A 57,671-nucleotide genomic window follows, 5' to 3' on the forward strand; every position below is an offset into this window, starting at 1 on the left:
AGATGCCGCTGCGTCAGGAAGCCTTCGTCTATACCCGCAAGGAGCCGCTGGGCGTCATCGGCGCCATCGGTGCCTGGAACTACCCGATCCAGATCGCCTGCTGGAAGTCTGCCCCGGCCCTCGCCGCCGGCAACGCCATGGTATTCAAGCCCAGCGAAGTCACTCCGCTGAGCGCACTGAAGCTGGCAGAGATCTTCACCGAAGCCGGTCTGCCGGACGGCGTGTTCAACGTCGTGCAGGGCGATGCCCGCGTCGGCGTGATGCTCACCGAGCACCCGGATATCGCCAAGATCTCCTTCACCGGGGAAGCCGGTACCGGCAAGAAGGTCATGTCCGCGTCCGCCTCTTCCAGCCTCAAGGAAGTCACCATGGAGCTGGGCGGCAAGTCCCCGCTGCTGGTGTTCGCCGACTCCGATCTCGACCGTGCCGCCGACGGCGCCATGATGGCCAACTTCTACAGCTCCGGTCAGGTGTGCACCAACGGCACCCGCGTGTTCGTCGAAGCCAGCGTCAAGGACGCATTCGAAGCCAAGATCGTCGAGCGCGTCGCGCGCATCAAGGCCGGCGACCCGCAGGACCGCGCCACCACCTTCGGTCCACTGGTCAGCTTCGAGCACTTGGACAAGGTCGTCTCCTATCTGGAGATCGCCAAGCAGGACGGCGCACGTCTGCTGGTCGGCGGCGAGCGCATGAGCGAAGGCGACTTCGCCAAGGGCGCCTGGGTCGCACCGACCGTCTACACCGACTGCAGCGATGACATGCGCATCGTGCAGGAAGAGATCTTCGGTCCGGTGATGTCCATCCTGTCCTTCGACAGTGAAGAGGAAGTCATCCGTCGCGCCAACGACACCACCTATGGCCTGGCGGCTGGCCTGTTCACCGAGAGCCTGAACCGCGCACATCGCGTGATTCACCAGCTCGAAGCCGGTATCTGCTGGGTCAACACCTGGGGCGAGTCGCCGTCCGAAATGCCGGTCGGCGGCTACAAGCAGTCCGGTATCGGTCGCGAGAACGGTGTCGAGACGCTGTCTCATTACACCCAGACCAAGTCCGTGCTGATCGAGATGGGCCCGTTCGAGTCCGCCTTCTGAGCCATCACTGGCCACAAGGCCTGATGACAGCAGCACCCTCTGGCGCCAGAGGCTGAAGTACCGGCTCTCAAGACCGGACCTCAAGCACCGAGCCTGAGCACCGGGCCTAAGCACCGGGCCTAAGCAAGACCAAGCGCCAGATGCCCCACCTGCCGGCATGTCGAACACTCGCCATGCCGGCTGCACGCCGCGTCGCTCGCCAGCGCCGCGCGCAGTGCCCGAATCCCGATGAGTCGTTGAGCCCCTGATGGCAGCTTGCTGTCATGCGGTGCCCCGACGACTCACCACAGACAAGCAAACGTATCAGCAGCCCGGCAGTGGCCACTCCCCGTCGTGAACGGGGCGTCATGTGCCCGCATGTGGCACCCGATACGAGAGGACCTTCCATGAGCCAATTCGAGCGTGAATACGACTACGTCATCATCGGCGCCGGCAGCGCCGGCAACGTGCTGGCCACCCGCCTGAGCGAAGACGCCGACGTCAGCGTGCTGTTGCTGGAAGCCGGTGGCCGCGACCACCGCTTCGACTTCCGCACCCAGATGCCCGCCGCGCTGGCGTACCCGCTGCAGGGTCAGCGCTACAACTGGGACTTCAAGACCGATCCCGAGCCGCACATGAACAACCGTCGCATGGAATGTGGCCGCGGCAAGGGTCTGGGCGGCTCCTCGTTGATCAATGGCATGTGCTACATCCGCGGCAACGCGCTGGATTACGACAACTGGGCCAAGGACCCCATCCTGGCCGACTGGAACTATCGTGAGTGCCTGCCCTACTTCCGCAAGTGCGAGACGCGCGATATCGGCCCGAATGACTACCATGGCGGCGACGGCCCGGTGTCGGTCACCACGCCCAAGCAGGGCAACAACGAGCTCTATCACGCCTTCATCGCGGCAGGCATCGAGGCAGGCTACCCGGCCACCGAAGACGTCAACGGCTACCAGCAGGAAGGCTTCGGCCCGATGGACCGCTTCGTGACCAAGGAAGGCCGTCGCGCCTCCACCGCGCGCGGCTATCTGGATACTGCCAAGAAGCGCCCCAACGTGACCATCGAGACGCGTGCCACCACCGACGTCATCCTGTTTGAAGGCAAGACGGCGGTCGGTGTGAAGTACGAGCGCAAGGGCCAGGACCACCGCGTGCGTGCGCGCAAGGAAGTGCTGCTGTGCGCCGGCGCCATCGCCTCGCCGCAGATCCTGCAGCGCTCCGGCGTCGGCAATCGTGAACATCTCGAGCCGCTGGGCGTGAAGATGGTCCATCACCTGCCGGGCGTGGGCGAGAACCTGCAGGATCACCTCGAGCTCTACATCCAATACGAGTGCACCAAGCCGATCTCGCTGTATCCGTCCCTCAAGTGGTACAACCAGCCGCCCATCGGTCTGGAATGGATGCTCAAAGGCACCGGTGTCGGCGCCAGCAACCAGTTCGAGGCCGCCGGCTTCATTCGCAGCGATGACAACGAGGCCTGGCCGAACCTGCAGTATCACTTCCTGCCGATCGCGATCAGCTACAACGGCAAGAGCGCGGTGCAGGGCCACGGCTTCCAGGCGCACGTCGGGTCTATGCGTTCCCAGAGCAAGGGCCGCGTTCGCCTGACCTCACTCGATCCCAAGGCCGCGCCGTCAATCTTCTTCAACTACATGGCCGAGGAGCGTGACTGGGAAGAGTTCCGCGCCGCCATCCGCCTGACCCGCGAGATCATCGCCCAGCCCGCGCTGGACCCCTACCGCGGCCGCGAGCTGGCACCGGGTGCCCAGGCGCAGACCGACGCCGAGCTCGACGAGTACGTGCGCAACCATGCCGAGACCGCCTACCACCCGTGTGGCAGCTGCCGCATGGGCAGTGACGAGACTTCAGTGGTCGATGGTGCCGGTCGCGTACATGGCCTCGACAACCTGCGCGTCGTCGATGCCTCGCTGTTCCCGGTCATCCCGACCGGCAACCTGAATGCGCCGACGATCATGCTGGCCGAGAAGATGGCCGACAAGATTCGTGGCCGCGCGCCGCTGCCGCCGTCCGACGCCGATTACTTCGTGATCGAACCCGGCACGCCGGCCAAGAAGCCCGCCAAGCGCAAGATCGACTCTGCTCCGATCAATGGCTGAGCTCCGATCAATGGCTGAGCACTGGTCATTGACCTAGCACTGATCAACGCCAGAGCCCCGTGCGAGTCAACGCCTGAGACAGGTAGTCTGACCTCACGCACGCAAGCGCTATCGATCGTCCAAGGCCCCGCATTGCGGGGCCTTTTTCATGCCTGTCAGACAGCTTTCACTCTCCCGGTCTTGCGCTCGCCGACCGCCTCCCCCGAGCGACTGCCCTTTTCGAGAATGAATCCGCACACCTTAGACCTTGGACGTACTGCAGGGTCGGGCAACATGGGATACGCTGAGGAGAATTCAAACAACTGTTCTAAACGCATGGCTGCTACGCTGTAGAAACGCCATGCAAAGACACCATCCCTCGCCACCCGGAGATCCTGCCATGACGCAGCTCATCCTCATCCTTGTCGCCGTTGCCGGTCTGTTGGCCGTCATGGCACGCGAAGCCGGGGCCCTCGCGGCCATCGGCGTTCTCGCCATCATCGGTATCGTCGGCCTGGCGGTCGACGCGCCGGTGCTGGGTTGCCTGCTGCTGATCGGCGCGGCACTGGTCGCGGTATGTGGCCTGCCGGCCCTGCGCAGCAAGTGGCTCAGCCCGCGCCTGTTCGCGATGTTCAAGAAGGTCTCCCCCAAGGTCTCGGACACCGAGAAGGTGGCGCTGGAAGCCGGCACCGTGTTCTGGGACGCCGAGCTCTTTTCCGGCAAGCCGCAGTGGGACACCCTGACCGCACAGCGCAACGACGGCATTTCCAGCGAAGAGCAGGCCTTCATCGATGATCAATGCTCTGTCGCCTGCGGCATGACCAACAGCTGGGAGATCGCGCGTGAGCGTGCCGATCTGCCCGAAGCGCTGTGGGAATACCTCAAGCGCGAGAAGTTCTTCGGCATGATCATTCCCAAGGAATATGGCGGCCTGGGCTTCTCGGCCAAGGCGCAGTCGCTGGTGCTGCAGAAGCTGGCAGTCAACGAGACGCTGATGGTCACCGTCGGCGTACCCAACTCCCTCGGCCCGGGCGAGCTGCTGCTCAAGTACGGCAGCGAAGAACAGAAGAACCATTACCTGCCGCGTCTGGCCGATGGCCGCGAGATTCCGTGTTTCGGCCTGACCGGCCCGCGTGCCGGCAGTGACGCGACCTCCATCCCGGACACCGGCATCGTGTGTCGCGGCATGCATGACGGCGAGGAAGTCGTCGGTATTCGCCTGAACTTCGAGAAGCGCTGGATCACCCTGGCGCCGGTCGCCACCGTGGTCGGCCTGGCCTTCCGCATGTTCGACCCCGAACATCTGCTGGGCGACGTGGAAGACATCGGTATCACCTGTGCCCTGATTCCGCGCGACACCGACGGCATGGACATCGGCCGTCGTCACCACCCGATCGGCGCGCCGTTCATGAATGGCCCGATCTTCGGCAAGGACGTCTTCATTCCGCTCAGCTACCTGATCGGCGGCGAGCAGATGGCCGGCCAGGGCTGGAAAATGCTGGTCGAGTGTCTGTCGGTGGGTCGCTGCATCACCCTGCCGTCCGGCTCCGCGGGCATCTCGCGCTACGCACTGGGCTGGAGCGCCGGCTTTGCGCGCATCCGTCGTCAGTTCAATCTGCCGGTGGCCGAGATGGAAGGCGTGCAGGAGCCGCTGGCCCGCATGGCCGCGATGAACTACATCAGCCAGGCGTCGGTGCTGCACACCGCCAACATGATCGACAACGGCCACAAGCCGGCGGTGCCCTCCGCCATCCTCAAGAGCCAGTTGACCGAGATGGCCCGCTCGCTGCTGGCCGACGGCATGGACATCCACGGCGGACGCGGCGTGACGCTTGGCCCGCGCAACTACATCGGCGTGGCCTACGCCGGCACTCCGGTCTCGATCACGGTGGAAGGCGCCAACATCATGACCCGCAACCTGATGATCTTCGGTCAGGGTGCGATCCGCTGCCATCCTTACGTGCTGGAAGAGCTGGCCGCCAAGGATGCCGATGACCTGAACGCCTTCGACAAGGCCTTCTTCCGCCATGCCGGCCTGATCTTCGGCAACGCGGCACGCGCCTTCACCCAGAGCTTCGGCATCGGCGGCAAGGCCACTGGCTTCGACGCCGTCGCCACGCCCTATGCCAGCCACATCAACCGCTTCAGCGCCGCCTTCTCGCTGTCCGCCGATGCGGCCATGGCAAGCCTCGGCTCCAGCCTCAAGGCGCGCGAGATGCTGTCAGCACGCCTTGGCGACGTGCTCTCCAACCTCTACCTGGCGTCACTGACGCTCAAGCAGTGGCACGAATCCGAGGCCTGCGAACACGAAGAGGCGCTGTTCCACTACAGCATGCAGTGGCTGCTGCACCGCGCGGAAAAGGCACTGGATGAGCTGTTCGCCAACCTGCCCAACCGTGCGCTGGGCACTGCCCTGCGCGTGATCGCCCTGCCGCGTGGCCATCAGTTCGCCATGCCCAGGGACAGCCTGACGCGCGAGATCGCCCGTGCCGTCTCCACCGACACTGCACTGCGTGCCAAGCTGACCGACAACACCTGGGACGCGCAGGACGAAGGCCAGCAGGACAACGCCCTCGCCCGCTACAACGCGCTGCTCAAGGACTACCCGCGCGCCGAGCCGATCTACAAGGCGCTGGCCAAGGCCTACCACAAGGGCGAGATTCCGGCCGATGCACTGTCTCCGGAAGCGCGCATCGAAGCGGCGGTCGAGGCAGGCATCCTGTCAGCCGAGGATGGCGACTTCATGCGCGTCTTCGAAGCCGAGGTACTCGACATGCTGACCGTCGACCACTTCGAATTCGACGCCTTCGTGCGCAAGCCGATGGCGAGTGACGGCACCGCCTCCAACCCGCAGCAGGACGCCGCCTGATCGATACAGGAATTGATCACTGATCACTGATCGCAGAACCACAAAGGCCCCGCTCAATGAGCGGGGCCTTTGTCTTGGCAGAGCATGCCGTTCGCTTGCGTCATCTCATCCTCAGATATGACGCGCGAAGTGCTCCAGGTCACGCACGAAGGCATTCTTGTAGGTCTCGAAGTCCTTCGGGCGCGCCTTGAAGGAGCGCTTGATGCGCTCGCGGTCCAGGCGCAGCGGCGCGTCGAGGGCCGCCAGGTTGCCGACACGCGCCGCCGGATTCATGCCGACCAGCTCGCGCGGCTGATCGCCTTCGGCCTCGGCCTCCAGCCAGTCGTTGATGCCGGCGCGACGCAGCACGCTGACCAGTGAACTGTCGGTGATGCGCACCTGCAGGCGGCCGTGATCGGACAGCTGGGAGACCAGCGCGATGCCGTGGTCGTGACCGCGATGCACCGTCGGCGTCGCCCACAGCGCCAGATTCAGGCCACGTGCGTTCTCGTCGAGTACCAGCAGCGCGGCAGAGTGGATGCGCTCGGCATCGTCGACCAGCGCGAACAGGCGCGCCATCTCATTCTCGAACCACACCCCACGCACGCCGGCGTAACTCACCAGCGCATCCAGACCCCCTTCGCGGCCATGGACTTCGGCGCACAGCATCGCCAGACAGGCATCACGTCGGGCACCGGCACTCACTTCAACCACTTTCATCGCGTTCTCCGCCACAGGCATTTTCAGCGCGCAAGACTAGCACACTCGCTCGCCGGCCGCTTATTCCGGCCTTGAGTTGCCCCCGGCGCCTCGCTTGCCAGCCTGAGCCGAGCTGGCTGCGCCACACACTCGCTGCTCAGCCATAAGTTCAGCCTCGCTCGAATGAACATCTACCTGTCACAAAGTTGTAAGGCGGGCGCTATAGAGTCGTCTACGCTTTTCGGACGATCATCAAAAGAACAAGAAAATGTTCACTTGATCGTCGCCATCGATCGTCAGCGGCCAGCGTCCTTCTTCTTTGTTGCGGAAGCTGGCCAGGGGAACCTCTCAGGAGTTTGACCATGCGCCGCCCGACTCATCATGCAAGCACCCGCACGACTGCCACCGCGACTCGTCGCCTCGCCAGCCTCGCGCTGGCCATCGGTTTCGCCTCCGCCTCCGCCAGTGCCCTCGCCGCCACCGAGGTGGAGTGGTGGCACGCCATGGGGGGCGGGCTCGGCAAGAAGGTCGACGAGATCGCGGCCGACTTCAATGCCAGCCAGGACGACTACGTCGTCAAGCCGGTCTTCAAGGGCAACTACTCCGAGACCATGACCTCCGCCATCGCCGCCTTCCGCGCCGGCAAGGGCCCGGACATCGTGCAGATCTTCGAGGTCGGCACCGCCACCATGATGAGCGCCAAGGGCGCGATCGTCCCGGTGCATCAGCTGATGGCAGACTTCGCGCCTAAGGAAGGCACCGCCTTCGACCCGAACGCCTACCTGTCTGCCGTCACCGGCTATTACACCGACACCGACGGCAAGATGCTGTCGATGCCGTTCAACTCCTCCACGCCGGTGACCTACTACAACAAGGACGTGCTGGCCAAGGCGGGCGTCGACTCCCTCCCGCAGACCTGGCAGGAAATGGGCGCCGCGCTCAAGAAGGTCGTCGATTCCGGCGCCGCCAGCTGTGGTCTGACCACCACCTGGCCATCCTGGGTGATGCTGGAGAACTTCTCGGCGCGCAACGATGTGCCCTTCGCCAGCCAGGCCAATGGCTTCGCCGGTACCGATACCCGCCTTGAATTCAACACGACCGCCGTGGTCGACCACATTCAGCGTCTCGATGACTGGCAGGCCGACAAGCGCTTCGTGTTCGGCGGTCGCTTCGATGACGCGGCGCCCAAGTTCTACTCCGGCGAGTGCGCGATGATGATGGGCTCTTCCGCCAGCTATGCCGGTGTCAAGGAAAGCGCCAAGGGCTTCGAGTTCGGCGTGGCGCCGCTGCCCTACGACAGCGACGTGATCGAGACGCCGCAGAATTCCATCATCGGTGGCGCCTCGCTGTGGGTGCTGTCCGGTCACAGCGATGAGGAATACCAGGGCGTCGCCAAGTTCTTCCAGTACCTCTCAAAGCCTGAAGTGCAGGCCGACTGGCACCAGTTCACCGGCTATCTGCCGATCACGACTGCCGCGGCAGAGCTGACGCGCGAACAGGGCTTCTACGCCGAGAACCCGGGCACTGACGTCGCCATCACCCAGATGACCTCCGCGACGCCGACCGAGAACTCCAAGGGCCTGCGCCTGGGCAACATGGTGCAGATTCGTGACGTGATCAATGAAGAGCTGGAGAAGATCTTCTCCGGCAAGGAAAGCGTGCAGGACGGCCTCGACAACGCCGTCAAGCGTGGCGATTCGCTGCTCGAGAAGTTCGAACGCGCCAACGGCTGATCATCGCCACACCGGGGGCGGGCCCATGCCGGGCTCGCCCTCCCGCTATTTTCTCCAGCCAGAGAGCGGAAAGCGCATCCGACATCCGGTGTCCTTTCCCTTCTCTCACGGCTTGATGGCGCAGGAGCGGCCGAGGCTTGCCGACTCCGTGCTACCGACGGAACCACCCAGTCCCTCCTTGCTTGCGAGACCCCTGCTGCATGGCCCATTTCAATCGACACCCCATCACGCCCTGGATACTGCTGGCGCCTCAGCTGCTGATCGTGGCCGTGTTCTTCTTCTGGCCGGCCTACCAGGCCATCGAACAGGCCTTCTATGTCGAGGATGCCTTCGGGCTCTCGCGGGAATTCACCGGGCTGAGCAACTTCGTCAGCGTGCTGGGCGAGCCGGAATATCTCACGACACTATGGACGACCACCTATTTCTCCTTTGCGGTGGCCTTCGGCGCCATGGCACTGGCGCTGGGGCTGGCCGTACTGGCGGACCGCGTGCTGCGCGGCGCACACGCCTACAAGACCCTGCTGATCTGGCCCTACGCCGTGGCGCCCGCCGTGGCCGGGGTGCTGTGGCTGTTCCTGTTCGACCCGACGCTGGGCATTCTGCCGGAGCTGCTGTCCGCCATCGGCATCGACTGGAATCACAAGCTCAATGGCGATCAGGCCATGTTGCTGGTGGTGCTGGCCTCGATCTGGAAGCAGATGAGCTACAACTTCGTGTTCTTCCTCGCCGGCCTCCAGGCGATCCCCAAGAGCCTGCTGGAAGCGGCCGCGATGGACCGCGCCGGCCCCTGGCGGCGTTTCTGGACCATCACCTTCCCGCTGCTCTCGCCGACCAGCTTCTTCCTGCTGGTGATGAACGTGGTCTACGCCTTCTTCGAGACCTTCGGCACCATCGATGCCACCACCCAGGGCGGTCCGGCCGGCTCGACGCGCACCCTGGTCTACAAGGTCTATGAAGATGGTTTCGTCGGGCAGGACCTGGGCTCGAGTGCTGCCCAGTCCGTGCTGTTGATGGTCATCGTCGGCGTGCTGACGCTGATCCAGTTCAAGTATGTCGAGAAGAAGGTGCAGTACTGATGCGCTACAACCGCCCCGGGCTTGATATCGCAAGCCATGCCCTGCTGATCGTCGGCTGCGCACTGTTCTTCCTGCCGGTCTGGATCGCCTTCAGCGCCAGTACCCACGAGATGGGTGACCTCTACTCCAACGTCGCCCCCGTCTGGATCGGCGAGGCTGGCCTGGACAACTATCGCCAGCTGCTGGCAGACCCGGTCAGCAGTCTCGGCGCCGACGTGATGACCCTGCTGTTCAACTCGATGCTGATGGCACTGGGCATCGCCATCGGCAAGATCATCATCTCGGTGCTGGCCGCCTACGCGATCGTGTTCTTCGAGTTCCGCTTCCGCAAGCTGTGCTTCTGGCTGATCTTCATCACCCTGATGCTGCCGGTGGAGGTGCGTATCCTGCCGACCTTCAAGGTGGTGGCCGACCTCAACATGCTGGACAGCTACGCCGGTCTGATCCTGCCGCTGATCGCCAGCGCCACCGCGACCTTCCTGCTGCGCCAGTTCTACCTGACCATTCCGACGGAACTGGTCGAGGCCGCGCGCATCGATGGCGCCGGGCCGTGGCGCTTTCTCAAGGACATCCTGCTGCCGCTGTCGAAGACCAACATCGCGGCGCTGTTCGTGATCATGTTCATCTACGGCTGGAATCAGTATCTGTGGCCGCTGTTGATCACCACCGATGCCGACTATCTGACCATCGTCGTCAGCCTCAAGCGCATGCTGACCACCGGTGATGGTCTGGTGCCGTGGCAGGACGTCACCGCCACCACGCTGCTGGCCATGGGCCCGCCGGTACTGGTGATCCTGTTCATGCAGCGCTACTTCATCAAGGGCCTGGTGGACAGCGAGAAGTGATCTCGCGCTCCGACCCGCGACACCTCGCCCCAAGCCCCCTGATTCCGTTACGCCGTGATGGACAGACTTGCCCGTCACGCCACCGCTCTGGATACACAACTCATGGCAACACTGGCGCTCAAGCAGCTCAAGAAGCAGTACCCCAACGGCTACCAGGCCCTGCATGGCATCGACCTGGCCTTCGGCGAAGGCGAGCTGATCGTCATCGTCGGCCCGTCCGGCTGTGGCAAGTCGACCCTGCTGCGCACCCTGGCAGGCCTGGAGGACATCTCCGAGGGCGATCTGGAGATCAACGGCAAGCGCGTCAATGAGCTGGAACCCGCCGAGCGCGACATCGCGATGGTGTTCCAGAACTATGCGCTCTACCCGCACATGAGTGTGTTCGACAACATGGCCTACGGCCTCAGGAACCGGCGCACGCCCAAGGATGAGATCCAGCAGCGCGTCAGCGAGGCCGCCGAGCTGCTGGGCCTGACCGAACTGCTCGATCGCCGCCCCAAGCAGCTCTCCGGCGGCCAGCGTCAGCGTGTCGCCATGGGGCGCGCCATCGTGCGCAAGCCGCAGGTCTTCCTGTTCGATGAGCCGCTCTCGAATCTGGACGCCAAGCTGCGTGTGCAGATGCGTCTCGAGATCCGTCGCCTGCAGAAGCGCCTCAAGGTCACTTCCGTCTACGTGACCCATGATCAGACCGAGGCCATGACCCTGGCGGATCGTCTGGTGGTGATGAACGGCGGCCATGTCGAGCAGTTCGGCACGCCGATGGCGCTCTACGATCAGCCCGCCAGCCAGTTCGTCGCCGGCTTCATCGGCTCGCCGGCGATGAACTTCCTGAGCGCCACCCAGGCAGAGGCAGGCCTTGCGCTGCCGTGTGGCGCAACCATTGCCCTGCAGGGTGAGGGTGAGGGCGAAGGCCTGGCCACGGGCGCTGAGCTGACCCTCGGCATTCGCCCCGAGCACCTGCAGGTGCTGGAAGCAGCCGATGCCCTGCCCGCAGGGGCCGCGGAGCTTGAGGCGCGCATCGAGCTGGTCGAACCGCTGGGCGCGGACACCCTGGCGTACTGCCGGCTGCAAGGCCAGAGCGAGCCGCTGGTGGTGAGACTGGATGGCGAGCACGCCGTCGCGGAAGAGCAGACGCTGCGCCTGGCCATCCTTCCGGCGCGTGCCCATCTGTTCGGCGCCGACGGCAAGCGGCTGGCAACCCGCGAGCAGGCGACAGCGGCCATCGAATGAGCGCTTTCGTCCTGTCGCGGGCCGACGGAACCCCTTGCCCTGATAACGTCATCATTGGATGGTAATGCTTGAGACCTGCCCTGATCAGTCTCGCGTCTGGGCATCAGTGATCCGCCTCGACCGATCAGCGCCACAGCTGCGTGGCGGGCAGACATGCCATTCTTTCTGTGAGGATTCACCATGGTTTCATCGTCACATTCAGCCGACGCATCACATTCAACTGACAGCGTCCTGTCCCTGCCCCTGGCGATCGCACATCGCGGCCTGTCGGCCTATGCGCCGGAAAACACCCTGGCCGCCATTCAGGCGGCGCATGAGGCAGGCTTTCAATGGGTGGAGCTGGACGTGCAGTTGCTGGGCGATGGCACGCCGGTCATCTGGCATGATGCCGGCGTGAATCGCTGCTCGGATGGGCGTGGCAAGCTCAAGAATCTGGATTGGGACAGCGTGCAGACCTTCGATGTCGGCAGCTGGTTCAATGCGTGCTTTGCCGGTGAGCGCATGGCCTCGCTCAAGCAGGCGCTGGAGCTGATCGCACGCCTGGACATGCGCCTGAATCTGGAGCTCAAGCTCAGCCCTGGCCACGATGCCCAGGCGCTGGTCGATGCCGCCATCCCGATGGCCAGCGCCCACCTGCCCGCCTCACACCTGATCATCTCGTCGTTTGATCCCCAGGCGCTGCGCCTGACGCGTCAACGCGACCCGCAGGTGCATATCGGCCTGCTCTACGATGACATCCCCGATGACTGGCAGAGCCTGGCCGATGAGCTGAACGCAAGTTCCGTGCATGCCGATTGGCGCGCCCTGACGCGCGCCGCGGCCAGTGACATCACCAGCCGTGGCCACAAGCTGCTCTGCTATACGCCCAACGATGCAGCCGCCTTTGCACCGCGCTGGGCCTGGGGTGTGGATGCCGTCATCAGCGATGACCCGGCCATCTTCAGCGAGGAGGATCGCGAGCCCACTCTACCGCACGACACCACCACGCAAGGGCTACCCCAGACATGACCCCGGGCATCGAGCGCGACAGTCGCAGCGTTGAACACGCAAGCAATGATGCACTGACGCCGCGCCAGCAACAGATTCTCGAGCGACTGGCCCGCGAGGGCCAGCTGGCCGTCGACCCGCTGGCCCACGCCTTCGACGTCACGCCCCAGACCATCCGGCGTGATCTTGGCGTGCTGTGTGAGCGGGGGCTGGCGCGTCGGCGCCACGGCGGCATCGAGCGTCCACCGGGCGGCTACAACCTGGGACATTCCCAGCGCATCATGCTGGCGCGCACTGCCAAGCAGGCCATGGCCGCCAGCGTGGTCGCCGAGATTCCCGATGGCGCCACCCTGGCGCTGGGCATCGGCACCAGCGTGGTGGCGGTCGCCGAAGCCTTGCTTGCCCGGCGCGGCCTGCGCGTGATCACCAACAATCTGCAGGTGGCGCAGGCGCTCTCGACCCATCCGGATGTCGCCGTCCAGTTGGCGGAAGGACAACTGCGCCCGCAGGATCTCGACGTGGTCGGCAGCGCCACCGTGGCCTTCTTCGCGCGTCATCAGGTCGATATCGCGGTCCTCGGCTGTAGCGGTCTCGATGCCGGTGGGCTGCTCGACTTCGACCCGGAAGAAGCCGCGGTCAGCCGTGCGCTGGTCCATCACGCCCAGCGCCGGATCCTGGTCGCCGACGCCAGCAAATGGGGGCGCGCCGCCATGTGCCGCATCGCCCCGCTCGAGGAGATCGACCTGCTGGTCACCGATGAGCTGCCCCATCAGCCCGATTATCGCAGCGCGCTGGAGGCTGCCAGCCAGCAGAGCCTATCGGTGCGCTTCACTGCCTGAACCGAGGCGCGTCGCGCAAGCCGGCACGCATCGACGATACTGAAGGGACACGCGACTGATGACAGCCGCGCTCCCGCTTACCTTCTGAGGATTTCTGGAATCACCATGCAAGCCTTCGCCCACTGTCCTGCCAGCACCCTGTCGGGTATCCGGTATCTGTTGACCGATATCGATGACACCCTCACCCATGAAGGGCGTCTCGCGGCATCGACGCTGGCGGCGCTGGAGCGTCTGGATGCCGCCGGCATCAAGGTCATCCCCGTCACGGGCGGCTGTGCGGGCTGGTGCGATCACATCGCACGCGCCTGGCCGGTCGCCAGCGTGATCGGTGAAAACGGCGCCTTTGCCTTCCGCCGCCAGGGGCAGCGCATCCTCACCACCTGGTGGGAAGACGAACAGCGCCTGCGCGCTCGCCAGCGCCACGTCATGACCGTCGCTCGCCAGCTGCTGCTCAATCATCCGCGCGCAGCACTGGCCCAGGACCAGCCCTTCCGCTTCGCCGATGTCGCGGTGGACCACTGTCAGGCGGTCGGCCCGCTGGCCCAGAGCGAGATTCGCGCCATCATCGCCGGCTTCACGGCTGCCGGTATTCAGGCGCGCGCCAGCTCCATCCACATCAATGCGTGGCAAGGCGAGTTCGACAAGGCGCGCATGGCGGTGCGGGTCCTCACCGAGACCTTCGGCCTGGACCGCATGCAGCTGGAGCAGGAGGTGATGTACGTCGGCGATGCGCCCAATGATGCGCCGATGTTCGCCACCTTCCGCCATACCGTGGGCGTGGCCAACATCATCCAGCACCGCGCGGCACTGGGCTGGGAGCCCAGCTGGGTGACGCGCCACAGTCATGGCGCCGGGGTCGAGGAAATCGCCGAGGCTCTGCTCACGGCACGCAAGGGAGTCGAGAGCGTCAAGACAGACGCCTGACCCTGTGACTGATGGCGGCCACAGGCCTTTGGACAGAAGTCAGCAGACAGGCATGAAAAAGCCCGCACGGCATTGCCATGCGGGCTTTTGTTATTCAAAAGATAACAAATAACACTAATAATCGATCATCAATCCACGAAGAACAATCCCCGCAGACCTTCACCCGGATCATCAAAGCGCATGAAGGCCTCTCCCACCAGGAAGCCGTGGACGCCAGCGTCGCGCATCTTCGCCACGTCGTCACGGGTATGGATGCCAGATTCGGTGACCACACGCACGCCCTGCGGCATGTCGGCCAGCAGGTCCAGCGTCGTCTCAAGCGACGTCTCGAAGGTGCGCAGGTCACGGTTGTTGATGCCGACCAGTTCGATGCCCAGCGCCAGTGCACGCTTGAGCTCTTCGCCGTCATGCACCTCGACCAGCACATCCATGCCCAGCTCACGCGCCTGACGATACAGAGCGCTCAGGCGCGCATCGTCCAGCGCCGCGACGATCAACAGGATGCAGTCGGCGCCGATGGCACGCGCTTCCAGCACCTGATACGGATGGATGATGAAGTCCTTGCGAATCACCGGAATCGAGACGGCGTCGCGCGCCTCGATCATGAAGTCCTCATGCCCCTGGAAGAAGTCGGCATCGGTGAGCACCGACAGGCAGGCGGCGCCGGCCTGCTCGTAGGCCACGGCGATCTCGGCGGGCACGAAGTCTTCACGGATCACGCCCTTGGAAGGGGACGCCTTCTTCACCTCGGCGATGATGGCCGGCTCGCCACGGTCGATGCGCGACGTCAGCGCCTCGATGAAGCCGCGCGGCGCGCTCTGTTTCTCGATCAGGGTCTGCAGGTCCGCCTCGCTCACCGCGGCGCTGCGCTCGGCGATCTCTTCTTCCTTGCGCGCCAGAATCCTGGCCAGGATGGTCGGCAATGCCTTGTCAGTCGTCTGCTCGGTGCTCATCAGCGGGTCGCTCCTTCATCATTGACCTGGGCGTAGACACGGGTGAAATCCGCCAATTCCTTCATCTTCTCGAACGGCAGCTTGCTGGCCTGCACGTCCTCGGCAATGCTGACACCCTCCTTGAGACTGTCCGCGATGCCCGCCACGTAAAGGGCCGCGCCGGCATTGAGTGCCACGATGTCACTGGCCGGGCCTTCATCACCGCGCAGCGCCTGCTGCACCAGCTTGAGGCTGGCGTCCGAGGTCTCCACCGCCAGACTTTCCAGCGACTGGCGCGCGATGCCGAAGTCTTCCGGCGCGATGCGGTATTCGCGGATCTCGCCATCCTTGAGTTCATTGACCAGCGTCGGTGCCGCCAGCGAGATCTCGTCCAGACCATCATCGCTGTGCACCACCAGCACATGCTCGGCCCCGAGACGCTTGAGCACCTCGGCCATCAGCGGTACCAGTGCTGGGTCATAGACCCCCAGCACCTGACGGGTGGCGCCGGCCGGATTGGTCAGCGGACCGAGGATGTTGAACATGGTACGCACGCCCATCTCGCGACGCGGGCCGATCACGTGCTTCATGGCGGCGTGATGGTTGGGCGCGAACATGAAGCCGACCCCGATATCATCGATGCAGCGTGCGACCTGCTTGGCATCCAGCGCCAGATTGATGCCGGCCGACTCAAGCAGGTCGGCACTGCCGGACGATGACGACACACTGCGGTTGCCATGCTTGGCCACATGGCCACCGGCGGCCGCCACCACGAAACTTGCCGCCGTGGAGACATTGAACAGGTTGGCACCATCACCGCCGGTGCCGACGATATCCACCGCATCGGTGGCACGCACCGTGACGCGCGTCATCAGCTCACGCATCACCTGGGCGGCGGCGGCCAGCTCATCGACGGTCTCGCCCTTCATCGACAGCGCCATCAGCAAGGCCCCGATCTGCGCCTGGGTCGCCTCGCCGGTCATGATGGCCGTCATGACCGCATGAGTGTCGTCGTAGCTCAGGTGCTGGCGGCGCATCACGGCGCCAATCGCCTCACGCATCTGCATGTTGTGTCTCCGCAGGCGCCAGCCTCGGCGGCTGACGCATGAAAAAATAGGATGTGACTCTTGCGATCACGGCCCGCTCAGGCGGCTTTCGCAGCCTCGCCGCGACGCAGGAAGTTAGCCAGAAGCTCATGACCCTGCAATGTCAGGATCGACTCAGGGTGGAACTGGACGCCTTCGACATCCAACTCGCGATGGCGCAGGCCCATGATCAACTGCGGCGTGACATCGTCATCATCCGTCCAGCTGGTGACGATCAGACACTCGGGCAGGCTCTCACGATCGACCACCAGCGAGTGATAGCGCGTGACTTCCAGCGGCTCGGCCAGCGCAGCGAAGACACCGCTGTTGTCGTGACGCACGGCGGAGGTCTTGCCATGCATCACCTGGGGCGCACGTACCACCTTGCCACCGTAGACCTGACCGATGGCCTGGTGACCGAGACACACGCCCAGAATCGGCAGCTTGCCGGCGAAGTGGCGAATGGTTTCCAGCGTGATGCCGGCCTCGTTGGGCGTACACGGGCCCGGGCCCAGCACCAGATGTGACGCGCCGAGCGCCTCGATCTGCTCGAGCGTGATGGCGTCATTGCGCACGGTCAGCACTTCCGCGCCCAGCTCACTCAGATACTGGACGATGTTGTAGGTGAAGCTGTCAAAGTTGTCGATCATCAGCACGCGTGGCGTGCTGGCGTCCTGCGAAGTGAATGTCTGCATGGTCAGTGTCCATTCTCGGGAGCGGATCATGCGCCGTGATTGACCGGCCTGCCCGCTCTCCTGTGGTGTCGTTCCCGCTGTCCAGCAACAAAAATGCCGCCCTGGTCGGCGGCATTCTTCTGGTCGTACGTCCTCGAACTTCAGACATGCGAAAGCCGCCCCCTTGTCAGGAGCGCCACCACTGCTGGCTGAGGTCGTGCGGGTTACGTAGCGTCATGGGTCAATAGTGCGTTGAGCTGCCAGGAGTGTCAATCACATGCGCCGTTGCAGGGAGTGACCCGCGAACAGTGGCGAGTCACTCCTGAAATGCGTGGCGCGCCGATCAGTCCAGATTGTCCAGACCGCGCTCCGCCATCGCCACGGCACGGAACAGTGCACGCCCCTTGTTGAGGGTCTCGTCCCACTCGGACTGCGGCACGGAATCGGCCACGATGCCGGCGCCGGCCTGGACGTGCAGCACCTTGTCCTTGAGCACCGCGGTGCGGATCGCGATGGCGGTATCCATGTTGCCGTGCCAGGAGAGATAGCCCACCGCGCCGGAATAGATGCCGCGCTTGACCGGCTCCACCTCATCGATGATCTCCATCGCGCGAATCTTCGGCGCGCCGGACAGGGTGCCGGCCGGGAAGGTGGCCCGCAGCACGTCCATCGGCCCCAGGCCTTCCTTCAGCTTGCCGGTGACGTTGGAGACGATGTGCATGACGTGGGAATAGCGCTCCACCACCATCTGGTCCGTCACCTTGACGCTGCCGGTCTGGCTGATGCGACCGGCGTCGTTGCGACCCAGGTCGATCAGCATCAGGTGCTCGGCGACTTCCTTGGGGTCTGACAGCAGGTCCTTCTCCAGCGCCAGGTCTTCCTCTTCGGTGGCGCCGCGCACGCGGGTACCGGCGATCGGGCGCACCGCGACCTCGCCATCCTCGAGACGCGAGAGAATCTCCGGCGACGAGCCGATGACGTGGTGGTCATCCAGATTGAAGAAGAACATGTACGGCGAGGGATTCAGGCTGCGCAGTGCACGGTAGAGATCCAGCGGCGCGGCGCGATAGGGGATCGACATGCGCTGCGACGGCACGCACTGCATGACATCACCGGCCAGCACGTATTCCTTGATCTTCTCCACTGCGCCCTTGAAGCCTTCCTCGGTGAAGCCGGAGGTGAAGTCGGTCTCCTTGACCGGCTCGCCGCCGGTGCCGGGGCTGACGGTATTCAGCGTCGCGCTGCGCAGCTGGATCTCGAGGCGTTCGAGACGCTCGCAGGCGGCCTCGTAGGCGTTGGGCGTTGCCGGGTCGGCGTGGGTCAACAGCGTCAGACGCCCGGACAGGTTGTCGAAGATCACCAGCTCGTCGGCGACCATCAGCAGGATGTCCGGCACGCCCAGCGGGTCCGGCTTCTCGACGCCGCGCAGGCGCGGTTCGATATAACGCACGGTGTCATAGCCGAAGTAGCCGACCAGACCGCCATTGAAGCGCGGCGCACCGTCGATGACCGGCACACGGAAGCGGGTCTGGAACTGCTCGATCCAATCGAGGGGGTCCTCGACCTCGGTCATGCCGGTCTGCTCGCCATTGATCAGATGCGAGACCACCTGACCACGCACCTCGATGCGCTCACGACACGGCAGGCCGATGATGGAGTAGCGCCCCCACTTCTCTCCGCCCTGCACGGACTCCAGCAGGAAGGTCCACGGCATGTCGGCCAGCTTGAGATAGGTAGACAGTGGCGTGTCGAGATCCGCCAGCACGTCACGGGTGACGGGAATGCGGTTGTAACCGGCTTCGGCCAGTTCAGCGAAGTGTTGTGGGGTCATCATGACCTGCAGTTCCTTCCACGGAGGGTGCGTTGCCGACACGAAGCCGGCTTGTCTGGGACTCAGTCTATCATCGCGGGTCGCTGGCGGCAGCGCTGGTGGAGGCAAGTTCTGCCATCTCATGCCTCACTGTGCGCCCGAGCTGGACACCAGCCTCGCTCTGTCAATTCCCATCAATCAGCGTCATTCAGCCAGCCACGACCAGCTCGGCGAGTGAGTCGACGAGGTAGTCCGGGTGGCTGCGCGAGATCGGCTCGCCATGGTTGTAGCCGTAAGGTACCGCCAGGGTGCGAAAACCGGCGGCGCGGCCTGCCGCGATATCGTGACGCGAGTCACCGACCATCAAGGCCTGACGCGGCAACACTCCCAGCCGCTCGGCGGCGAACAGCAGGGGCGCGGGGTCCGGCTTGCGCGTCGGCAGGCTATCGCCGCCCAGCGCCAGCGCGAAATGCTCGCTCAGCGCGAAGTGCGAAAGCAGCGGCTCGATGAAGGCTTCCGGCTTGTTGGTGATCAGCACCAGCGGGATCCCGGCCTGGCGCAGACCCTCCAGGCATTCCCGCACCCCGGGATAGAGTCGCGTACGCGAGCTGGGGTCGGCGGCGTAATGTGCCAAGAAGCTCTGATGCGCCTGCTCGACCCGCGCCAGGTCATCGGTCGCCAGGCCATGAGCTGCCAGGGCGCGCTCCACCAGTACCCGCGACCCATTGCCGACAAAGTCGCGTACCCGCGCCTCGCCCAGCGCCGCCAGCCCCTCTTGCTCAAGCATGCAGTCGATCGCATGGGCGAGGTCCGGCACCGAGTCGATCAGGGTGCCATCGAGGTCGAAGGCGACCATCTCGATCGCCCTGAGCGACGGATGTACCGGACCTGTGAATGTGGGATGATCGTGCATCCTTGCTCCTTTTCAGCGACAGAATTCGTGTAGGTGCCAAAAGCGCAACGACGAGTTCTCGCGTGCTCATGGCGAATATACGTAAAATAACGACATCTCGCGCATGCAGCACTATTTAGCACGCTCATTATCTTGTTATCATAGCGGTATCGCGACGCCAGTTATCGACTCCGGGCCTTGCATGTTCTGACTCGATAGCCGGCCGACACTTTTCACACCTTCCCATCAATCTTGTCACTGAGGAGCACTCAATGGCCATTCCCCGCATCGTAGTCGTTGGCGGAGGCGCCGGCGGTCTGGAACTCGTCACCAAACTGGGCCACAAGCTGGGCCGCAAGAAGAAAGCCGAGATCATTCTGATCGACCGCAATTCCACGCACATCTGGAAGCCGCTGCTGCACGAAGTGGCCACCGGCGTGCTGGATTCCGGTCTCGATGAAGTCTCCTACCAGGGCCATTCCAAGGCCCACGGCTACAAGTTCCAGCGCGGCACCCTGGAAAGCCTGGAGCGTGAAGAGAAGCAGCTGACCCTGGCCGCCATCCATGACGCCAAGGGCAACGTGCTGCTGCCCGCCCGCCAGCTAAGCTATGACTATCTGGTACTGTCACTGGGCAGCGTATCCAATGATTTCGGCACCGAAGGCGTCGCCGAGCATTGTCACTTCCTGGATAGCCCGCAGCAGGCCGAGAAATTCCGCCGCGACATGCTCGACACCTTCCTGCGCTTCAGCGCCAACGGCGAGGAATGTGAGCGCCAGCAGCTCAACGTCGCCATCATCGGTGCCGGCGCTACCGGGGTCGAGCTCTCCGCCGAGCTGTTCGATGCCTCCAAGATGCTGCACAGCTACGGCTTCTCCTCGCTGGAAGACCGCCAGGTCAAGGTCCACCTGATCGAGGCCGCACCGCGCATCCTGCCCGCCCTGCCGGAACGCATCGGCAAGCCGGTCGCCAAGGAGCTGACCAAGCTGGGCGTCGATATCCACGTCGATACCCGAGTGACCTGCGCCGATTCACGCGGCATCACCACTGCCGATGGCACCCTGATCGAAGCCGACCTGAGCGTGTGGGCCGCCGGTATCCGTGCGCCCGCCTTCCTGTCCGAGCTGGGTCTGTCCACCGAGCGCAACCATCAGGTCAAGGTGCACCAGACCATGCAGAGCATCGATGATGAGTTCATCTTTGCCCTCGGTGACTGCGCCAGCTGCCCGCAGCCGGATGACAAGCGCGTCCCGCCGCGTGCCCAGGCCGCTCACCAGCAGGCCAGCCTGATGGCCAAGAATCTGCGTGCCGCGATGGCCAACAAGCCGCTCAAGGACTTCGTGTTCAAGGACCACGGCTCGCTGATCTCGCTGGCACACTTCGACGCCGTCGGCTCGCTGATGCGCGGTGCCTCGGCGCGTTCGCTGTTCATCGAAGGTCGCCTGGCCAAGTTCTTCTACGCCTCGCTGTATCGCATGCACCAGATGGCGATCCACGGCGTGGTCAAGACCGGCATGACGGTGGTGGTCGATGGCCTGAACCGCTACCTGCGCCCGAAGATGAAACTGCACTGAGACTGAGCCTGCCTGCCCGGCAGGGTCGCCAGTCAACAAAACGCCCCCGACGGATTCCGTCGGGGGCGTTTTCATTTCACGCATTCAATCAAGCAGACCGTCAGGTCTCGCCGAGCAGGCTGTCCAGTGTCATCTCACCGGCGATCAAGCGACGCTTGGCCGCCACACTCAACTGCTTGACGCGATACTCGAGCTTGAGCGCCCGCGAACGATCGCCGACCACCTGTTGATAACACAGCGTCAGCGGCCCCTTGCCGCGCAGCGCTCGCGCACCGCGCTTGCCGCCCTCATGTTCGCTCAGGCGGCGCGCCACATCGGTACTGATACCGGTGTAGAGGCGCCCCTGGGCCGTCTCGAGCACATACAGCGACCACTCGCTGAGCGCCGCAATGTGAGCCGAGCCGTCGACTGCCTCGCCAGCTCGCGCGCTGTCATCCGTCACGCGATCAGCTGCGCACGCTGGCAAGCTCGGCACGCAGCTTCGCCAATACGCTGTCGTAGCGGTTGGCATCGCTGTCGCTGCACGCATTGAAGATGGCGGAACCGGCCACGAAGGTGTCGGCACCGGCACGCGCGATCTCGGCGATGTTGTCGACCTTGACGCCACCATCGATCTCGAGACGGATGTTGTAGCCGGAGGCATCGATGCGACGACGCGCTTCACGCAGCTTGTCGAGGGTACCGGGGATGAACGACTGGCCGCCGAAGCCCGGGTTGACGCTCATCAACAGGATCATGTCGACCTTGTCCATCACGTAGTCGAGATAGGACAGCGGCGTGGCCGGATTGAATACCAGACCGGACTTGCAGCCCGCATCACGAATCAGCTGCAGCGAGCGATCGACGTGGTCGGAGGCTTCCGGATGGAAGGTGATGTAGCTGGCACCGGCCTCGGCGAAGTCACCGATCATGCGGTCGACCGGCGTGACCATCAGGTGGGCATCGATCTCGGCGCTGATGCCGTAGTCACGCAGCGCCTTGCACACCATCGGCCCGATGGTCAGGTTGGGCACGTAATGATTGTCCATCACGTCGAAGTGGACGATATCGGCCCCGGAGGCCAGCACATCCTCGACCTCCTGCCCCAGGCGGGCGAAGTCAGCGGACAGGATCGACGGGGCAATCTTGAAGTCATTCGGCAATAGTTCAGACATGTCATCAGGCGCCAGCGAGAAGTGGAAGGGGCATTTTACGCCACCCTCTCACAAAAGACAGGCGCTGTGTGAATGTGCACGGCCAGCCTGCCGATCCGTCGCCGGCGGCCCACGCCAGGCACTCCACTGCGACTCGCACCCTCAAGCCGCCCTCACACCAAGCCCTCATTACCCTTCCAGATCAGACACCAACAAGAATATTGCCGTGCAAAGTTGAAATTGGTGCATTAGCAACTGATAGTTAAGCTGTTCTCTCGGCCCAGTGAGCAGCTCGCTGGCCTTCTGCGCATGTTCCTCGCACTGCACGCGTCATGTCGCATCTCTTATAACGATAACAGGAACCGACACCTCTCATGTTCGACACCTCTCTCGCAAACCGCAGACATCTCAAGGCGCTGGCCGCCGCCGCACTGTTGCCGCTGGCCGGCCTGCTGCCGACGGCGATTCCCGCCGCCTTCGCCGAGTCTTCCGCGATTCTGGAAGGCGAGCGCTTCCACCCCCAGGAAGGCCAGCACGGCATGGTCGCGACCAGCCACTATCTGGCCTCTCAGGTCGCACGCGATGTGCTGGCCGATGGCGGCAACGCCGTCGACGCCGCCGTGGTGGCAGGCTTCGCGCTGGCCGTCACCCAGCCGCGCTCCGGCAACATCGGTGGCGGCGGCTTCATGCTGGTGTCGGATGAGAAGACCGGCGAAGTAGTGGCCATCGACTACCGCGAGAAGGCCCCGGCGGCGGCCAGCGAGACGATGTTCCAGGACGAGAATGGCGAGGCGGTCTCCGAGTGGTCACGCTTCACCCACCGTGCGGCAGGCGTGCCCGGCACCGTCGCTGGCCTTGCCAAGGCGCTGGAAGACTACGGCACCCTGAGTCTCGAGCAGGCCCTCGCCCCGGCGATCAAGCTGGCCGAAGACGGCTTCGTGATTCCGACGCGCTTCGCCAAGGGCTTGAGCGATGCCAAGGACCGCCTGGCCAAGTGGGACAGCACCGCCAAGGTGTTCTACAAGCCTGACGGCAGCAACTATCAAGCCGGTGAGCTGTTCAAGCAGCCGGAACTGGCCGCGACCCTCAAGCGCATCGCCGCCAATGGTCCGCGCGAGTTCTACGAGGGCGAGACCGCCCGACTGATCGTCGCCGAGATGGAGCGCCACGACGGCATCATGACGCTGGATGATCTGAAGGCCTACGAGCCGGCCATCCGCGAACCGGTCCACGGCACCTATCGTGGCTATGACATCTTCTCGATGAGCCCGCCCTCCTCCGGCGGCGCGCACATCGTCGAGATTCTCAACATGCTCGAAGGCGATGACATCCAGGCGATGGGCTTCAATTCCGCCGCCACCATCCATGTGATGGCGGAAGCGATGCGCCGCGCCTACGCCGACCGCTCCGAGTATCTGGGGGATACCGACTTCGTCGATGTGCCGCTGTCGGGCATCATCTCCAAGGACTACGCCAAGGAATTGCGCGCCCAGTTCGAGCTAGACAAGGCCACGCCCTCCAGTGAGGTCAAGCCCGGCAAGCCGCAGCCTTATGAGTCGAACCAGACCACCCACTTCTCGATTGCCGATGGCAATGGTCTGGCCGTCTCCAATACCTACACCATCAACTTCAGCTATGGCTCCGGCATCGTGGTCGATGGCGCAGGTTTCCTGCTCAACAACGAGATGGATGACTTCTCGGCCAAGCCGGGCGTGCCGAATGCCTATGGCCTGATCGGCGGCGTCGCCAACAAGATCGAGCCGAACAAGCGCATGCTGTCCTCCATGAGCCCGACCATCGTGATGAAGGATGGCAAGAACTTCCTCGTCACCGGTAGCCCCGGCGGCTCGCGCATCATCACCACCACGCTACAGGTGATCATGAACGTGATCGACCACGGCATGAACATCCAGTCGGCGGTCAGCGCACCGCGCATCCACCACCAGTGGCTGCCGGACGAAATTCGCATCGAGGCGGGCATCAGCCAGGACACCATCCGCCTGCTCGAGGCGATGGGCCACAAGGTGGTGACCAAGGACGCCATGGGTGCTATCCAGTCGATCATGATCGACGACGGCACCTTCTACGGCGGTGCTGACCCACGTCGCTCCACCTCTTCGGCCATGGGGCTGTAGACGACGGCTGCGACGGGGTAGCCTCTGCACCGCATCACCGAGCTACCCCATCAATGACGCCTTGACCCCATTGATGGGGCGGGCTATCTGTGACGGGCGACACTTCGGTGTCGCCCGTTCGCGTCTTGCTGCGCCATCACGCCATCAGCCCTACAAGGTGCCCTCGTGTCCTCAACCAAGTCACTCACGCCGTCCATCTCTGGCTGGCGGCAATGGGCCAACCGCTATCCGGTCGCCTTGATCGCCCTGGCGCAGCTGTTCGGCACCAGCCTGTGGTTCACCCCCAATGCAGTCCTCACGCCGATGCTAGCGAGCTGGGGCTTCGCCGGCGATAGCGCCGCGGCACTCGGCCAGCTGACCTCCTCGGTGCAGGGCGGCTTCATCGTCGGCACCCTGGGGCTGGGGCTTGCCGGCCTGGCGGACCGTTTCGCGGCGCGCCATCTGTTCATGGCTTCCTGCGTGCTGGGCGCGCTGACCAATCTGGCGCTGTTGGTCGCGCCGGGACTGCTGAGCGCCTCAGGCTTGCGCGTGCTGACGGGGCTGGCACTGGCCGGCATCTACCCCATCGGCTTGAAGCTGATGGTGCAGACCGCACCGGACCGTGCCGGTGCCGCACTCGCCTGGCTGGTCGGCATGCTGGTGCTTGGCACCGGGCTGCCGCATGCGCTGGCCGCACTGCAACAGGGCGAAGGCATGCAGCTGCCATGGGGCGCAGCCATCAGCACTGCCTCGCTGCTGGCCATCGTCGGTGCCGGTCTGGTCGCCTTGCTGGCACCGCCGGCGGCGAAAGCCACCTCGGCGCCCCGCCATGCAACAGCGGCGAAAGACGGCCGCAACACCTTTCTGGCCCGCGCCACTCGGGGACTGGCGGCCTGGAAATATCCCGGCTTCGTACGCGGCGCACTGGGCTACTTCGGCCACATGTGGGAGCTGTACACCCTGTGGGCGCTGACGCCTCTGCTGCTGACCCAGATGGCCAGCGCGACAGGCGTGACGCTCTCTCCTGCCACCCTGGCCTGGCATAGCTTCCTGGTGATCGCCATCGGCGCGCCCGGCTGCGTCATCGGGGGCTGGCTATCGCGCAGTCGCGGCAGTCTGTGGGTGGCGCGTCTCGGGCTCGCCGGCTCGGTGACGCTGACGTTGGTCTTCGTCGCCGCCACGCAGCTTGAGGCCGGTTACGGCGTGCTGCTGGCACTGCTGGCGCTGTGGAGCCTTCTGGCCGTGATCGACTCGCCGCAGTTCTCGGCGCTCGCCGCGGGCGGCACCCCGGTCGAGCTGCAGGCAAGCGCCCTGGCGATGATGAATGCCTTCGGCTTCAGCCTGTCGCTGGTCTCGATCGCCTTGCTCACGCCGCTGATCGCCGGCCACGGCAGCCTGCTGCTGCTGGCCTTGCTGCCCGGCCCGCTGCTGGGCCTGCTGGCCTTGAGCAGGCGCGTCGACGGCGCATGAGCCATGGGCTACGGGCCATGAACCTCGCCAACTGTCGCTTGCAGAGGACAGGCCTGAGCCTGAATTTCCACTACGCTCGGGCGCCATTCTGGCCCTATACTCGCGCCATTGCGCTCCGGCCATTCCGCGCTGCAGGCGAGATATTGGCAACGGATGGCCGAGATGACTCCCATGACAACCGGCCTCAGGCCCAGGAACTCCGATGATGATGCACAAGTTGCGCACCACCTGCATGAGCGTGGCACTAATCGCCACGACGGCACTTCTCAGCGCTTGCGGCACCAGCCCGCAGCGCCTGTACGTCAATCCGCAGGTCGGCGAGATGGGCGTGGTCGGCCACGGGCAGCAGGTGGTGGTGGACGTGCTCGATGAGCGCCCGTCAGAGCGCATCGGCTCTCGCGATGGCGCCACCAATGCCTCGAGCTATCTGGTCGTGCCGACCGGCGACCTGACACCCAAGCTTGAGGCCCAGACCGTCAGCGCCCTGCGCCGCATGGGCTTCGTGCCGGTGTCCGCCGAACAGGCCAATCAGGGCGCAGCAGAGCTGACCATCTCGTTGACCGAGCTGGCCTATGGCGTGAAACGTGGCGGCCTGATCACCGATACCGCGACACTCAATGGCGTGATCAAGGCCGTCGCCGTGTCCGGCAAGCAGCGCTATACCGGCAGCTACACCGCGACGCGTGATCAGGGCTATGCCCTCAAGCCGAGTCAGGAGAAGAACACCGAGATGGTCTCTGAGGTGATCGGCGATGCGCTGACTCGCGCCTTCCAGGACACCACGCTGATCCGCCAGCTCGACCAGTAGGTTCGATCAGCAGCTCGCCACCAACGAAAACGCCACCGCCGCCCATTGGGCGGCGGTGGCGTTTTTCATGAGGACTGGACTTTCAAGAAGACTGGACCTGACTGACAAGGTCACCCCTGAGTCGTCAGCGACGCGGTCCCTTGCGCACCAGACTCCATACCGTCTCACGCAGGCCGCGCTCATCCGGGGCGCGACGCTCCAGCACCTCAAGCGTGAAGTTGGCGCTCAACAGCTGACGAATCTCGTCTTCGGCGACATGGAACGGCGGGCCCTGATGCTGCTCCGTCTGCCGCTCGAGACTGATCAACAGGCCACGCGCGCCCGGGGGCAGCAGCTGCGCCAGGTGGAAGGCGTAGCGCTGACGGGTGGCCGGCGGCAAGGCGATCAGCGCGGCGCGATCATAGAAGGCATCCAGATGATCGACATGATCGATATGGAAGTGGAAGAAGTCTCCGCACCACAGCTCGACCATGCCCTGGCGGAAGCATTCGAAGTGCTCCAGCCGATAGCGCGAGACATCACCGGCGCCTTCGGCGACGAACTGCTCGCAGGCCTGGCGCGCAAGCTCGATGCCCAGCACCGGATAGCCCTGCGCCGCCAGCCAGCGCATGTCGAGACTCTTGCCACACAACGGCACCAGCACCTTGGCGCCCGCCGCGATCTCAAGCCGCGGCCACCAGCGCTCCAGCGCCGAATGCGTGGCGGGCAGATGAAAGCCGATCCGCCCTTCCTGCCATCGCGCCAGCCAGGGGTCGCTGGCCGGCGTCGCGTCCATCGTCGTGTCTTGTGGCGACATGAGCTGGCGCACTCCCTCTGCTATCGGTTACCAGAATGCCTTACAGGAAGCCGTGACGCTTCTTCTTGCGACGCGGCAGGTGCGGCACGATCAGGCCGACCAGCAGGCCGACCCCCGCCACGCCACCGCCGTACATGAAGTAGCGCATCAGCAGGTCCTGCTTCTTGGTATCGAGCTTGGTTTCCATGTCCTGCATCTTGCTACGCGCCTGGGCAAGCTCGGTTGACTGGCTGTTGCTGGCCTGCTCAAGCTCCTCGATGCGCGCCTGACGCGTCTCGAGGCCGGTCTTCATGTCCTCGACACGGGTTTCCCACTCTTCATTGATGCCGTCGAGCTTGGCAGTCAATTCCTTGACCCTGGCGCTCAGCTCGGGCACCCGGGCATTGACGCTCTGGGTGTCCTGCAGGTCAGCGGAGGGAATCCACACCACGTCGCCGCTGGCGGTGCGGATCTTGCTGTAGTCATTCTGGACCTCGAGCAGCTCGACCGGCTGGCCGGCTTCCACCGTGCCCACGATGCGGTAGCCATCCGTCGGGCCACTGCGCACGAAGGTCGTGAGGTCATCGGCGACCCAGCGGTCGGCGGCCGCATTGGCCAGCGGTGCGCCCAGCAGCAGGCTGCCGGCGACGCCAGCCCCCAGCACCACACGGCGCAGTGAGCGCGCAAGCGTCGAACACGGCGATCGGGGTGACAGGAGACCGAAAGATGAAGGGGTGCTGGTAATGGAGAATCGCGTCATATCGTGTTCTTCATGGCTGTCTAAGGGCGTAAGCCGACCGTGTCAGGCGTGTGGGCACGAGGAGCAAGCGCGCTGAATCCTGCGTCCCTACATGCCGAACATGATCGACCGCTTTTGGGCGAAGGAAGCCTCGCCCTGTCTGCCCATGCGGTGTCTGCCAGGTTGCGCAATGCAAGGCGTCCTGCCTGGCATCGCTGTCGCGCTTGGACGTACGGTAACGAATTTGCCGCGAGAAAAATCCGAGACTGTCATTTCAGTGTCTTCAGACATCCACACTTTCTGTGGATAAGTCTTGGGACAACCTCAAAGGGGCAGGTCTGCGCACGGCGAAATGCCTGCCCCGCCAACAAATCGATCAAATTTTAACCAGCTCAGGCAGCCGGGCTATCGGCATGAAAACCTCAACAAATCAAGCCATTGACAGCCTGATGTGCGTTGCGCAACACCTGCCTGATAACTATGAAACATGCCAAGCCCCTGTTGTAGCGTCAGGGCATGCGCGGGCTTTCTCGTGAGGATACCACAGCCACCATCAGGCTGAACCGGTGGTTGGCAGGCATCCTCCTCATTGCTGACAGCGATGCGACAGGGCTGGCCGCATGGCCGGCAGACTCCTATACTGTGCCGTCCCGATTTTGGCCTCGACCCGATCAGCGTGCCGCTTGGCACAGTATCGTCGCGCCCTCGATTCCCGGCCAGCCATCGGCGCCGGGGCTCATTCATTACAAGTCGTGCCCGCTTCTCCTGACCGCTGACGCTGCCCGCCGCCACCATGTGCCCGGGCGCGAGGCGCACGAAGCCCGGGCGCGCAGCTCAGAGCGTTCACACAAGGCAATGGCGAAGAAACTCTTCATCAAGACTCACGGCTGCCAGATGAACGAGTATGACTCCGCGCGCATGGCGGATCTGCTCGGCGAATCGCATCAGATGGAAGTCACCAGCGACGAATCCGAAGCAGACGTCATCCTGCTCAACACCTGCTCCATCCGCGAGAAGGCGCAGGAGAAGGTGTTCCACCAGCTGGGACGCTGGAAGAAGCTCAAGGAAAAGAACCCGGACCTGGTGATCGGCGTCGGCGGCTGCGTGGCCAGTCAGGAAGGCGACAACCTGCGCAAGCGTGCCCCGCATGTGGACATGGTGTTCGGCCCGCAGACCCTGCACCGCGTGCCGAAGATGCTCGACACCCGCCGCGACAGCCTCAAGCAGATTTCCGTGGTCGACGTGACCTTCCCCGAGATCGAGAAGTTCGACAACCTGCCCGCGCCCAAGAGCGACGGTGCCAGCGCCTTCGTCTCGGTGATGGAAGGCTGCTCCAAGTACTGCACCTTCTGTGTGGTGCCCTACACCCGCGGTGAGGAAGTCTCGCGTCCCTTCGAGAAGGTGATGGATGAAGTCATCCATCTGGCCGACCAGGGCGTGCGCGAGATCAACCTGCTGGGCCAGAACGTCAACGCCTACGCCGGTCTCAACCTGCTGGGCGAGGAGATCGACCTCGCCGAGCTGATCAGCTGCGTGGCGCAGGTCGAGGGCATCGACCGCATCCGCTTCACCACCTCGCATCCGCTGGAGTTCAAGGACTCGCTGATCGAGGCCTTCGGTGAGATCCCGGAGCTGGTCAGCCATCTGCATCTGCCGGTGCAGTCGGGCTCCAACCGCATTCTGGCGGCGATGAAGCGCGGCCACGAGCGTGACCTCTACATCGACAAGCTCGAACGCATCCGCGCGCTGCGTCCGGACATCAGCTTCTCCTCCGACTTCATCGTCGGCTTCCCGGGCGAGACCGATCAGGACTTCATGGACACCATGGACCTGATCGGCCAGATCGGCTTCGATCACTCCTTCAGCTTCATCTACTCCGCGCGTCCGGGCACCCCGGCGGCGAATCTGGAAGATGACACTCCGGAAGAAGTGAAGAAGGAGCGCCTGCTCATCCTGCAGGAGCGCATCAACCAGCAGGCGATGCAGATCGGTCGCAAGATGGTCGGCACCACCCAGCGCATCCTGGTCTCCGGCTTCTCGCCGCGTGACCCGGGCCTGCTGTCAGGGCGCACCGAGAACAACCGGGTGGTCAACTTCCGCGCCGCCAACCCGACCGAGCTGATCGGCTACCTGGTGGATGTCGAGATCACCGAGGCCTACCCCAACTCGCTGCGCGGTGAGCTCAGCTCGCCCTACCGCTATTGATCGCTCGTCGCTCACGACATTGACGAGGCGCCATCAGCCCCCACTATCAAGCAGATAGCCACGCTGGCCGTACAGGACAATTGCCCTGTACGGCCATCGCGCATTAAGCTCTCTTGAGACTTCGGCAACGCGTCACCATTGACACTGAAATGGCGCCGTCATGCGCCGTGGCGGGTAGAGCGCCCCGTGCATCACGCGCGTGCATCCGCCATCGCGGCTGCCCCTCATCGCCAAGCATCATCGTCACTCATCACTATCAGGATATTCGACGCCTTGAGCCACCAGTCACAGCAAGCTAATCGCATTCTCAACATGACGCTTGAGCCGGCAGACCCGCAGCGTCTGGCCAGCCTGACCGGCCAGCGCGACGAGCATCTCAAGCTGATCGAATCCCGGCTCGGTGTCACCCTGCGCAACCGCGGCAACGACTTCCAGATCGCAGGCCCCGCGGCCGCCGTGAAGGCGACCGCCAACGTGCTGGAGCATCTGTATCGTGAGACCGGTGCCGGCGAAGTCGATGCCGAGACCGTTCATCTGTTCCTGCAGGAATCCGGCGTCGAGGCGCTGGTCGAGGCCGCCGAGGACCAGGGCGCCACCTACGGTGATGTGGTGATCCGCACGCCCAAGGTGCTGGTGCGCCCGCGCGGCTTCAACCAGCAGGGCTATGTCACCGAGATGCGCAATCACGACATCAACTTCGGCATCGGCCCGGCCGGTACCGGCAAGACCTACCTTGCCGTCGCCGCTGCCGTGGAAGCGCTCAACAACAACGAAGTGCGACGCATCCTGCTGGTGCGTCCGGCGGTCGAGGCCGGCGAGAAGCTCGGCTTCTTGCCGGGGGACCTGGCCCAGAAGATCGACCCCTACCTGCGTCCGCTCTACGACGCCCTGTACGAGATGCTCGGCTTCGAGCACGTCAACAAGATGATCGAGCGCCAGATCATCGAGATCGCGCCGTTGGCCTACATGCGCGGCCGGACGCTCAACAACGCCTACATCATTCTCGATGAGTCCCAGAACACCACGCGCGAGCAGATGAAGATGTTCCTGACGCGCATCGGTTTCGGCTCCACCGCCGTCATCACCGGTGACGTCTCGCAGGTCGATCTGCCACGTGGCACCCAGTCGGGTCTCGCGCACGTGATGGAGGTCCTCAAGGACACCCCGGGGATCAGCATCACGCGCTTCCTGGCCAAGGACGTCGTGCGTCACCCGCTGGTGCAGCGCATTGTCGAGGCCTACGACACCTTCGAAGCCGCGGAAGAGCAGCAGGAAGGCGAACGTCGCGAGCAGCGTCAGGCCGAGCGCGAAGCCCGCATGGCGGCGCTGAATGCCCAGAGCAACGTGCCGCCTGCCAGCACCCCGACGGGAGGTAGCCAGTGAGCGAAGCCCCTGCGGTCGTCGTGGACCTGCAACTGGCCATCGGCGAGAGTGAACTCGATGGCCAGCCGCTGCCGGCCAGCCATCAGCTGGAAGCCTGGGTGGCGGCTGCGCTGCTGGCCGCCGCGGAAGACGGCGCGCTGGAGCGCGATGCCAGCGCCGCCGCGGCGCCGTACGAGCTGACCGTGCGTCTGGTGGAAGAAGCCGAGAGTCAGGGCCTCAATCGCGATTATCGCGGCAAGGACTCCCCGACCAACGTGCTGTCCTTCCCGCATGAGCCACTGGATCTGGACGACTTCGCCCTGCCGCCGGAACTGGCCGCGCGCTTCGCCGAGGAAGGCGATGACGACAGCCTGCCGCTTGCGGGCATGCCGGAGGGCGATCTGGACGCCGGCGAAGAGGAAGGTCTCGACGGCCACAACAGCGACGATGTCATGCTGGCGTCAGACGCCATGAGCGAAGCTGATGAGGCAGACATCTCTGATGGCGCGTCTTCTGGCTTCTCGACTTCTGGCGCCGCGTCTTCTGCCCTCGGCTCTGCGGCTACCGAGACCGCGGCTGAGCAGGCTCTTGATGAACAAGCTCTTGATGAGCAGCGCTTTCTGGGCGACCTGATCATCAGCGTGCATGTCGTCGCCCGCGAAGCGCGGGAACAGGGCAAGTCGCTGGAAAATCATTTCGCCCACATGCTGGTTCATGGCACCTTGCACTTGCTCGGCTATGACCATATCGAGGACGATGAAGCCGAACGCATGGAAGCGCTCGAGCGTCATGTGCTGGCAGGGCTCGGCATCGCCGACCCCTACCGGGAAGAGAATCACTGATGCCGGCGCCCCTGCGCATCGGCAGCACCCGCCGTCGGGTGACTCGAGGCTTGTCCCCGGGTCGCTCGGCTGCCCCGATACCACCACGACGATGGGGTATCGCCACCGAGGAAAAGAGAAACTAACGCATGAGCGAAGACCGATCGGGAAGCCAATCGAAAACCTGGCTCGATAAGCTGTTCGGCGCCTTCTCAAGCGACACCGACGAACCCAGCTCCCGTAGCGAGCTGCTCCAGTTTCTGGCTGAGGTAGGCCCACGTCTCAACCTCGATCAGGACGCCATCGCCATCATCGAAGGCGCGCTGGAAATCAGCGACCAGCAGGTGCGCGAGGTGATGATCCCCCGCTCCCAGGTGCAGGCCATTCAGGTCGATCAGCGCCCGGAGGAGTACCTGCCGCTGATTCTCGAATCGGCTCACTCCCGCTATCCCGTCATCGACGAGAACCTCGACGAGGTGCTCGGCATCCTGCTGGCCAAGGACCTGCTGCCGCTGATTCTGCAAAATGACAGCGAGCGCAAGCGCTTCGATCTGCGCGAAGCGATCCGTCCGGCGATGTTCATCCCCGAATCCAAGCGCCTCAACAGCCTGCTCAAGGAATTCCGCGAGACCCGCAATCACATGGCGGTGGTCATCGACGAGTACGGCGGCACGGCAGGCCTTGTCACCATCGAGGATATCCTCGAGCAGATCGTCGGGGATATCGAGGATGAGCACGACACCGATGAGGATGAGGACATCCGCGAGCTGGGCGATGGCCAATTCGCCGTCAGCGCGCTGACCACCATCGATGACTTCAACGAGCATTTCGATACCGACTTCTCCGATGAGGAATTCGACACCATCGGCGGTCTGATGATTCAGCGCTTCGGTCACATGCCGCGCCGTCAGGAATCCACCGATTTCGCCGGCTGGCGTTTCACGGTGCTCAATGCGGACAATCGTCGCATTCGTCAGGTACAGGTATGTCGTCTGGAAGATGCCACCGGTGACGCGCCGCCCTCGGCCGAGCATCGTGCGCACATCAGCGGCGAGTGATTCATGGCCTGATCACAGGCTGACCCGATAGAGGACAATGCCAGACACATCCGCCGATGTGTCTGGCATTTTACAAGGAGAGCGGCATGTCAGATTCCCCCCGCGCGAGGAGCTTCCCGGGCGCCTCGTTGCTGGCCAATGTACTGGCGATCATTGCCGGGGTACTGGTCACCCTGAGCTTTGCCCCCTTCGAGCAGTGGTGGCTGGGCCCGATCGGCGCAGGCCTGCTCTACGGGGCGCTGCGCATGGAAGGTGGTGGCTTCCTGCGCGCCTGGTGGTTCGGGGTCGGCCTGTTCGGCAGCGGGGCCAGCTGGGTCTACGTCTCGATCCATGATTATGGCTATACCGGCATGCCGCTGGCAGTGCTGCTGACGATGCTGTTCGTGGCCTGCATGGCGCTGTTCCCGATGCTGTGGATGGGCCTGTGGCAGCGCTTCTGCTCACGCAAGCTCGATGTGCTGTCATTCGCCGCGGTATTCGTGCTCAGCGAGCTGTTCCGTACCTGGGCCTTCACCGGCTTCCCGTGGCTGCTGCTGGGCAACAGTGCCGTGGGCTCACCGCTGGCCAGCTGGGTGCCGGTGCTTGGCGTCTACGGTATCTCGCTGATCATCGCGCTGTCCGGTGCGCTGCTGTGGAATCTGGCGCTGCGTCGCCGCTGGTGGGCGATCGCGCCGCTGCTCCTGCTGTGGAGCGCGGGGCTGCTGCTGCCGACCGGCTGGACACAGTCCGGCGGCCAGCCGGCGCGCGTCGCCCTGCTGCAAGGCAACCTGCCGCAGTTGATCAAGTGGAGCGCCGAAGGGCAGCGTCGTGCGGCCAATACCTACGCCGCGATGACGCGCGCCGTGCAGGACGATGCCGACCTGATCGTATGGCCTGAGACGGCACTGCCGATGCTGCGCGATCAGGCCGAGCCTTTCCTCGAGCGCATCCAGGCAACTCTGCCGCCCAAGACCGGTCTGATTACCGGGATCGTCGAGCGTGACGCCGACAATCGCTTCTACAACAGCGTGATTCCCATCGATGACCCGTCGGCCCAGTATCGCAAGGAGCATCTGGTGCCCTTCGGCGAGTATGTGCCGCTGGAAAGCTGGTTGCGGGGCATCATCGGCTTTTTGGACCTGCCGATGTCGAGCATGCAGTCAGGCGACAGCCAGCAGCCGCCACTGATGGTCAGCGGTCTGCGTATCGGCGTGGCGATCTGCTACGAGATCGTCTATCCGGAGCTGGTCCGCCAGCGCGCCTTGAGCTCTACCGTGCTGCTGACCGTCTCCAACGACACCTGGTTCGGTCACTCCATCGGCCCGCTGCAGCACCTGCAGATGGCTCAGCTGCGCGCGCTGGAAAACGGCCGCTATCTGCTGCGTGCCACCAGCAATGGCGTCACGGCGATCATCTCGCCGCAGGGTGAGATCATCGCCCAGGCACCCCAGTTCGAGGAGGCCACCGTCACTGGCGATATCCGCCTGCAACTGGGCATGACGCCCTGGATGCACTACGGCCTGCTGCCGGTGTGGATCCTGATCGCGCTGCTGCTGGCGCCGGGCCTTGTGCTGGGCATCAACGAATGCCTCAAGTCGCGCCGTCAACGCCCGCAGGACGCCTGAGGGCCAGAACGTGTGAGTCCCCAGGGCCTCAGACGCTTGAACGCTCAACCTTACCCGTTGCCGGGCCGATGCCCGGCACTGCCTCTGCACAAGCGAGACCACAATGGGCATCACCGAGTTACTCGGCATCATCAAGGACCTGGTATTGCCGCCCGGCGGGCCTCTCCTGCTGCTGTTTCTGGCCATGCTCGTGCTCAAGCGCTGGCCGGGCCTGGCACGCGCCATGATGGTCGTGGCCATCCTGGGCATGTGGCTACTGTCCTCGCCGGTCGTCTCCACGCGCCTGATGTCAGGGCTGGAGCGCATTCAGCCCAGTGAGCCGGCAGAGTGGATCCAGGCGCAGGCCGTGGTGGTGCTTTCCGGCGGACGCTACTACGACGCCCCGGAGCTGCAGGGCCGCGATCGCATCAATGGCGAGACGCTCAGCCGCCTGGACGAAGGCGTCCGCGTGGCCCGCAACGCGGAGCTGCCGATTCTGCTCACCGGTGGCAAGGTATCGTCCTCCGATGACGGCACCCTCGCCGAGCTGATGCAGCGCTCGCTGATCGATGAATTCGACTACCCGGCGCGCTGGCTGGAGAATCGCAGCGAGAACACCCAGCAGAATGCGCTCTTCACGCGCGAGATGCTCGAGCAGGACGACATCAACAAGATCGTGCTGGTGACCAGCGCCTGGCACATGCCGCGCGCGATGCGCAATTTCCAGAATCAGGGCTTCCGCACCATCATCCCGGCGCCGGTGGGCTACACCACGGTCTCCGGGCTGGGCATCGATGCCTGGATCCCCAACAGCTCCGCGCTGACCCAGTCACGCTGGGCACTGCACGAATGGATCGGCTGGCTGGTGGGTCGCTAGCCCCGACAGCACTGCTGGCAAGACAAGCGAAGGACTGCTGGCAAGACACACGAAGGGCTGCCCATGGGCAGCCCTTCGTGTGTCTATATAACCCCGCTCAGCAAACGCTTATCGCAGGATTGCGCTTAGACCTCGCTGTCACGCATCCAGCTCGCCTCCTTGAGCCATGGCCCCAGCTGGCGGAGCTGGAAGGCGCGATCGCGCGTCCACTCGTCACTGCCGACATGCGCAGTGCCACCAGGCGCTTCTCCCAGCACGTCGTCCGGGAACTTCAGGCTGTCGCGACCCTTGATCTGCAGCGAGTAACACCGGTCGTGGCTGACCAGGCTTTCGCGCAGGTAGCGCCACACGCATTCCTTCATGAACCACTGATCGATATTCGGCGTCTCGACATGCTGTGGCTGCCACTGGGCCAGCAATGTCTCGAGTGGCGGCAGGACTCCGGCCACCCCGCCCCACAGCCCTGCCAGCACCAGATCGGTATGACTCCACCAGTCACGCATGACATGGAAGAAGCGCCCGGAGGTCAGCCACATCTGCACCGCGCGCACTTCGCGCAGGCTGATGACGCTGTCGCAGTCGCGAACCACGTAGTAGCCCACCGCCGGGTCATCGGCGACCGCGAAGCGCCAACACAGCCGCTGTCTCAGGGTGTCACTGGAGGAACGCTCGATCAGCTCGGCGTCCAGTTCCCGCGCCAGAACCAGGAAGTCGTCGGGCACGCTGTCATCGTGATAGAGCCGAACCCGCCACCCCGGATACAGCACCGGTGCCAACAGCAGGTTATGCAGCATGCCATTCAAGTAGCGCGGCCCCTTGCCCCAGAGGCCGAAGGACAGCACGCGCGTCTTGCCGGCGGCGACTGCCGAGGGGGATTCAGCGGGCAGCCGCCAGCCCTTCGCCAACGCCAGGCCCCCATGCTGCTCGTCCTTGAGCGCCAGGGCGCGACTGCCATGCTCGCGTGCCTCTTCATGACGCTTGAGTCTGGCCGCACTACTGGCCAGCGAGTCGAACAGCACTGGGTTGAGACAGCCTCGTGCGGCCAATGCCTCACCGGCCGCCAGCGAGCCGGCGGCATCATTGGCGCGCGACAGACACACTACCTGATTGAGCGCGATCTCTTCATCGGCCGGACACTCCACATGCCCCTGGGCCAGAATCTGGCTGGCCGAGCGATAATCCGCGAGCAGAAACAGGTAATAGGAGATCTGCTTGAAGAGGCCCGCCTCACGTGGACGCGGGCGCTGATTGAAGTGATCGATCAGCTGTTGCAACGCCTTGTGGCGCTGACCGGCGCTCCAGGTGGCATGCGCCGGGGCGAACCAGTCTGACGGTGTCGCCATCAGCCCTGATCACTCTCATCGGCCGCGGGAGGCTGACGAGTGACGGGCGGCGCGCCACGCGAGAAGAAACGATGTCCACAGGCATGGCAGGGTTCAAGCACGCTGGGCCGCGTGAGCGTGGTGGTCGACTCGCAGTGCACGCAATGCAATAGCCCCGGCGCGATGACCTCGCCGCTGGTGTAGTCGGCGCGCGCGGCCTCGAGGTCTTCCTCGAAGTGGGCGCGGTCCACCACGGTGCGATCCGCGATCGACATCAGCGCGGAACTGACACTGCGCGACAGCACCGAGAGATCGATCCCCAGCCAGCTGGCGATCCCTTCTCCACCGGTCGCCAGATGGCGGCGGAATTCGCGCATGTCACGCTCGACCCAGGCACGCAGCAGCGCCAGCTCGTCGAGCGTGAATTCCTCGACCTCGGCCTCGAACTTGACCGCCTCATCCAGCTCGGCCTTGAGGCCATCCCACGACAGCTCACCGCTGCTGTCTTCCAGCCGTGTCAGGATTCGCCCATAGGCATCACCGAGACGTCCTTCACCCTCGCCCTGCGGCTGGCTGGAGGCTGAGCGCGAGGGCATCGGCGTATCTTCAAAGCCACTGTCGTGCGAGGGCGTGGCAGCCGTATCACGATCCGTGGCGCTGATCGGCTCATGGGGATCGCGGGGTTCACGTGGTTGGCTCATGGACTCTCCTTGTGTCTTCACCTTCTCCCGTACTGCGGGAGGGCATGGCGCTCTACCTTCAGCATGGTGGCGTTGGCGTTGCGACACAAGCCACACTCTTCCACTCCCTGACACGCATCAAGCGCGTGGCACTGGCAGCATGAAGCGCATTCGCCTGGCGCCACAGCGCTCGCCTCCCCTACCTGAGTCCTGGCGTCTGGGGTAGACTTGACCCCATCGCAGACAGCGGCGGCCCATCCCGATGTGACCGCCCACCTCTTCACGCCCTGCCTGTCCCTGGTGACGGGTAGCGGCCAATGCCAAGGTAGTGACGGACCCGATGGACTCACAGGATACTTCTCAACAGTACGCTCCCGATCAGATCGAACAGGCTGCCCAGCAGTACTGGGAGAAAAATCAGTGTTTCAAGGCGGTGGAAGATGCCAACCGCGAGAAGTTCTACTGCCTGTCGATGTTCCCCTACCCCAGCGGCAAGCTGCACATGGGTCACGTGCGCAACTACACCATCGGTGACGTGATCTCGCGCTTCCAGCGCATGCAGGGCAAGAACGTCATGCAGCCGATGGGCTGGGACGCCTTCGGCCTGCCGGCGGAAAACGCCGCGATGAAGAACAACGTCGCGCCGGGCAAGTGGACCCACGAGAACATCGCCTACATGCGCGATCAGCTCAAGGCGCTGGGCTTCGCCTACGACTGGAGCCGTGAGTTCGCCACCTGCGACCTGGAATACTATCGCTGGGAGCAGTGGTTCTTCGCCAAGCTGGTCGAGAAGGGTGTCGTCTACAAGAAGAGTTCCATCGTCAACTGGGACCCGGCGGACCAGACCGTGCTCGCCAATGAGCAGGTCATCGACGGCCGTGGCTGGCGTTCCGGCGCGCTGATCGAGCGCAAGGAAATCCCGCAGTGGTTCCTGCGCATCACCGATTACGCCGAAGAGCTGCTGGCCGACCTCGACAAGGTCGAGTGGCCGGAACAGGTCAAGACCATGCAGCGCAACTGGATCGGCAAGTCGCGCGGTGTCGAGCTGAGCTTCGGCCTCGATGCCAAGGCCAGCCAGGTGCAGGAATCCCTGACCGTCTTCACCACCCGTCCGGACACCCTGATGGGCGTGACCTACGTCGGCGTCGCCGCCGCTCACCCGCTGGCCAAGGCCGCGGCGGAGCACAATGCGGAGCTGGCCGAGTTCAACGCCGAGTGCGCGCGTGGCGGCACCAGCGAAGCCGACATGGCGACCATGGAAAAACGCGGCATGGATACCGGCTTCAAGGCCATCCACCCGCTGACCGGCCGTGAAGTGCCGGTCTTCGTCGCCAACTTCGTGCTGATGGAATACGGCACCGGTGCCGTGATGGCCGTGCCGGCCCACGACGAGCGTGACCACGAATTCGCCACCAAGTACGACCTGCCGATCGAAGCCGTGATCGCCGATGCCGACGGCAATGCGCCCGACGTCAGCGAAGCCGCCTTCACCGAGCACGGCGTGCTGATCAACTCCGGTGACTTCAATGGCCTCGACTTCGAGAGCGCCTTCGATGCCATCGCCGCGCGCCTGGTCGAGCAGGGCCGTGGAGAGGTCAAGACCAACTTCCGACTGCGCGACTGGGGCGTCTCCCGTCAGCGCTACTGGGGCGCGCCGATCCCGGTCAAGAATGGCCCGAATGGCGAATCCATCCCGCTGACCGACGACGAACTGCCTGTCGCCCTGCCGCTGGAAGTCGAATTCGACGCCTCCGGTGGCTCGCCGATCAAGAAGATGCCGTCCTTCAGTGACCTGGGCGATGGCTGGCAGCGCGAGACCGATACCTTCGACACCTTCATGGAGTCCTCCTGGTACTACGCGCGCTTCTGCTGTGCGGACAACGCCGATGCCATGCTGGACGAGCGCGCCAACTACTGGCTGCCGGTCGATTACTACATCGGTGGCATCGAGCACGCCATCCTGCACCTGCTCTACTCGCGCTTCTTCCACAAGCTGATGCGTGACTTCGGCCTGGTCGACAGCGACGAGCCGTTCAAGCAGCTGCTGACCCAGGGCATGGTGATCGCGGACACCTACTACCGCATCAACGCCAAGGGCGGCCGCGACTGGTTCAACCCGCTGGACGTGGACGTCGAGACCGACGACAAGGGCCGCGCCATCAAGGCCGTGCTGAAGTCTGATGGTCTGCCGGTGGAAATCGGTGGCACCGAGAAGATGTCCAAGTCCAAGAACAACGGCGTGGACCCGCAGTCGATGATCGACCGCTTCGGCGCCGACACCGTGCGCCTGTTCATGATGTTCGCCGCGCCGCCTGAGCAGTCGCTGGAATGGTCCGATTCCGGTGTCGAGGGCGCACACCGCTTCGTCAAGCGCGTCTGGCGTCTGGTCCACGAGCATGTCGCCGCCGGCACTCCGGGCGCGCTGGACGTGACTGCCCTGAACGATGATCAGAAGGCGCTGCGTCGCAAGACACACGAGACCATCGCCAAGTGCAGCGACGACATCGGCCGCCGCACCACCTTCAACACCGCCATCGCGGCCGTGATGGAGCTGGTCAACGCCATCAGCCGCTTCGAGGACACCTCCGAGCAGGGCCTGGCCGTCAGCCGTGAAGCCGTCGAGGCCTGCGTGCTGCTGCTGTCGCCGATCATCCCGCATGCCAGCCACTCGCTGTGGGCGACACTGGGCCACGACGAAGCCGTGATCGACGCCAGCTGGCCGGCCGCCGATGCCGAGGCGATGAAGAAGGACAGCATCGAGCTGGTCGTGCAGGTCAACGGCAAGCTGCGTGCGCGTCTGTCCTTCGCCGCCGATGCCGATCGCGATGCCATCGAAACCGCGGCGCTGGCAGATGCCAATGTCACCAAGCACACCGATGGCAAGACGGTGCGCAAGGTGATCGTGGTGCCGGGCAAGCTGGTCAATATCGTCGCCAACTGATAGCGACCCGACCAGATCGAGCAAGATACCGGCGGCCAGGGTCGCCGGTCCCGTCAGAGCCCGACAGGCAGCTGGAAGGATGTCGGTCTCTGACGGCCATATTCCGTGCGCTGCGTGATGCTGACAGGCACCACGCAGCGCTCTCGCAAGATATTCATGACACTCGTTCATGACAGGAGGTCACGGTGACGCAAGCGAAGTCTTCCAGTGTTTCAGCAGACACATCAAAGCATGCATCCCGCGGCCTCGGCCGCCGTCGTGTGCTGGCCGCCCTCGGCGTCGGCCTGGCGCTGACACTGAGCGGCTGCGGCTTCCAGCTGCGCGGCGTGAACGATGCGCCGATGGCCATCACCGAGCTGGACGTCCAGGCACCGATCACCAAGACCCACGACGCCCTGCGCGACGCCCTCGAGCGTGCCGACGTCCAGTTGAGCGACAGCGCCCCGCTGACCCTCAACCTGGGCAAGGTCAGTGAGAACGTGCAGCAGATCACCTACGGCGATGCCGGCAGCATCAAGCGTGAGCTGACCTATCGCCTGATCTACTCGCTGCAGCGCAAATCCGATGGGGCCTACCTGGCCAACCAGCAGGAGCTGCAGGCCAGCAGCCTCTACTACACCAACGATGACGACCTGCTCAACACCGATGACCTGCGTGAGCGCGCGGCCAAGGAAGTCAATCGTGACCTGAGCCGTCAGTTGCTGGAGCGCCTGCGCGCAATCAAGCCCTGAGCTTCACGCTTTCGCACTGAGGCGCCCCGTTCGTGAGTCATGAATCGTGATCCATGAGTGCTGAAAGGCCAGACGATTGACGACAAGACGATTGATGACAGGCGAAGCCGAGAGAAGTGGAAGGAAGCAGGCAGCAGTTGGTAGAGATTGGAAGTCGCAATGTTCGCCAGGCACGGCTCCACGATATCGGGCAACCGATCATCATGGGGCCGTGCCTGTTCAGGGCCACCATCACGCCGGGGCTAGCACCCTGCTCGTGACTGGCCGCCCGAGCCTTTAGGCGCACTTGCCCACCAGACCCGCGCAGTATCGAAGGACATTCATGAAGGTCTATCCCGACAAGCTCGACGAGCAGCTCAACAAGCGCCTGTCTCCCGTCTATATCGTGGCCGGTGATGAGCCGCTGATTCACCAGGAAAGCTGCGACGCCATCCGGCGTGCGGCGCGCGCTGCCGGTGTCGAGGAGCGCGAGGTACTGCATGTCGAGAACGGCTTTCAGTGGGGCCGTTTGACCGAATCTGCCGCCAGCATGTCACTGTTCGCCTCGCGCAAGCTGATCGAGCTGCGCATGGGCACCCAGAGTGCCGGCCAGGAAGGCAGCAAGGTCCTCAAGGCCTACGCCGAGCGCATCGAGAAGGATGGCGACATCCTGCTGATCACCGCAGCGCGCCTCGACCGCAAGGTGCAGCAGACGGCGTGGTTCAAGGCATTGGAGAAGGTCGGCGTCTTCATCGCGGTGTGGCCGGTGGACCATTCCCGCCTCGGCTTCTGGATTCGCGATCGCGCCCGTCGTCACGGCCTCGAGCTGAATCAGGACGCCGCCCGCCTGCTGGCCGAGCGCATCGAGGGCAACCTGCTGGCCGCGGATCAGGAGCTGCAGAAGCTGGCGTTGCTGCACCCGCCAGGCGCACGCCTGGATGGCAATGCCATCGTCCAGGGCGTCGAGGACAATGCCCGCTATGATGTCTTCACGCTGGCCGATGCGTGTCTGAAGGGGGAAGTCGAGCGCAGTGGTCGCATCGTGCTCGGGCTGCGAGGAGAAGGCGTCGAGCCGCCGGTGATCCTGTGGGCGCTGACCCGCGAGCTGCGCACCCTGCTCTCGCTGCGCCAGCACCTCGATCAAGGCCAGAGCTTCGAGCATGCCTGCAAGGCGCAGAAGCCGATGATCTTCGACAAGCGTCGCCCCTTCTATCAACAGGCGCTCAATCGCCTGCCCCACAAGCGCCTGCACAAGCTGCTGCTGTTCTCGCAGCGACTCGACATGGCGATCAAGGGGGGGATGACGCTGCCCATCTGGGACGGGATGGTCGATCTCGCCCTGACGCTTGCCGGCGGACGCGGCCCACTGGCCGAACTGCCTCACGCCTACAAGGTGGTGTGACTCAGACACCCGGGAGAACGCATGCAGACTTCCCCCAGCACGCTTGGCGAAGCCGTCGACGTCGAGACCCTGCGGCGGTGGCTCGCCGAGGACAATACCCTGACAGTGGAAGTTCAGACGCTGGATCAGGGGCTTCATGTGGTCCGCCTGCATCATGCCGCTGGCATCAGTCGTCTGGTCGATGACAGCGGCCAGTCCCTGCGTTTCACCGGCACCCAGTGGATCAGTCGCCTGCTGTTGCCGCTGGGGCTGACCCACGGCGTGCAGACCTGGGCGGAAGTACAGGATGAGATGATCGGCCTGCCCACGACGCCGATCGACAATGCCAGCCTGCTGGCCCATGGCACGCGCGTGGCCTTCCAGACCCGCTAGACGCTGCGCGCCTTCTCTCGTGTCTTTCTCTTCGGCTCCCCTCTTGTCTTTCTTCGCCAATCATCAAGACGCCCCCACCAGCAGGCTGATGGGGGCGTCTTGTCATTCGGCTTCTGTGCCTTATGCGGCTTTTCGGCTTATACAAGTGATGCCGCGTCACTCAACTGCGCCCTGCAAGCGTGGCAACTCTTCGCTCAGTGCGCCGCATCCGCCTTGGACTTCACGAACGCCTTGTAGCCATAAAGCTTGCGCGGGTTGTCTCGGAAGATCTTCTCGCGCATCTCGCGCTCCGGCAACCAGCGCTGCATCAGCTCGGCCAGGGTGTCCTCTTCCGGCATCTCGACGCCGATATAGGGATGCGGCCAGTCACTGCCCCACACCACGCGCTCCGGATTGGCCGCCACCAGCGCCCGCACCAGCGCCGTGACATCGGAGTAAGGCAAGCGACCACGCGTGGTCAGCCGGTAAGGCGCCGACAGCTTGACCCAGGTGCGCCCCTGCTTGAGCAGTCGACACAGCGCGGCAAAGCCGGGGCATTCAGGGCCACGCGTGGCCGCCAGATGGCCCATGTGATCGATCACCACCGGCACCGGCAAGCTGCCGAGGCGCGCCTCCATGTCACGGAAGGTCGAGACATCGATCAGACATTCCAGGTGCCACTTGAAGCGTGCCAGGCGATCCGCCAGCAGCACCACATCACGCCAGCGCAACCCACCGGCGAAGATCAGGTTGAGGCGAACGCCACAGACTCCCAGCTCGGAGAGCCGCTCAAGCTCGGCATCACTGATGTCGGGCGTGACAACCGCCACGCCTCGGTAATCCAGCCCACGCTCACGACAGCTCTGCAGGCTGTCGCACAGCAGGCGATTGTCATAGCCATAGACACTGGGCTGTATCAGCACGCCGTGGCTGGCGCCCAGTGCATGATGCATCTCGAGTGCTTCATTGAGCCCCACGGGGGCCGGGTCATAGGTTCTGTCCGCCGCCAATGGGTAACGCACCGGGTCACCAAACAGGTGAAGGTGACAATCAATACTGCCCGCCGGCAACCGGAAGGTCAGGGGGTGTGGCAAGGGTCTGGGCGGCGTGGCGCGCGGCAGATCCTGCTCGACATGATTCCAGTCCATCGATGCGACTCCCTCGCGTAACCTCAATCATCAAGCCCGGGGCGACGTGACGCTCGATCGCCCACTGCCACGATACTGCGCCGCCCTTCGCGTTTCCAGACAAAAGCCTGCCGACGAAAAAGCGGCATGTCCGAAGACATGCCGCTTGAGGTATCAGGCGAGGCCTGATCGCTTATCGAAGACGCTGACCGAAGGCGCTGACGCTCAGTCGAGGCGCTCGAACACGGTCGCGACGCCCTGGCCCATGCCGATGCACATGGTCGCCAGACCCAGGCGCGTGTTCTGCTGCTTCATGACGTTGAGCAGCGTGGTGCAGATACGCGAGCCGGAACAGCCCAACGGGTGGCCCAGTGCGATGGCGCCGCCGTTGAGGTTGACCGCCGTATCGACACGCTCCAGGAGGCCAAGGTCCTTGAGTACCGGAATCGACTGCGCCGCGAAGGCCTCATTGAGCTCGACGGTCTGGATGTCCTCGATGGTCAGGCCTGCCGCCTTGAGCGCCTGCTTGGAGGCCGGCACCGGCCCGTAACCCATGATGGAGGCGTCACAGCCTGCCACGCCAGTAGAGAGCACGCGAGCGATGGGCTTGAGGCCCAGCGCTTCGGCGCGCTCGGCACTCATCACCGCCATGCCCGAGGCGCCCACCGACAGCGCGGAGGAGGTACCCGCCGTCACGCTGCCGCCCTTGGGATCGAACACCGGCTTGAGGTTGCCCATGGATTCCATGCTGGCATCGCCACGGATGACCTCATCGCGGGTCACCATCACGCGACGCCCCTCGGCATCATGGCCCTCGACGCCGATGATCTCGTCATCGAAGCGACCTTCATCGGCGGCGGCCTGGGCACGCTGGTGAGAGCGCACGCCGAACTCATCCTGCTGCTCACGACTCACGCCATGCATCTTGCCGAGCAGTTCCGCGGTCAGGCCCATCATCATCGCCGCCTTGGCCGCGTGCTTGCTGGCCGCCGGGTTGACGTCGACCCCGTGTGCCATCGGCACGTGCTCCATGTGCTCGACACCGCCGATGATATAGAAGTCACCCATGCCGGCCTTGATGTTGGCGGTGGCGATATGCAGGGCGCTCATCGAGGAGCCACACAGGCGGTTGACCGTCTGCGCCGGTACGGTGCGCGGAATGCCGGTCATGATGGCGGCGTTGCGCGCGATGTTCATGGACTGCTCCAGGGTCTGGTTGACGCAGCCCCAGATGATATCGTCGACCTCGGCCGGCACCAGGCCGGGATTGCGATCGAACAGCGCCTGCATCACCGCGGCGGACAGATTCTCGGCACGCACGTGCCGGAAGGCGCCATTCTTGGCCTTGGCCATGGCGGTACGCACGCCATCGACGATTACCACATCTCTCGGATTCAGATTCATTGTCTGGCTCCCTCATGGCCCTCGCTGTCGCGAGGGCCGAAAATTCTGGTCGGATAGTGCTGGCGGCCACTCGGGCGCTCAGCCATCAAAGGCTCAGGAGTAGAAGGCTTCGCCACGCTTGGCGCGCTCGCGCAGCGCCTCGGTCGGGCGATACAGCGGCCCCAGCTCATCGGCCAGGCTGTCGGCCAGCGCGACGAACTCGGCCACGCCCATGGCATCGACATAGCGCAGCGCGCCACCACGGAACGGCGGGAAACCGATGCCGTAGATCAAGGCCATGTCGGCCTCGGCCGGGCTGCCGACGATGTCGTCTTCCAGGCAGCGGATGGTTTCCATGCACAGCGGCACCATCATGCGCGCGATGATGTCTTCATCGGAGAACTCGCGCGTCTCGCTGACGACCTGGGCCACCAGCGCCTGAGCCTCATCATCCGCCAGCTTCTTCGGCTTGCCCTTGCGGTCTTCCTCGTAGCGGTAGAAGCCCAGATCGTTCTTCTGGCCGAGGCGCTGGTTGTCGTACATCACCTGGATGGCGGTCTTGCCGTCACGCGCCATGCGGTCCGGGAAGCCTTCCGCCATCACGGCATTGGCGTGCACCGCGGTATCCATGCCGACCACATCCAGCAGGTAGGCCGGGCCCATCGGCCAGCCGAACTTCTCCATCACCTTGTCGACGCGCTGATAGTCGGCGCCCTTCTCGACCAGCAGGCTGAAGCCACCGAAGTAGGGGAACAGCACGCGGTTGACCAGAAAGCCCGGGCAGTCGTTGACGACGATCGGCGTCTTGCCCATCTGGCGGGCATAGGCGACGGTCGCGGCGATGGCCGCATCGCTGGACTTCTCGCCACGGATGACCTCGACCAGCGGCATGCGGTGCACCGGGTTGAAGAAGTGCATGCCGCAGAAGTTCTCGGGACGCTTGAGCGACTCGGCCAGCCGCGTGATGGAGATGGTCGAGGTGTTGGAGGTCAGGATGGCGTCCTCGGCGACGTTGTCCTCGAGCTCGGCCAGCACCGAGGCCTTCACCTTGGGATTCTCGACCACCGCCTCGACGACCAGGTCCACATTGCCGAAGTCACCGTAGGACAGCGTCGGGCGGATGTTGGACAGGCCCTGCGCCATCTTCTCGGTGGTCAGCTTGCCGCGCTCGACGCCCTTGCCGAACAGCTTGCGAGCCTCCTTCAGGCCCAGTTCGATGGCCTCGCCGTTGATGTCCTTCATCAGGATCGGCGTGCCCTTGCTGGCGCTCTGATAGGCGATGCCGCCGCCCATGATGCCGGCCCCCAGCACGGCGGCCTGCTTGATCTCGCTGGCCTGCTTCTCGTAGCCCTTGGCCTTCTTCTTGACCACCTGGTCGTTCATGAACAGGCCGACCAGATTGAAGGCCACGTCGGTCAGCGCCATCCTGGCGAAGGTCTTGGCCTCGATGGCCTGGGCACGCTCACGCGATTCCCCCGCGCCCTTCTGGATGACCTTGATGGCCTCCACCGGCGCCGGATAGTGCGGACCGGCCTTGCCGGCCACGAAGCCCTTGGCGGTCTCGAAGGCCATCATCTGCTCGATGGCATTGAGCTTGAGTGGCGAGGTCTTCTCGAGACGACGCGCCTGATAGTCCAGCTCGCCGGCATTGGCACGCGCCAGAATGTCGAGTGCCGCCGCGTCCAGCTCGGACACCGGCAGGACGGCATCGACGGCGCCCACTGCCAGCGCCTTGTCGGCACGGTTCTCGGTGCCACCACAGATCCACTCGATGGCGTTGTCCGCCCCGATCAGACGCGGCAGGCGCACACAGCCCGCCCAGCCCGGGATGATGCCGAGCTTGGTTTCCGGCAGGCCGATCCTGGCGCTGTCGGCCATGACCCGGAAATCGGTGGTCAGGGTGATCTCGCAGCCGCCGCCCAGCGCCAGCCCATTGATGGCAGTGACGGTGGGGAACGGCAGGTCCTCGATGGCATTGAAGATGCCATGGATGTTCATGTTCATGTCGATGAGGAAGGCTTCATCCTTCTCGAACATCTGATGGAACTCGGTGATGTCGGCACCGACCACGAACGCTTCCTTGGCGGAGCGGATGACCAGCCCCTTGAGATCGGCCGTCGCCTTGATGGCCTCGACCGCCTCTCCCAGCTCCTTGAGTACGTAGCTGGCCAGCTTGTTGACCGATTCGCCTTCAAGATCGAGGGTCAACAGGGCGATGGCGTCCTGATTGGCCTCGACGGTTAGCGTTTTGCCTGAATAGATCATCCACGGATCTCCACAAGAGAAAGAGGTGAAGGGGCTGCCCGGCGCTCGAGGGTCACTGCCATTTGGGCGTGGGCCATGAGGGCGCTGGCAACCGGCCTCGCCGGACTCGCCGCTGGCAGAGGCACCGCGCGAGAGTCATCTCTCATCACAGCGCTTCATACAAGCGTTTGAATACAGCCAGCTTGGGCCAGTGACGGGCAAAGATCAAGCCTGCGGACATTAGCGAAAGGTCGGGGGTCACGGGCCGTCTGTATACTGGCCCGGGCTGACTGGCGCACGCCATCGACAGCCGATGTAGGCAAAGATCGACGCTACACCGCACAAGGCAGCCGCGTTACCCTGAACGCTTTCCCAACCCGCAGGCTGGCCGCGACACCTCCTCGCGCGCCAGCAGGCTTTCAAAGGCCTCATCGATATCATGCTTTCATGAGCAGCACTCTCACCGCCCTGTATCTGCGCCTGACCGGCCTTGTCGAACGCACCAAGCGCTGGCACTGGCTATGGCCGCCCATCGGCTTCGCCGCCGGCATCTGCAGTTTCTTCCTCGTCAATCGTCAGCAATGGCTGGGCGGCATGCTGGCGCTGGGCATGATGCTGGCCTGGTTGATCCTGATCGCCGAAGGCCTGTGGAGCCGTCTGCGCCGCCATCGCGGCCAGAATGCCCTGCCCCGCAAGCTGGCGACCTTCGTGGCCCAGCTGATCCAGCAGGAGACACTGTGTTTCACGCTGCCGTTCTTCCTGGCGACCACCGACTGGGCCAGCGGCCAGGCGGGCTTCACGCTGCTGCTGTGCGGCGCGACCCTGCTGTCGATTCTCGATCCCTTCTACTACCGGCTGGCCGAGCGCCATCGCTGGCTGTACTTCGGCTTCCACGCCCTGTGCGTGTTCGTGGTGGTACTGGTCACCCTGCCCCTGCTGCTGGAACTGACCACGGGTGAGAGCCTGCTGGCCGCCTGTGCCGCCATGAGCCTGTTCGCGCTGCCCAGCGTTGCCAACCTGCGCATCGCGCGTGGGGTGGTCGGCGGGCTGGCGATGATCGGCATCAGCGTGATGCTCGGGGTAGGCGCATGGGGGGCACGCGCCTGGATTCCGCCCGCCACGCTGTGGATCAATGCCAGCAGCCTGTCGCCGGACTTCGATACCGCGGCGCGCGCACCGCGTGGCGAGATGCAGCTGACGCCTGCGCAACTCTCCGCCCGAGGTCTCTACGCCTTCACGGCCATCCGCGCGCCGCGCGGCCTGTCGGAGAAGGTCTATCACGTCTGGCGGCATGACGGCGAAGTCGTCGATCGCATCGCCCTGAACATCAACGGCGGGCGCAGCGAAGGCTACCGCGCCTGGACGCACAAGACCGCCTTCCCGCAGGGCAGCGAGGGCGAGTGGCGCATCGATGTCGAGACGATGAACGGACAGCGCATCGGCAGTCTGCGCTTCGTGGTCAGCGATGATCCGCAGCTGGCGACCCTGGCCGACAGCACCATCAGCCAGCCACCCGGCATCCCCGGCTGGCGTATCACCAACCTGATTCCGGGTTTGTGACAGTCGCCATCATGAGTCACTTTGCAAGCGGGAACGCTGAGTTACTCGACCTTGGACGTAAAATTCGTTCGCAGGCTTGTAATTATCCAGACTGCCTAGCATGCTGATGTGAAGGGCGGCGCGCACAAGGAATCAGTCTCATTCAGGTTTGAGTGATGCTGGACGCGCGCCAATGACAAAAGCCCCTTCACATTTGCACTCAGCGGACGACCTATCCATGCATGAAGATATCGGACTCAAGCTTTCCCGCCTGCCGCGCCTGTGGCGCGCCATTCTGGACCAGCGACTGTCCCCACTAGGGCTGACCCAGACTCGCTGGATGACGCTGGTACACCTGTGGCGCATGGGCGATGGTCAGCCCCAATGTGATCTGGCTCGCTCCATCGGTATCGAAGCCCCGTCGCTGGTTCGCACCCTGGACCAACTGACCGAACAGGGCCTGGTCGAGCGCCGTGCCTGTGAGGAAGACCGCCGCACCAAGCGCATCTTCCTGACCCGCAAGGCGCTGCCATTGATCGAGAAGATCGATGCCATCGCCGAGCAGACTCGCATCGAGATGCTCGAGGGCCTGAGCGAGGCGCAGGTCGATCAATTCTGTGAATGCCTGCGCGTCATGGAGCGCAATGGCCTGGAAATCTCCGAGAAGGTGCCGGAGAGCGCCTGAGCCTACACGCAGACCGGAAATGGCCGGCCGCGCCAGCAGGACATGAGCGCAAGCGGGACATGAAAAAGCCCCCATCGAGTGACTCGATGGGGGCTTTTTTCTGCAGGCGGGCAGGCTGCGCGTGTCAGGGGTCCGGCATCTTCGGCTCGGTGCCCACCAGCGGACGACGCTTGTGCGAGATAGGCGCCTTGTCGATCAACAACGCATGCAAGGCCTCGAATTCGCGCCGCCAGTCGTGGCAGCTCTCCACATCCAGACTCTCGCCCCACCACAGCGTCAGACCGGAGAGCGACGACTCCAGCATCAGGGCATCCTCCGGCAGCGTGCGCGTGAAGCGCAGCAGCGCTGCGGCGACATCAGGGTCATCCGCCAGGCGACTCTCTTCGCGCCAGCGATAGCCCGGCACCGCCTCACGCAGGGCATCACTGGCCCATTCATCCTGCACCAGAATGAAGGGCGTGACATCGCGCTCGGTCGGCCAGGGGCGGCGGTAACCGACGATGCCCTTGGGCGCGTCAGAAAGGGCTGGCGGCTTCAGGTCCACCCGCATGCCATCGGCGATCACCGACTTGCGGACCAGTGAAGTGCGCGTCTCGCGTTTGCTGGGGCGTAACCAGGTCAGCGGCGACAGCATCGCCAGCACGACAAAAATGATGATCAGCGCAGTCGTCATCGTCTATCCAACGGTTGTCTATTCAAGGGTTTCATCAAGCAGGACGTGGCGTGAAAGCGCAGGATAGGCTATGCAGCCCCGCAGAGTTGCGTATCACGCACTGCCATTACGTTGATGTAAGTCATTGTGTTCAAGGGGGCGGCAAGCCTAGCATGGAAGCAGGTGCACGACGCCACTCGAATGGCCAACCTCTGCGGGAGGACCTCAGGATGAGCAACGAATACAAGCATGTACTGGTCGCTGTCGACCTGACCAAGGATTCCCATCTGGTGCTGGAGCGGGCACTGCCGATCGCCAAGCGCAACGGCGCCAAGATTTCCATCATCCATACGCTGGAACCGCTGGGTTTTGCCTATGGCGGTGACATCCCGATGGACCTGACCAGCATCCAGGACCAGCTGGATTCCCACGCCCGTGAACGGCTTGGCGAGATCGCCTCCCCTCATGATATCGCCGCCGAAGACCAGTACGTGGTGGTCGGCATGCCGGACAGCGAGATTCATCGCTTCGCGGCCGAACACGACGTGGACCTGATCGTGGTCGGCTCACATGGTCGCCATGGCTTTGCGCTGCTGCTGGGCTCTACCTCCACGGGTGTCCTGCACGGTGCCCAGTGTGACGTGCTGGCGGTGCGCGTCGGCGCGGATGACAGCGAGGAATGATGGCGGCCGGCTAGACGACACCTCATGCCAGACGACACCTCACGTCGATGACATGTGAGGGACGACAAGAGGGCTGCCCATGGGCAGCCCTCTTGTGTGTTCAGCTGACGGGCTTTCTGCGCCGCACGGCCCTCAAGCATCGTCACTCATGACCGTCACTTTCGGCTTCAGCCTTCCTGCATGGCCTCAAGCTCCATCCAGCGCTCCATCGTCTCTTCCAGCACCTGCTGCTTGTGGCTGAGCTTCTCCAGCGTGTTCTTCACCGTCTTGGCATCCCCGGTGTAGAACTCCGGCGCCGCGATCTCGGCTTCCAGCGTCGCGATCTCCGCTTCCAGCTTCTCGATGGTCGCCGGAATCAGGTCCAGCTCGCGCTGGAACTTGTAGGGCAGCTTGACCTTCTTGTTGGCCTGCTGCGCCTGGGCGGCCTCACGCTTGCGGCGCTCGTCTTCTGCCTGGGCATCACGACGGTGCTTTTCCTCACGCTCACGCTCGACTTCCCACGGCGCCGGCGGCAGATGCCCGCCCTGACGTATCCAGTCGCTGTAGCCCCCGACATACGGCTTGACGACCCCGTCGCCCTCGAAGGCGAGGATGTTGGTGACCACATTGTCCATGAAGGCACGGTCGTGGGAAACCAGCAGCACGGTGCCGTCGAAGTCGAGCAACAGCTCCTCGAGCAGCTCCAGCGTCTCGACATCCAGGTCGTTGGTCGGCTCATCGAGCACCAGCACGTTGGCTGGCATAGTGAACAGACGCGCCAGCAGCAGGCGGTTGGACTCGCCCCCTGACAGCGAACGTACCGGCTGACGCGCGCGGTCCGGCGTGAACAGGAAGTTCTGCAGGTAGCTCATCACGTGCATGTCGCGCCCGCCGACCGTGACACGGTCGCTGCCGCGCGCCACGTTGTCGTAGACGGTGGCTTCCATGTCGAGGCCCTTGCGCAGCTGATCGAAGTAGGCGATCTGCAGCTTGGTGCCTTCGATGCGCTTGCCTTCGCTGGCTTCCAGCTGACCGAGCAGAATGTGCAGCAGCGTGGTCTTGCCCGCGCCGTTGCGCCCGAGCAGGCCGACCTTGTCGCCGCGCTGGATCTCGACGCTCAAGTCACGGATGACCCACTGCTCCTGCGCCTTATCGTAGCGATAGCTGACGTTCTCCAGCTCCACGACCCGCTTGCCGCTGCGCTCGGCGGAGTCGACGGCGATACGCGCACGGCCCTGCACTTCACGCCGCTGGCCACGCTCGGCACGCATCTTCTCCAGCGCACGCACACGGCCTTCATTGCGGGTACGACGCGCCTTGACCCCCTGGCGGATCCAGGTCTCTTCCTGGGCCAGTTTCTTGTCGAACTCGGAGTTCTCCTTGGCCTCGACATCCATCTCGTGCTGCTTCTGGGCCTGGTAGGCCGCGTAATCGCCCGGGTAACGCCCGAGACGGCCACGGTCCAGCTCCAGAATCTGGGTCGCGAGGCGCTTCAGGAAGGCCCTGTCGTGGGTGATGAACAGCACGGCACCGGAGAAGGCCGCGACCTGCTCTTCCAGCCAGGCGATGGTATCGAGATCCAGATGGTTGGTCGGCTCATCGAGCAGCAGCAAGTCCGGGTCGGAGACCAGCGCACGCGCCAGTGCGACACGACGGCGCCAGCCGCCGGACAGGTCTTCCATCATGGTGTCTTCCGGCAGGCCCAGGCGGGTCAGCACGGTATCGATACGCTGCTGGAACTGCCAGCCATCGACGCTTTCCAGCGCGACCTGCACATGCTCGAGACGCTTGAGGTCCGGCTCGGGGTCGCTGATCAGGTGATGATATTCCGCCAGCAGCGCGCCCGCCTTCGGCAGGCCTTCAGCGACGATATCGAAGATGGTGCGTCCTTCGGCGGCCGGCAAGTCCTGCGAGAGCACGCCGATCTTGAGGCCCGGTGCCTTCCACAGCTCACCGGCATCGGCCTGGAATTCGCCGGTGATCAGCTTGAGCAGGGTCGACTTGCCGGTGCCGTTGCGGCCGACGAGCGCCAGACGCTCGCCGCGCTCGACGACAAGGTCCGCCCCGTTGAGCAAGACGTGATGGCCATAGGCCAGCTGAAGATTTTCCAGTCGTAACAATGCCATGTGCAGCAGCAACTCGTGACGGGTCCACGGCCGGGAAGGCCACGGAGGAAGTGGGAGTCAGGCGGACAGGCCGCCGCCAGCGACGCGCGCCGGAGAATGCTGCCATTCTACCCGAGGCGCAGCGTGCAGGCGATGGAAGACGCCGCAAGGGCTGAAAGACGCCGGCGCCTTGGGTAGAATGGCCGACCGCTTGAAATCACGTCACGTGCCCTGCACTGCCAAGGCCCGCCTGTCATGCAGCGCTATCGAGTGCCAGGCCGACGGGCTATTGCCCGACCTTGCGCTGTCACGTGTCTTCTCCCTCCCCGCGATCCCAAGGGTGTCCGATGTCCGCGCTTCCCCCGCATGCCGATCCTGCCTCCCTGCCCTACTATGATAGCGAGCGGCTGTCCGACGAGACGCTTGCCGCCTTGTGTGACGACCTTGAACTCGGCGAGGCCGATATCGCGGCCGCGCTGACGCTGCTGGCACCGGAGCTGCGTTTCGCCAGCCCCTCTGCGCTGGTCGACATCGGCGTCAATCTGACGCATGAGAGCTACGCGCGCGACGTCGAGGGCACCTTGCTGCGAGCACGCGCGGCGGGCGTCAGCCAGCAGATCCTGACCGGCACCAGCCTGGATGGCTCGCGTGAGGCCCAGGCGCTGGCGGCACGCTATCGTGGCCTTTCTGCCACCGCCGGTGTGCATCCGCATGATGCCAGCCAGTGGAACGATGGCGTCGAACGCGGCATCCGAGAGCTACTGACGCAGCCAGAGGTCGTCGCGGTGGGGGAATGTGGCCTCGACTTCAATCGCAACTTCTCGACCCCCGCCGAACAGGCCCGGGCGTTCGAAGCGCAGCTGACGCTGGCCGCCGAGACAGGCCTGCCGCTGTTTCTGCATGAACGTGACGCCGGTCGCCAGATGCTCGAGATGCTCAAGCACTGGCGCGACGATATCAGTCACGCCGTCGTGCACTGTTTCACCGGTGAGCGCGAGACGCTCTACGGCTATCTCGATCTCGACCTGCACATCGGGCTGACCGGCTGGCTGTGTGATGAGCGCCGAGGCGAACACCTGCGCAGCCTGTGCCGCGAGATTCCACTCGAGCGTCTGATGCTGGAAACCGATTGCCCCTATCTGGTACCGCGCAATCTGCCCGCCAAGCTCAAGGGGCGCCGTCATGAACCCTCACTGCTGGTGTGGATCATGGCGGAGGTCGCGGCGCTGCGCGGTATCGACATGGAAGAACTCGCACAGGCTACCACCGCCACTGCCACACGCTTCTTCCGCCTGTAATCGGCATCAACGACTTTCCCTGCACGCTTCCCTGCTCTGGACATCACCATGCACGAATATGAACCCGAAACAGGGGACTTCCCCGCCTTCATCGCCGTCGAGACCGGCGAGGACTCCAGTCTGCCGCTGGCCATCGCCTGGGCGCTGCCCGATGGCCAGATGAAGCATGTACTGATCCAGCCGGACGACGAATGGCTGGATGGCGAGATGCTGGAGCTGGGCGACTACAGCCTGGACGACCTGCGCAGCTTCGGCGTCAGCCCCCTCGATGTGCTCAAGGAGCTGGAGCAGGACTACTACCAGACCACGCTCTATACCACCGGCGTCATGGATGACGAGCAGGCACTGGCCCGCCTGTTCGACGCCTACAACATGGACCCCTTCATCGAGTTCGCGCCGGCGGAAGGCCTCTACCCTGAGCTTGCCCCGGGTGACTGGGCGCGCGAGCGCAACAACATGCTGTTCGAACAGGGCCTGCAGCCTTTCCGTCCGGACAACGAGGTGCTGGTGATGCTGGCCATCCATACCCGCCTGCGCGGTGATGGCGTGCGTGGCGAGCAAGACATCCAGGGCACTGGCCCGGATTACGAGATCGACTGGGAAGAAGACGTCTGATCAGACGCTCCTGCTCCTGACACGCAAACGCCCCGACAACCGCAAGGTTGTCGGGGCGCTTCTGTTCAAGCCTTGGCCTCTACGACGCGGCTCAGCCGTTGGAGCGGCCGCCACCGTTGCCACCGCTGGAGCGATTGCGGCCACCACGTGAGCGGCGACGCGGACGCTCATCATTGCTCGGCGCATTCGGCGCACGGTTGCCGTTCACCTCCGGCTGCGGCGCGACGCGATTGCCATCGACTTCACGCTGCACCGGTGCACGGTTGCCGCGGTTGTCATCATCGACACGTGCGGTCTGCTGAGGCTGACCACCAGTGCGCTGGCCGCCCGAGCGCGCGCCGCCAGAACGCTGGCCGCCATTGCCACGACCTTCACCGGCAGGCTTGCCGCCAGTGCGCTGGCCGCCAGAACGCTGGCCGCCATTGCCACGGCCTTCACCGGCAGGCTTGCTGCCAGTACGCTGGCCGCCAGAACGCTGGCCGCCATTGCCACGGCCTTCACCGGCAGGCTTGCCGCCAGTACGCTGGCCACCCGAGCGCTGACCACCACGCGGCTGACGCGGCTCACGTTCCGGCTCGACATCGACTTCCGGCACGAAACCTTCCACTTCGACGCGCTTGAGCTTGCCCTTGAGCAGACGCTCGATGCCGCCGAGTTCCTTGCGCTCATCGCTGGAGACCAGCGAGATGGCACGCCCACTGGCGCCGGCACGGCCGGTACGCCCGATACGGTGCACGTAGTCTTCCGGCACGTTGGGCAGTTCGTAGTTCACGACCTGCGGCAACTGCTCGATATCCAGACCACGCGCCGCGATGTCCGTCGCGACCAGCACGCGCACTTCGCCGTTCTTGAAGCCGGCCAGTGCCTTGGTACGCGCATTCTGGCTCTTGTTGCCGTGAATCGCCGCGGCACTGATGCCGGACTTCTCGAGCTTGGTCGCCAGACGGTTGGCACCGTGCTTGGTACGGGTGAAGACCAGCACCTGGTGCCAGTTTTCCTTGATGATCAGGTGCTTGAGCAGCGAAGGCTTGTGGCTCTTCTCCACGGTGTGGATATGCTGCTCGACCTTCTCGGCCGTGGTGTTGCGCGGGCTGGCTTCCACCGCCACCGGGTCATTCAGCAGCTTGTTGGCCATGCCGCGAATCTCATCGGAGAAGGTCGCGGAGAACAGCAGCGTCTGACGCTTGGTCGGCAGCAGCTTGAGCAGACGGCGGATGTCGTGGATGAAGCCCATGTCCAGCATGCGGTCCGCTTCATCCAGCACCAGCGTCTCGAGATCGGAGAAATCGATGGCCTTCTGGGAGTGCAGGTCCAGCAGACGGCCCGGCGTGGCGGTCAGGATCTCGACGCCAGAGGACAGTCGGCTGATCTGCGGGTTGATCTTCACGCCACCGAATACCACGGCATTGCGCAGCTTCAGGTGACGGGAATAGGCAGTGACGTTCTCGTCAATCTGCGCGGCCAGTTCACGCGTGGGCGTGACGATCAGGGCCTTGATCTTGCGGGCACCCGCGGGAGCGCTCGGCGAGAGGCGCTCGACCAGCGGCAGGGCGAAACCGGCAGTCTTGCCGGTACCGGTGCGCGCGGCAGCCATCACATCACGGCCTTCCAGCACGGCAGGAATCGCACCTGCCTGGACGGGAGACGGCGTGGAATAGCCCATCTCGGCGATCGCTTTCAGGACAGGAGC

At 64.2% G+C, this 57,671-nt stretch carries 47 protein-coding genes and 1 pseudogene (2 of these 48 cut by a window edge); 30 read left to right on the plus strand and 18 right to left on the minus strand.

Annotated elements, in window-relative coordinates:
- The 3 genes from betB to ACJJV2_RS13935 form a co-directional block, all read left to right on the plus strand.
- Positions 1-1,091, plus strand: the 3' portion of a protein-coding gene (gene betB / locus ACJJV2_RS13925) for a betaine-aldehyde dehydrogenase (protein ID WP_043335915.1). It extends 391 nt beyond the left edge of the window; the window shows 1,091 of its 1,482 coding nt (coding positions 392-1,482); the start codon falls outside the window, past its left edge; its stop codon occupies positions 1,089-1,091.
- 386 nt (positions 1,092-1,477) lie between these two features.
- Positions 1,478-3,193, plus strand: a complete 1,716-nt coding sequence (gene betA / locus ACJJV2_RS13930; protein WP_405281746.1) for a choline dehydrogenase — start codon at positions 1,478-1,480, stop codon at positions 3,191-3,193.
- Between the two features lie 379 nt (positions 3,194-3,572).
- Positions 3,573-6,041, plus strand: a complete 2,469-nt coding sequence (locus ACJJV2_RS13935; RefSeq protein ID WP_405281749.1) for an acyl-CoA dehydrogenase — start codon at positions 3,573-3,575, stop codon at positions 6,039-6,041.
- Positions 6,042-6,152: 111 nt separating this feature from the next.
- On the opposite strand, the gene ACJJV2_RS13940 is transcribed toward ACJJV2_RS13935, so the two are convergent.
- Complete coding sequence (locus ACJJV2_RS13940) at positions 6,153-6,740, minus strand: hypothetical protein (protein ID WP_054555137.1); 588 nt, start codon at positions 6,738-6,740, stop codon at positions 6,153-6,155.
- A 341-nt stretch (positions 6,741-7,081) separates the two neighbouring features.
- Here ACJJV2_RS13940 and ugpB point away from each other — a divergent pair, with 341 nt between their 5' ends.
- The 7 genes from ugpB (at position 7,082) to ACJJV2_RS13975 (ending at position 14,353) form a co-directional block, all read left to right on the plus strand.
- The gene (gene ugpB, locus ACJJV2_RS13945) at positions 7,082-8,452 is read left to right on the plus strand and encodes a sn-glycerol-3-phosphate ABC transporter substrate-binding protein UgpB (protein ID WP_131431339.1); all 1,371 of its coding nucleotides are present in this window, start codon (positions 7,082-7,084) and stop codon (positions 8,450-8,452) included.
- A gap of 200 nt (positions 8,453-8,652) precedes the next feature.
- Positions 8,653-9,528, plus strand: coding sequence for a sn-glycerol-3-phosphate ABC transporter permease UgpA (ugpA, locus tag ACJJV2_RS13950; RefSeq protein ID WP_405281753.1), 876 nt, complete (start codon positions 8,653-8,655; stop codon positions 9,526-9,528).
- Positions 9,528-10,373, plus strand: a complete 846-nt coding sequence (ugpE, locus tag ACJJV2_RS13955) for a sn-glycerol-3-phosphate ABC transporter permease UgpE (RefSeq protein ID WP_405281756.1) — start codon at positions 9,528-9,530, stop codon at positions 10,371-10,373. Before ugpA ends, ugpE begins: the two co-directional genes overlap by 1 nt.
- Positions 10,374-10,475: 102 nt before the next feature.
- Positions 10,476-11,603 (plus strand): sn-glycerol-3-phosphate import ATP-binding protein UgpC, encoded by a 1,128-nt coding sequence (locus tag ACJJV2_RS13960; protein ID WP_405281759.1) that lies wholly within the window; start codon positions 10,476-10,478, stop codon positions 11,601-11,603.
- Positions 11,604-11,783: 180 nt separating this feature from the next.
- Complete coding sequence (locus ACJJV2_RS13965; protein ID WP_225347577.1) at positions 11,784-12,611, plus strand: glycerophosphoryl diester phosphodiesterase; 828 nt, start codon at positions 11,784-11,786, stop codon at positions 12,609-12,611.
- Positions 12,608-13,429, plus strand: coding sequence for a DeoR/GlpR family DNA-binding transcription regulator (locus tag ACJJV2_RS13970; RefSeq protein ID WP_405281762.1), 822 nt, complete (start codon positions 12,608-12,610; stop codon positions 13,427-13,429). The genes ACJJV2_RS13965 and ACJJV2_RS13970 overlap by 4 nt, the downstream gene beginning before the upstream one ends.
- 105 nt (positions 13,430-13,534) lie before the next feature.
- A complete protein-coding gene (locus tag ACJJV2_RS13975; RefSeq protein WP_107335461.1) occupies positions 13,535-14,353 on the plus strand; it encodes an HAD-IIB family hydrolase in 819 nt (272 codons plus the stop codon).
- A 128-nt stretch (positions 14,354-14,481) separates the two neighbouring features.
- Here ACJJV2_RS13975 and trpC read toward each other — a convergent pair whose 3' ends face one another.
- From trpC to ACJJV2_RS14000, 5 genes are all read right to left on the minus strand, one after another.
- Complete coding sequence (gene trpC, locus ACJJV2_RS13980) at positions 14,482-15,306, minus strand: indole-3-glycerol phosphate synthase TrpC (protein ID WP_405281765.1); 825 nt, start codon at positions 15,304-15,306, stop codon at positions 14,482-14,484.
- Positions 15,306-16,352 carry an anthranilate phosphoribosyltransferase gene (trpD, locus tag ACJJV2_RS13985; protein ID WP_405281768.1) on the minus strand — a complete coding sequence of 349 codons (1,047 nt, stop codon included), beginning with the start codon at positions 16,350-16,352 and terminating at the stop codon, positions 15,306-15,308. Before trpD ends, trpC begins: the two co-directional genes overlap by 1 nt.
- 77 nt (positions 16,353-16,429) lie before the next feature.
- The gene (locus ACJJV2_RS13990) at positions 16,430-17,065 is read right to left on the minus strand and encodes an aminodeoxychorismate/anthranilate synthase component II (RefSeq protein ID WP_107336649.1); all 636 of its coding nucleotides are present in this window, start codon (positions 17,063-17,065) and stop codon (positions 16,430-16,432) included.
- Positions 17,066-17,387: 322 nt separating this feature from the next.
- A complete protein-coding gene (gene trpE / locus ACJJV2_RS13995) occupies positions 17,388-18,875 on the minus strand; it encodes an anthranilate synthase component I (protein ID WP_043335326.1) in 1,488 nt (495 codons plus the stop codon).
- 187 nt (positions 18,876-19,062) lie between these two features.
- The gene (locus ACJJV2_RS14000) at positions 19,063-19,767 is read right to left on the minus strand and encodes a phosphoglycolate phosphatase (protein ID WP_043335263.1); all 705 of its coding nucleotides are present in this window, start codon (positions 19,765-19,767) and stop codon (positions 19,063-19,065) included.
- Positions 19,768-20,018: 251 nt separating this feature from the next.
- On the opposite strand from ACJJV2_RS14000, the gene ACJJV2_RS14005 reads away from it, so the two are divergent.
- Positions 20,019-21,320, plus strand: a complete 1,302-nt coding sequence (locus ACJJV2_RS14005) for an NAD(P)/FAD-dependent oxidoreductase (RefSeq protein WP_405281772.1) — start codon at positions 20,019-20,021, stop codon at positions 21,318-21,320.
- Between the two features lie 100 nt (positions 21,321-21,420).
- On the opposite strand, the gene ACJJV2_RS14010 is transcribed toward ACJJV2_RS14005, so the two are convergent.
- On the minus strand, positions 21,421-21,762 hold the full coding sequence (locus ACJJV2_RS14010) for a GIY-YIG nuclease family protein (RefSeq protein ID WP_405281775.1): 342 nt from the start codon (positions 21,760-21,762) through the stop codon (positions 21,421-21,423).
- Between the two features lie 4 nt (positions 21,763-21,766).
- On the minus strand, positions 21,767-22,474 hold the full coding sequence (gene rpe / locus ACJJV2_RS14015) for a ribulose-phosphate 3-epimerase (protein WP_285461933.1): 708 nt from the start codon (positions 22,472-22,474) through the stop codon (positions 21,767-21,769).
- Between the two features lie 353 nt (positions 22,475-22,827).
- Here rpe and ggt point away from each other — a divergent pair, with 353 nt between their 5' ends.
- The 3 genes from ggt to ACJJV2_RS14030 all read left to right on the plus strand — a co-directional run bounded on the left by ggt (position 22,828) and on the right by ACJJV2_RS14030 (position 26,845).
- Positions 22,828-24,588 (plus strand): gamma-glutamyltransferase, encoded by a 1,761-nt coding sequence (ggt, locus tag ACJJV2_RS14020; RefSeq protein WP_405281779.1) that lies wholly within the window; start codon positions 22,828-22,830, stop codon positions 24,586-24,588.
- Positions 24,589-24,753: 165 nt separating this feature from the next.
- Positions 24,754-26,037: an MFS transporter gene (locus ACJJV2_RS14025; RefSeq protein ID WP_405281782.1), complete on the plus strand. Its 1,284-nt coding sequence runs from the start codon at positions 24,754-24,756 to the stop codon at positions 26,035-26,037.
- A 202-nt stretch (positions 26,038-26,239) separates the two neighbouring features.
- Entirely contained in the window at positions 26,240-26,845 is a 606-nt protein-coding gene (locus ACJJV2_RS14030; protein WP_279831809.1) for a YajG family lipoprotein, read from the plus strand.
- A 124-nt stretch (positions 26,846-26,969) separates the two neighbouring features.
- Here the strand turns inward: ACJJV2_RS14030 and tmpT are convergent, their stop codons facing one another.
- Both tmpT and ACJJV2_RS14040 read right to left on the minus strand, forming a co-directional pair.
- Positions 26,970-27,641, minus strand: coding sequence for a thiopurine S-methyltransferase (gene tmpT, locus ACJJV2_RS14035; RefSeq protein ID WP_405281786.1), 672 nt, complete (start codon positions 27,639-27,641; stop codon positions 26,970-26,972).
- Between the two features lie 40 nt (positions 27,642-27,681).
- The gene (locus tag ACJJV2_RS14040) at positions 27,682-28,380 is read right to left on the minus strand and encodes a TIGR04211 family SH3 domain-containing protein (RefSeq protein WP_405281789.1); all 699 of its coding nucleotides are present in this window, start codon (positions 28,378-28,380) and stop codon (positions 27,682-27,684) included.
- A gap of 834 nt (positions 28,381-29,214) precedes the next feature.
- On the opposite strand from ACJJV2_RS14040, the gene miaB reads away from it, so the two are divergent.
- The 6 genes from miaB (at position 29,215) to ACJJV2_RS14070 (ending at position 36,265) form a co-directional block, all read left to right on the plus strand.
- A complete protein-coding gene (gene miaB, locus ACJJV2_RS14045; protein ID WP_405281792.1) occupies positions 29,215-30,564 on the plus strand; it encodes a tRNA (N6-isopentenyl adenosine(37)-C2)-methylthiotransferase MiaB in 1,350 nt (449 codons plus the stop codon).
- Positions 30,565-30,837: 273 nt separating this feature from the next.
- A complete protein-coding gene (locus ACJJV2_RS14050) occupies positions 30,838-31,947 on the plus strand; it encodes a PhoH family protein (protein WP_052384763.1) in 1,110 nt (369 codons plus the stop codon).
- Positions 31,948-32,045: 98 nt separating this feature from the next.
- Positions 32,046-32,768 (plus strand): rRNA maturation RNase YbeY, encoded by a 723-nt coding sequence (gene ybeY / locus ACJJV2_RS14055; protein WP_405282233.1) that lies wholly within the window; start codon positions 32,046-32,048, stop codon positions 32,766-32,768.
- A 128-nt stretch (positions 32,769-32,896) separates the two neighbouring features.
- The gene (locus ACJJV2_RS14060) at positions 32,897-33,805 is read left to right on the plus strand and encodes an HlyC/CorC family transporter (RefSeq protein ID WP_052384764.1); all 909 of its coding nucleotides are present in this window, start codon (positions 32,897-32,899) and stop codon (positions 33,803-33,805) included.
- A gap of 86 nt (positions 33,806-33,891) precedes the next feature.
- Entirely contained in the window at positions 33,892-35,409 is a 1,518-nt protein-coding gene (gene lnt / locus ACJJV2_RS14065; protein ID WP_405281796.1) for an apolipoprotein N-acyltransferase, read from the plus strand.
- A gap of 103 nt (positions 35,410-35,512) precedes the next feature.
- Positions 35,513-36,265 carry a YdcF family protein gene (locus tag ACJJV2_RS14070; RefSeq protein ID WP_043335281.1) on the plus strand — a complete coding sequence of 251 codons (753 nt, stop codon included), beginning with the start codon at positions 35,513-35,515 and terminating at the stop codon, positions 36,263-36,265.
- Positions 36,266-36,390: 125 nt separating this feature from the next.
- Here the strand turns inward: ACJJV2_RS14070 and ACJJV2_RS14075 are convergent, their stop codons facing one another.
- On the minus strand, positions 36,391-37,608 hold the full coding sequence (locus ACJJV2_RS14075; RefSeq protein ID WP_405281799.1) for a tetratricopeptide repeat protein: 1,218 nt from the start codon (positions 37,606-37,608) through the stop codon (positions 36,391-36,393).
- Entirely contained in the window at positions 37,608-38,288 is a 681-nt protein-coding gene (locus ACJJV2_RS14080; RefSeq protein ID WP_405281802.1) for a zinc ribbon-containing protein, read from the minus strand. Before ACJJV2_RS14080 ends, ACJJV2_RS14075 begins: the two co-directional genes overlap by 1 nt.
- A gap of 11 nt (positions 38,289-38,299) precedes the next feature.
- Between ACJJV2_RS14080 and ACJJV2_RS14085 the strand changes: the two genes are divergently transcribed.
- From ACJJV2_RS14085 to ACJJV2_RS14105, 5 genes are all read left to right on the plus strand, one after another.
- Complete coding sequence (locus tag ACJJV2_RS14085; RefSeq protein ID WP_339927044.1) at positions 38,300-38,431, plus strand: hypothetical protein; 132 nt, start codon at positions 38,300-38,302, stop codon at positions 38,429-38,431.
- A gap of 176 nt (positions 38,432-38,607) precedes the next feature.
- Complete coding sequence (gene leuS / locus ACJJV2_RS14090) at positions 38,608-41,208, plus strand: leucine--tRNA ligase (RefSeq protein ID WP_405281805.1); 2,601 nt, start codon at positions 38,608-38,610, stop codon at positions 41,206-41,208.
- A 185-nt stretch (positions 41,209-41,393) separates the two neighbouring features.
- Complete coding sequence (lptE, locus tag ACJJV2_RS14095; protein ID WP_405281808.1) at positions 41,394-41,939, plus strand: LPS assembly lipoprotein LptE; 546 nt, start codon at positions 41,394-41,396, stop codon at positions 41,937-41,939.
- A 322-nt stretch (positions 41,940-42,261) separates the two neighbouring features.
- A complete protein-coding gene (holA, locus tag ACJJV2_RS14100; protein ID WP_043335288.1) occupies positions 42,262-43,320 on the plus strand; it encodes a DNA polymerase III subunit delta in 1,059 nt (352 codons plus the stop codon).
- A 21-nt stretch (positions 43,321-43,341) separates the two neighbouring features.
- The gene (locus ACJJV2_RS14105; RefSeq protein WP_405281811.1) at positions 43,342-43,692 is read left to right on the plus strand and encodes a DUF6482 family protein; all 351 of its coding nucleotides are present in this window, start codon (positions 43,342-43,344) and stop codon (positions 43,690-43,692) included.
- A gap of 194 nt (positions 43,693-43,886) precedes the next feature.
- Here the strand turns inward: ACJJV2_RS14105 and ACJJV2_RS14110 are convergent, their stop codons facing one another.
- The 3 genes from ACJJV2_RS14110 to fadB all read right to left on the minus strand — a co-directional run bounded on the left by ACJJV2_RS14110 (position 43,887) and on the right by fadB (position 48,446).
- Positions 43,887-44,819, minus strand: coding sequence for an amidohydrolase (locus tag ACJJV2_RS14110; protein ID WP_107335475.1), 933 nt, complete (start codon positions 44,817-44,819; stop codon positions 43,887-43,889).
- Between the two features lie 204 nt (positions 44,820-45,023).
- Positions 45,024-46,202 (minus strand): acetyl-CoA C-acyltransferase FadA, encoded by a 1,179-nt coding sequence (gene fadA, locus ACJJV2_RS14115; protein ID WP_043335293.1) that lies wholly within the window; start codon positions 46,200-46,202, stop codon positions 45,024-45,026.
- A 93-nt stretch (positions 46,203-46,295) separates the two neighbouring features.
- Positions 46,296-48,446, minus strand: coding sequence for a fatty acid oxidation complex subunit alpha FadB (fadB, locus tag ACJJV2_RS14120; RefSeq protein WP_405281816.1), 2,151 nt, complete (start codon positions 48,444-48,446; stop codon positions 46,296-46,298).
- A gap of 426 nt (positions 48,447-48,872) precedes the next feature.
- On the opposite strand from fadB, the gene ACJJV2_RS14125 reads away from it, so the two are divergent.
- Positions 48,873-49,985, plus strand: a complete 1,113-nt coding sequence (locus ACJJV2_RS14125) for a DUF5924 family protein (RefSeq protein ID WP_192838300.1) — start codon at positions 48,873-48,875, stop codon at positions 49,983-49,985.
- 217 nt (positions 49,986-50,202) lie between these two features.
- Positions 50,203-50,649, plus strand: coding sequence for a transcriptional regulator SlyA (slyA, locus tag ACJJV2_RS14130; protein WP_043335305.1), 447 nt, complete (start codon positions 50,203-50,205; stop codon positions 50,647-50,649).
- A gap of 124 nt (positions 50,650-50,773) precedes the next feature.
- Here slyA and ACJJV2_RS14135 read toward each other — a convergent pair whose 3' ends face one another.
- Positions 50,774-51,322, minus strand: a complete 549-nt coding sequence (locus tag ACJJV2_RS14135; RefSeq protein ID WP_405281821.1) for a preprotein translocase subunit YajC — start codon at positions 51,320-51,322, stop codon at positions 50,774-50,776.
- Positions 51,323-51,531: 209 nt separating this feature from the next.
- On the opposite strand from ACJJV2_RS14135, the gene ACJJV2_RS14140 reads away from it, so the two are divergent.
- The gene (locus ACJJV2_RS14140) at positions 51,532-51,984 is read left to right on the plus strand and encodes a universal stress protein (RefSeq protein ID WP_043335309.1); all 453 of its coding nucleotides are present in this window, start codon (positions 51,532-51,534) and stop codon (positions 51,982-51,984) included.
- 167 nt (positions 51,985-52,151) lie between these two features.
- Here ACJJV2_RS14140 and ACJJV2_RS14145 read toward each other — a convergent pair whose 3' ends face one another.
- Positions 52,152-54,089, minus strand: coding sequence for an ATP-binding cassette domain-containing protein (locus ACJJV2_RS14145; RefSeq protein WP_405281823.1), 1,938 nt, complete (start codon positions 54,087-54,089; stop codon positions 52,152-52,154).
- Positions 54,090-54,415: 326 nt separating this feature from the next.
- On the opposite strand from ACJJV2_RS14145, the gene ACJJV2_RS14150 reads away from it, so the two are divergent.
- On the plus strand, positions 54,416-55,366 hold the full coding sequence (locus tag ACJJV2_RS14150; protein WP_405281826.1) for a TatD family hydrolase: 951 nt from the start codon (positions 54,416-54,418) through the stop codon (positions 55,364-55,366).
- Positions 55,367-55,414: 48 nt separating this feature from the next.
- Complete coding sequence (locus ACJJV2_RS14155; protein ID WP_225347560.1) at positions 55,415-55,981, plus strand: hypothetical protein; 567 nt, start codon at positions 55,415-55,417, stop codon at positions 55,979-55,981.
- Positions 55,982-56,357: 376 nt separating this feature from the next.
- Here ACJJV2_RS14155 and ACJJV2_RS14160 read toward each other — a convergent pair.
- Positions 56,358-57,671 (minus strand): annotated as a pseudogene (locus ACJJV2_RS14160) (DEAD/DEAH box helicase) (its annotated part continues 54 nt past the right edge of the window); the annotation flags it as partial.

It is taken from the genome of Cobetia sp. Ld8 (genome assembly GCF_045066615.1).
GTDB classification, from domain to species: Bacteria; Pseudomonadota; Gammaproteobacteria; order Pseudomonadales; family Halomonadaceae; genus Cobetia; species Cobetia amphilecti.

Bases quoted from the DNA above. Each gene is read 5' to 3' on its own strand.
- betA (WP_405281746.1), top strand. From the start codon at position 1,478: ATGAGCCAATTCGAGCGTGAATACGACTACGTCATCATCGGCGCCGGC.
- ACJJV2_RS13935 (WP_405281749.1), top strand. From the start codon at position 3,573: ATGACGCAGCTCATCCTCATCCTTGTCGCCGTTGCCGGTCTGTTGGCC.
- ACJJV2_RS13940 (WP_054555137.1), bottom strand. From the start codon at position 6,740: ATGAAAGTGGTTGAAGTGAGTGCCGGTGCCCGACGTGATGCCTGTCTG.
- ugpB (WP_131431339.1), top strand. From the start codon at position 7,082: ATGCGCCGCCCGACTCATCATGCAAGCACCCGCACGACTGCCACCGCG.
- ugpA (WP_405281753.1), top strand. From the start codon at position 8,653: ATGGCCCATTTCAATCGACACCCCATCACGCCCTGGATACTGCTGGCG.
- ugpE (WP_405281756.1), top strand. From the start codon at position 9,528: ATGCGCTACAACCGCCCCGGGCTTGATATCGCAAGCCATGCCCTGCTG.
- ACJJV2_RS13960 (WP_405281759.1), top strand. From the start codon at position 10,476: ATGGCAACACTGGCGCTCAAGCAGCTCAAGAAGCAGTACCCCAACGGC.
- ACJJV2_RS13965 (WP_225347577.1), top strand. From the start codon at position 11,784: ATGGTTTCATCGTCACATTCAGCCGACGCATCACATTCAACTGACAGC.
- ACJJV2_RS13970 (WP_405281762.1), top strand. From the start codon at position 12,608: ATGACCCCGGGCATCGAGCGCGACAGTCGCAGCGTTGAACACGCAAGC.
- ACJJV2_RS13975 (WP_107335461.1), top strand. From the start codon at position 13,535: ATGCAAGCCTTCGCCCACTGTCCTGCCAGCACCCTGTCGGGTATCCGG.
- trpC (WP_405281765.1), bottom strand. From the start codon at position 15,306: ATGAGCACCGAGCAGACGACTGACAAGGCATTGCCGACCATCCTGGCC.
- trpD (WP_405281768.1), bottom strand. From the start codon at position 16,352: ATGCAGATGCGTGAGGCGATTGGCGCCGTGATGCGCCGCCAGCACCTG.
- ACJJV2_RS13990 (WP_107336649.1), bottom strand. From the start codon at position 17,065: ATGCAGACATTCACTTCGCAGGACGCCAGCACGCCACGCGTGCTGATG.
- trpE (WP_043335326.1), bottom strand. From the start codon at position 18,875: ATGACCCCACAACACTTCGCTGAACTGGCCGAAGCCGGTTACAACCGC.
- ACJJV2_RS14000 (WP_043335263.1), bottom strand. From the start codon at position 19,767: ATGCACGATCATCCCACATTCACAGGTCCGGTACATCCGTCGCTCAGG.
- ACJJV2_RS14005 (WP_405281772.1), top strand. From the start codon at position 20,019: ATGGCCATTCCCCGCATCGTAGTCGTTGGCGGAGGCGCCGGCGGTCTG.
- rpe (WP_285461933.1), bottom strand. From the start codon at position 22,474: ATGTCTGAACTATTGCCGAATGACTTCAAGATTGCCCCGTCGATCCTG.
- ggt (WP_405281779.1), top strand. From the start codon at position 22,828: ATGTTCGACACCTCTCTCGCAAACCGCAGACATCTCAAGGCGCTGGCC.
- ACJJV2_RS14030 (WP_279831809.1), top strand. From the start codon at position 26,240: ATGATGATGCACAAGTTGCGCACCACCTGCATGAGCGTGGCACTAATC.
- tmpT (WP_405281786.1), bottom strand. From the start codon at position 27,641: ATGTCGCCACAAGACACGACGATGGACGCGACGCCGGCCAGCGACCCC.
- ACJJV2_RS14040 (WP_405281789.1), bottom strand. From the start codon at position 28,380: ATGACGCGATTCTCCATTACCAGCACCCCTTCATCTTTCGGTCTCCTG.
- miaB (WP_405281792.1), top strand. From the start codon at position 29,215: ATGGCGAAGAAACTCTTCATCAAGACTCACGGCTGCCAGATGAACGAG.
- ACJJV2_RS14060 (WP_052384764.1), top strand. From the start codon at position 32,897: ATGAGCGAAGACCGATCGGGAAGCCAATCGAAAACCTGGCTCGATAAG.
- lnt (WP_405281796.1), top strand. From the start codon at position 33,892: ATGTCAGATTCCCCCCGCGCGAGGAGCTTCCCGGGCGCCTCGTTGCTG.
- ACJJV2_RS14070 (WP_043335281.1), top strand. From the start codon at position 35,513: ATGGGCATCACCGAGTTACTCGGCATCATCAAGGACCTGGTATTGCCG.
- ACJJV2_RS14075 (WP_405281799.1), bottom strand. From the start codon at position 37,608: ATGGCGACACCGTCAGACTGGTTCGCCCCGGCGCATGCCACCTGGAGC.
- ACJJV2_RS14080 (WP_405281802.1), bottom strand. From the start codon at position 38,288: ATGAGCCAACCACGTGAACCCCGCGATCCCCATGAGCCGATCAGCGCC.
- leuS (WP_405281805.1), top strand. From the start codon at position 38,608: ATGGACTCACAGGATACTTCTCAACAGTACGCTCCCGATCAGATCGAA.
- holA (WP_043335288.1), top strand. From the start codon at position 42,262: ATGAAGGTCTATCCCGACAAGCTCGACGAGCAGCTCAACAAGCGCCTG.
- ACJJV2_RS14105 (WP_405281811.1), top strand. From the start codon at position 43,342: ATGCAGACTTCCCCCAGCACGCTTGGCGAAGCCGTCGACGTCGAGACC.
- ACJJV2_RS14110 (WP_107335475.1), bottom strand. From the start codon at position 44,819: ATGGACTGGAATCATGTCGAGCAGGATCTGCCGCGCGCCACGCCGCCC.
- fadA (WP_043335293.1), bottom strand. From the start codon at position 46,202: ATGAATCTGAATCCGAGAGATGTGGTAATCGTCGATGGCGTGCGTACC.
- fadB (WP_405281816.1), bottom strand. From the start codon at position 48,446: ATGATCTATTCAGGCAAAACGCTAACCGTCGAGGCCAATCAGGACGCC.
- ACJJV2_RS14125 (WP_192838300.1), top strand. From the start codon at position 48,873: ATGAGCAGCACTCTCACCGCCCTGTATCTGCGCCTGACCGGCCTTGTC.
- slyA (WP_043335305.1), top strand. From the start codon at position 50,203: ATGCATGAAGATATCGGACTCAAGCTTTCCCGCCTGCCGCGCCTGTGG.
- ACJJV2_RS14135 (WP_405281821.1), bottom strand. From the start codon at position 51,322: ATGACGACTGCGCTGATCATCATTTTTGTCGTGCTGGCGATGCTGTCG.
- ACJJV2_RS14140 (WP_043335309.1), top strand. From the start codon at position 51,532: ATGAGCAACGAATACAAGCATGTACTGGTCGCTGTCGACCTGACCAAG.
- ACJJV2_RS14145 (WP_405281823.1), bottom strand. From the start codon at position 54,089: ATGGCATTGTTACGACTGGAAAATCTTCAGCTGGCCTATGGCCATCAC.
- ACJJV2_RS14150 (WP_405281826.1), top strand. From the start codon at position 54,416: ATGTCCGCGCTTCCCCCGCATGCCGATCCTGCCTCCCTGCCCTACTAT.
- ACJJV2_RS14155 (WP_225347560.1), top strand. From the start codon at position 55,415: ATGCACGAATATGAACCCGAAACAGGGGACTTCCCCGCCTTCATCGCC.